The 57077-nt window shown below is 71.0% G+C and carries 45 protein-coding genes, 2 pseudogenes and 1 riboswitch (2 of these 48 cut by a window edge); of the genes and pseudogenes, 23 read left to right on the plus strand and 24 right to left on the minus strand.

The features are described from left to right. Nucleotides 1–144: the final stretch of a succinate dehydrogenase/fumarate reductase iron-sulfur subunit gene (locus tag ABTZ59_RS07515; protein ID WP_351392161.1), read on the plus strand. It extends 720 nt beyond the left edge of the window; 144 of the gene's 864 nt are visible here — the last part of the coding sequence; its start codon lies off the left edge, out of view; it ends in the stop codon at nt 142–144. 158 nt (nt 145–302) lie between these two features. Here ABTZ59_RS07515 and ABTZ59_RS07520 read toward each other — a convergent pair whose 3' ends face one another. Further along, nucleotides 303–842: an isochorismatase family protein gene (locus ABTZ59_RS07520; protein ID WP_351392339.1), complete on the minus strand. Its 540-nt coding sequence runs from the start codon at nt 840–842 to the stop codon at nt 303–305. 153 nt (nt 843–995) lie between these two features. Then, nucleotides 996–1454 (minus strand): MarR family winged helix-turn-helix transcriptional regulator, encoded by a 459-nt coding sequence (locus ABTZ59_RS07525; protein WP_351392164.1) that lies wholly within the window; start codon nt 1452–1454, stop codon nt 996–998. 249 nt (nt 1455–1703) lie between these two features. On the opposite strand from ABTZ59_RS07525, the gene ABTZ59_RS07530 reads away from it, so the two are divergent. Further along, nucleotides 1704–2771 (plus strand): LacI family DNA-binding transcriptional regulator, encoded by a 1068-nt coding sequence (locus ABTZ59_RS07530; RefSeq protein WP_351392167.1) that lies wholly within the window; start codon nt 1704–1706, stop codon nt 2769–2771. Nucleotides 2772–4723: 1952 nt separating this feature from the next. Continuing rightward, entirely contained in the window at nt 4724–5887 is a 1164-nt protein-coding gene (locus ABTZ59_RS07535) for a lactonase family protein (protein ID WP_351392170.1), read from the plus strand. A 77-nt stretch (nt 5888–5964) separates the two neighbouring features. Here ABTZ59_RS07535 and argS read toward each other — a convergent pair whose 3' ends face one another. Next, complete coding sequence (argS, locus tag ABTZ59_RS07540; protein ID WP_351392173.1) at nt 5965–7722, minus strand: arginine--tRNA ligase; 1758 nt, start codon at nt 7720–7722, stop codon at nt 5965–5967. A 141-nt stretch (nt 7723–7863) separates the two neighbouring features. On the opposite strand from argS, the gene lysS reads away from it, so the two are divergent. Next, nucleotides 7864–9675, plus strand: coding sequence for a lysine--tRNA ligase (gene lysS / locus ABTZ59_RS07545; RefSeq protein ID WP_351392176.1), 1812 nt, complete (start codon nt 7864–7866; stop codon nt 9673–9675). Between the two features lie 199 nt (nt 9676–9874). Here lysS and ABTZ59_RS07550 read toward each other — a convergent pair whose 3' ends face one another. From ABTZ59_RS07550 to ABTZ59_RS07560, 3 genes are all read right to left on the minus strand, one after another. Then, complete coding sequence (locus tag ABTZ59_RS07550; protein WP_351392179.1) at nt 9875–11344, minus strand: DUF2637 domain-containing protein; 1470 nt, start codon at nt 11342–11344, stop codon at nt 9875–9877. A 435-nt stretch (nt 11345–11779) separates the two neighbouring features. Next, nucleotides 11780–12562 carry a DUF3558 domain-containing protein gene (locus ABTZ59_RS07555; RefSeq protein ID WP_351392181.1) on the minus strand — a complete coding sequence of 261 codons (783 nt, stop codon included), beginning with the start codon at nt 12560–12562 and terminating at the stop codon, nt 11780–11782. Between the two features lie 128 nt (nt 12563–12690). Further along, the gene (locus ABTZ59_RS07560) at nt 12691–13572 is read right to left on the minus strand and encodes a DUF3558 domain-containing protein (RefSeq protein ID WP_351392184.1); all 882 of its coding nucleotides are present in this window, start codon (nt 13570–13572) and stop codon (nt 12691–12693) included. 186 nt (nt 13573–13758) lie between these two features. On the opposite strand from ABTZ59_RS07560, the gene ABTZ59_RS07565 reads away from it, so the two are divergent. Further along, nucleotides 13759–14952: an RtcB family protein gene (locus tag ABTZ59_RS07565; protein ID WP_351392186.1), complete on the plus strand. Its 1194-nt coding sequence runs from the start codon at nt 13759–13761 to the stop codon at nt 14950–14952. 82 nt (nt 14953–15034) lie between these two features. Here the strand turns inward: ABTZ59_RS07565 and ABTZ59_RS07570 are convergent, their stop codons facing one another. Both ABTZ59_RS07570 and ABTZ59_RS07575 read right to left on the minus strand, forming a co-directional pair. Further along, nucleotides 15035–15919 carry a hypothetical protein gene (locus ABTZ59_RS07570; RefSeq protein WP_503002301.1) on the minus strand — a complete coding sequence of 295 codons (885 nt, stop codon included), beginning with the start codon at nt 15917–15919 and terminating at the stop codon, nt 15035–15037. A 203-nt stretch (nt 15920–16122) separates the two neighbouring features. Continuing rightward, nucleotides 16123–16896 carry an SDR family NAD(P)-dependent oxidoreductase gene (locus ABTZ59_RS07575; RefSeq protein WP_351392188.1) on the minus strand — a complete coding sequence of 258 codons (774 nt, stop codon included), beginning with the start codon at nt 16894–16896 and terminating at the stop codon, nt 16123–16125. A 191-nt stretch (nt 16897–17087) separates the two neighbouring features. Here ABTZ59_RS07575 and ABTZ59_RS07580 point away from each other — a divergent pair, with 191 nt between their 5' ends. After that, on the plus strand, nt 17088–17624 hold the full coding sequence (locus ABTZ59_RS07580; RefSeq protein ID WP_351392191.1) for a hypothetical protein: 537 nt from the start codon (nt 17088–17090) through the stop codon (nt 17622–17624). A gap of 49 nt (nt 17625–17673) precedes the next feature. Here the strand turns inward: ABTZ59_RS07580 and ABTZ59_RS07585 are convergent, their stop codons facing one another. Genes ABTZ59_RS07585 through ABTZ59_RS07595 form a run of 3 tightly spaced genes read right to left on the minus strand, consistent with a single transcriptional unit; the run spans nt 17674 to nt 20136 of the window. Further along, nucleotides 17674–18408, minus strand: a complete 735-nt coding sequence (locus ABTZ59_RS07585) for a Mut7-C RNAse domain-containing protein (protein WP_351392193.1) — start codon at nt 18406–18408, stop codon at nt 17674–17676. Beyond that, on the minus strand, nt 18405–18998 hold the full coding sequence (locus ABTZ59_RS07590) for a GNAT family N-acetyltransferase (protein ID WP_351392196.1): 594 nt from the start codon (nt 18996–18998) through the stop codon (nt 18405–18407). The genes ABTZ59_RS07585 and ABTZ59_RS07590 overlap by 4 nt, the downstream gene beginning before the upstream one ends. A 52-nt stretch (nt 18999–19050) precedes the next feature. Further along, on the minus strand, nt 19051–20136 hold the full coding sequence (locus ABTZ59_RS07595; protein WP_351392200.1) for a DUF6597 domain-containing transcriptional factor: 1086 nt from the start codon (nt 20134–20136) through the stop codon (nt 19051–19053). 63 nt (nt 20137–20199) lie between these two features. Here ABTZ59_RS07595 and ABTZ59_RS07600 point away from each other — a divergent pair, with 63 nt between their 5' ends. Next, entirely contained in the window at nt 20200–20769 is a 570-nt protein-coding gene (locus ABTZ59_RS07600; protein ID WP_351392202.1) for a TIGR03086 family metal-binding protein, read from the plus strand. 59 nt (nt 20770–20828) lie between these two features. Here the strand turns inward: ABTZ59_RS07600 and ABTZ59_RS07605 are convergent, their stop codons facing one another. Further along, the gene (locus ABTZ59_RS07605; RefSeq protein WP_351392205.1) at nt 20829–23552 is read right to left on the minus strand and encodes a SpoIIE family protein phosphatase; all 2724 of its coding nucleotides are present in this window, start codon (nt 23550–23552) and stop codon (nt 20829–20831) included. Between the two features lie 122 nt (nt 23553–23674). Next, nucleotides 23675–24364 carry a histidine phosphatase family protein gene (locus ABTZ59_RS07610; RefSeq protein ID WP_351392208.1) on the minus strand — a complete coding sequence of 230 codons (690 nt, stop codon included), beginning with the start codon at nt 24362–24364 and terminating at the stop codon, nt 23675–23677. Nucleotides 24365–24680: 316 nt separating this feature from the next. On the opposite strand from ABTZ59_RS07610, the gene ABTZ59_RS07615 reads away from it, so the two are divergent. Both ABTZ59_RS07615 and ABTZ59_RS07620 read left to right on the plus strand, forming a co-directional pair. Continuing rightward, entirely contained in the window at nt 24681–24914 is a 234-nt protein-coding gene (locus ABTZ59_RS07615) for a CbtB domain-containing protein (protein ID WP_351392210.1), read from the plus strand. 21 nt (nt 24915–24935) lie between these two features. Further along, on the plus strand, nt 24936–25754 hold the full coding sequence (locus ABTZ59_RS07620) for a CbtA family protein (protein ID WP_351392213.1): 819 nt from the start codon (nt 24936–24938) through the stop codon (nt 25752–25754). A gap of 176 nt (nt 25755–25930) precedes the next feature. Here the strand turns inward: ABTZ59_RS07620 and ABTZ59_RS07625 are convergent, their stop codons facing one another. After that, a complete protein-coding gene (locus ABTZ59_RS07625; protein ID WP_351392216.1) occupies nt 25931–26566 on the minus strand; it encodes an NAD(P)-dependent oxidoreductase in 636 nt (211 codons plus the stop codon). 120 nt (nt 26567–26686) lie between these two features. On the opposite strand from ABTZ59_RS07625, the gene ABTZ59_RS07630 reads away from it, so the two are divergent. Further along, nucleotides 26687–27349, plus strand: a complete 663-nt coding sequence (locus ABTZ59_RS07630) for a TetR/AcrR family transcriptional regulator (RefSeq protein WP_351392219.1) — start codon at nt 26687–26689, stop codon at nt 27347–27349. Nucleotides 27350–27430: 81 nt separating this feature from the next. On the opposite strand, the gene ABTZ59_RS07635 is transcribed toward ABTZ59_RS07630, so the two are convergent. Then, nucleotides 27431–27823 (minus strand): DUF7144 family membrane protein, encoded by a 393-nt coding sequence (locus ABTZ59_RS07635; protein ID WP_351392222.1) that lies wholly within the window; start codon nt 27821–27823, stop codon nt 27431–27433. A 298-nt stretch (nt 27824–28121) separates the two neighbouring features. Between ABTZ59_RS07635 and cbiT the strand changes: the two genes are divergently transcribed. The 3 genes from cbiT to ABTZ59_RS07650 all read left to right on the plus strand — a co-directional run bounded on the left by cbiT (nt 28122) and on the right by ABTZ59_RS07650 (nt 34814). Beyond that, nucleotides 28122–29477, plus strand: a complete 1356-nt coding sequence (cbiT, locus tag ABTZ59_RS07640) for a precorrin-6Y C5,15-methyltransferase (decarboxylating) subunit CbiT (protein ID WP_351392225.1) — start codon at nt 28122–28124, stop codon at nt 29475–29477. Continuing rightward, the gene (cobM, locus tag ABTZ59_RS07645; RefSeq protein ID WP_351392228.1) at nt 29474–30226 is read left to right on the plus strand and encodes a precorrin-4 C(11)-methyltransferase; all 753 of its coding nucleotides are present in this window, start codon (nt 29474–29476) and stop codon (nt 30224–30226) included. The genes cbiT and cobM overlap by 4 nt, the downstream gene beginning before the upstream one ends. A 166-nt stretch (nt 30227–30392) precedes the next feature. Next, complete coding sequence (locus ABTZ59_RS07650) at nt 30393–34814, plus strand: nSTAND1 domain-containing NTPase (protein ID WP_351392231.1); 4422 nt, start codon at nt 30393–30395, stop codon at nt 34812–34814. Between the two features lie 129 nt (nt 34815–34943). Here ABTZ59_RS07650 and ABTZ59_RS07655 read toward each other — a convergent pair whose 3' ends face one another. The 4 genes from ABTZ59_RS07655 to ABTZ59_RS07670 form a co-directional block, all read right to left on the minus strand. Next, nucleotides 34944–35459, minus strand: a complete 516-nt coding sequence (locus tag ABTZ59_RS07655; protein WP_351392234.1) for a hypothetical protein — start codon at nt 35457–35459, stop codon at nt 34944–34946. After that, nucleotides 35456–36877: a hypothetical protein gene (locus ABTZ59_RS07660; protein ID WP_351392237.1), complete on the minus strand. Its 1422-nt coding sequence runs from the start codon at nt 36875–36877 to the stop codon at nt 35456–35458. The genes ABTZ59_RS07655 and ABTZ59_RS07660 overlap by 4 nt, the downstream gene beginning before the upstream one ends. Nucleotides 36878–36898: 21 nt before the next feature. After that, nucleotides 36899–37366: a hypothetical protein gene (locus ABTZ59_RS07665; RefSeq protein WP_351392240.1), complete on the minus strand. Its 468-nt coding sequence runs from the start codon at nt 37364–37366 to the stop codon at nt 36899–36901. A gap of 224 nt (nt 37367–37590) precedes the next feature. Beyond that, complete coding sequence (locus tag ABTZ59_RS07670) at nt 37591–38712, minus strand: cobalt-precorrin-5B (C(1))-methyltransferase (RefSeq protein WP_351392243.1); 1122 nt, start codon at nt 38710–38712, stop codon at nt 37591–37593. A gap of 38 nt (nt 38713–38750) precedes the next feature. Here ABTZ59_RS07670 and ABTZ59_RS07675 point away from each other — a divergent pair. Beyond that, nucleotides 38751–39527: pseudogene (locus ABTZ59_RS07675) on the plus strand (cobalt-precorrin-6A reductase); the annotation flags it as partial. Nucleotides 39528–39574: 47 nt separating this feature from the next. Here ABTZ59_RS07675 and ABTZ59_RS07680 read toward each other — a convergent pair. The 3 genes from ABTZ59_RS07680 to cobG are packed head-to-tail and all read right to left on the minus strand — an operon-like array spanning nt 39575 to nt 43502. After that, nucleotides 39575–41269 (minus strand): precorrin-2 C(20)-methyltransferase, encoded by a 1695-nt coding sequence (locus ABTZ59_RS07680; protein ID WP_503002325.1) that lies wholly within the window; start codon nt 41267–41269, stop codon nt 39575–39577. 26 nt (nt 41270–41295) lie between these two features. Further along, nucleotides 41296–41958 carry a precorrin-8X methylmutase gene (locus ABTZ59_RS07685; protein ID WP_351392245.1) on the minus strand — a complete coding sequence of 221 codons (663 nt, stop codon included), beginning with the start codon at nt 41956–41958 and terminating at the stop codon, nt 41296–41298. Continuing rightward, nucleotides 41955–43502: a precorrin-3B synthase gene (cobG, locus tag ABTZ59_RS07690; RefSeq protein WP_351392350.1), complete on the minus strand. Its 1548-nt coding sequence runs from the start codon at nt 43500–43502 to the stop codon at nt 41955–41957. The genes ABTZ59_RS07685 and cobG overlap by 4 nt, the downstream gene beginning before the upstream one ends. 108 nt (nt 43503–43610) lie before the next feature. Further along, nucleotides 43611–43764, plus strand: a riboswitch (cobalamin riboswitch). A gap of 34 nt (nt 43765–43798) precedes the next feature. Here cobG and cobN point away from each other — a divergent pair. Continuing rightward, nucleotides 43799–47452, plus strand: coding sequence for a cobaltochelatase subunit CobN (gene cobN, locus ABTZ59_RS07695; RefSeq protein ID WP_351392248.1), 3654 nt, complete (start codon nt 43799–43801; stop codon nt 47450–47452). A 127-nt stretch (nt 47453–47579) separates the two neighbouring features. Here the strand turns inward: cobN and ABTZ59_RS07700 are convergent, their stop codons facing one another. Continuing rightward, on the minus strand, nt 47580–49277 hold the full coding sequence (locus tag ABTZ59_RS07700; RefSeq protein ID WP_351392250.1) for a hypothetical protein: 1698 nt from the start codon (nt 49275–49277) through the stop codon (nt 47580–47582). 292 nt (nt 49278–49569) lie between these two features. Here ABTZ59_RS07700 and ABTZ59_RS07705 point away from each other — a divergent pair, with 292 nt between their 5' ends. Continuing rightward, a complete protein-coding gene (locus tag ABTZ59_RS07705; protein ID WP_351392254.1) occupies nt 49570–50109 on the plus strand; it encodes a flavoprotein in 540 nt (179 codons plus the stop codon). A gap of 149 nt (nt 50110–50258) precedes the next feature. Beyond that, entirely contained in the window at nt 50259–50882 is a 624-nt protein-coding gene (locus ABTZ59_RS07710) for a hypothetical protein (RefSeq protein ID WP_351392257.1), read from the plus strand. Nucleotides 50883–51039: 157 nt separating this feature from the next. Here the strand turns inward: ABTZ59_RS07710 and ABTZ59_RS07715 are convergent, their stop codons facing one another. Next, a complete protein-coding gene (locus tag ABTZ59_RS07715; RefSeq protein WP_351392353.1) occupies nt 51040–51615 on the minus strand; it encodes a hypothetical protein in 576 nt (191 codons plus the stop codon). A gap of 116 nt (nt 51616–51731) precedes the next feature. Between ABTZ59_RS07715 and hemL the strand changes: the two are divergent. From hemL to resB, 6 genes and pseudogenes are all read left to right on the plus strand, one after another. Beyond that, nucleotides 51732–53045, plus strand: a pseudogene (gene hemL, locus ABTZ59_RS07720) (glutamate-1-semialdehyde 2,1-aminomutase); the annotation flags it as partial. Between the two features lie 59 nt (nt 53046–53104). Next, nucleotides 53105–53788 (plus strand): histidine phosphatase family protein, encoded by a 684-nt coding sequence (locus ABTZ59_RS07725; protein ID WP_249948433.1) that lies wholly within the window; start codon nt 53105–53107, stop codon nt 53786–53788. Nucleotides 53789–53977: 189 nt separating this feature from the next. After that, entirely contained in the window at nt 53978–55225 is a 1248-nt protein-coding gene (locus ABTZ59_RS07730) for a polysaccharide deacetylase family protein (protein WP_351392260.1), read from the plus strand. Between the two features lie 220 nt (nt 55226–55445). Then, nucleotides 55446–56066 (plus strand): TlpA family protein disulfide reductase, encoded by a 621-nt coding sequence (locus ABTZ59_RS07735; protein ID WP_351392263.1) that lies wholly within the window; start codon nt 55446–55448, stop codon nt 56064–56066. Nucleotides 56067–56097: 31 nt separating this feature from the next. Beyond that, nucleotides 56098–56835, plus strand: a complete 738-nt coding sequence (locus ABTZ59_RS07740; RefSeq protein WP_351392356.1) for a cytochrome c biogenesis CcdA family protein — start codon at nt 56098–56100, stop codon at nt 56833–56835. A 4-nt stretch (nt 56836–56839) separates the two neighbouring features. Then, nucleotides 56840–57077, plus strand: partial view of a cytochrome c biogenesis protein ResB gene (resB, locus tag ABTZ59_RS07745; RefSeq protein WP_351392266.1) — the 5' portion only. 1592 nt of this gene lie beyond the right edge of the window; 238 of the gene's 1830 nt are visible here — the first part of the coding sequence; it begins with the start codon at nt 56840–56842; the stop codon falls past the right edge of the window.

A 57077-nucleotide genomic window follows, 5' to 3' on the forward strand; every position in this document is an offset into this window, starting at 1 on the left:
ATCACCAAATGCTGTACGGAAGTGTGTCCGGAGAACATCAAGATCACGGATAACGCGCTGATTCCGCTCAAGGAACGGGCCGTGGACCGGAAGTACGACCCGTTGGTGTGGCTGGGCAACAAGATCCGGCGGCGCGGCGAGTGATGCAGCCGGGTGGATACGCCGTGGACAACTGTGCCTGGCGGATACCTGGTGGCCTGAACCTGGTCGCCTGAACCTGGCGGCCTGAACCCGGTGGATACCCGGTGGCCGGCGGAGACGGGAGGGGCCCTTGATTCCGGGCCCTTCCCGTCTGTGCCGCGTCAGCCGAGGAGCTTCACGATCGCCTCGGTGGTCCCGGTCTCGCCGAGCCGCGGAAAGATCTTCTCGACGCTGTTGCGGTGCGCGCCCTCGTCCATGTCGGCGACCGCGTCGACGGCGACGGTGACGTGGTAGCCGTGCTCGTGCGCGGCGCGGGCGGTCGACTCGGCGCCGATGCTGGTGGCGATACCCGTCACCACGACCTGTGTGACGCCCCGACGGCGCAGCTGGAGGTCGAGATCGGTGCCGTGGAAGGCACCCCACTGCTGCTTGGTGACCACGATGTCGCCTTCCTGGACGCCCAGTTCGGGCATGAGGTCGGCCCAGTCGGCGGGGGGCTGCTCGCCGCGCGCGGGGGCTTCGGTACGGCCGGGCGCGCCGCCTGTGACACGTACGAGCACGACGGGCAGCCCCCTGGCGCGGAAGGCGGCGGCGAGCTCGGCGGAGCGCGCGACGACGTCGGCGGCCGGGTGGGGGACGGTGGGCCGGGAGGCGATGCCCTTCTGGAGGTCGACGACGACCAGGGCGGTCTTGGGGTCGATGGTGGTGCTCCTCGCGGTGCGGGGCTGGGGGGCTGAGGGGCTGGAGGGGCTGGAGGCTGGGGGGAGGCTGAGGGCTGGGGTGGTGGCGGGGTTCGGCGGTTGTCGGAGGGCGCTCAGCGCCTGGACCGCGGGTACGTCCCGGATGCCTCCGCCTCACTCACCGCGCTCCACCACCCGCTCCAGCAGGGCCGCGGCCTCGGCCAGGGTCCGGCGTTCCGCGCCGTCCAGTTCGCCCGCGATCGCTTCGGAGAGCCAGCCCTGTTTGGCCGCGCGCACCGCGGCGAGCGTGCGGCGGCCGGTTTCCGTGACCAAGACGACGGACTGCCGCCTGTCGCCGGGATCGGGCGTCCGCTCGACCATGCCCTGACTCTCCAGGGCGCCGAGCGTCAGCCGCAGGGACTGCGGACGTACGTACTCGGCGCGGGCGAGTGCGGCCGTGGTCGACGGCCCTTCACCGACCAGCCGCGCCAGAACCGAACGCTGGGAGGGCGTGAGCCCGCTGTCCGGTGAGGTCGTCCGCAGCCGTCGCATCAGCCTGCGGACCACGGCGGTGAGATCGGCGGCAACCTGCTCCGCGGTCGGTTCTCCGGGCCGCTCGGACTTCTCGTGCATGCGTTCACCGTAGGAAGTAGACAGGTAACCTTGCAAGTTTGCCTGTCATTCTTGACCGGGTTTTGGCTCTGGCCAGGGCCCGCCTTGCTCCTCGGACAGCACGGCGCCTAGGGTGAATGCGCTTTCATGACACACGCATCCGTGCGTACGCGTCGCAGAGGGCGAGAAGGCGGAACCGCCGGGAGCGGCGGAAACGGCGGAAACGCCGAGGAAACAGCGGATATCAGCGAAGAAGGGCCGGTCGGTCGGGTGAGTGCCCCCACGGTGTACGACGTCGCCGAGCGGTCTGGCGTCTCCATTGCGACGGTCTCACGGGTCTACCGGAACCCCGATTCCGTACGCGCCCAGACCCGCGATCGGGTACTGGAAGCGGCGCGCGCGCTCGGTTACGTACCCAGCGGAAACGCGCGCGGTCTGGCCAGCAGAACCACTGGCGTACTCGGGCTCTGCTTCCCCGACTACTCCGATCCGGACGCCGAGACGGACGCCGAGACGGACGACACGTACGACGACTCCGCCGTGATGCTCTACTCGGACCAGATCATCCGGGGCATGGAGCGCGCCGCGCGGCGGCACGGCTATGCGCTGCTGATCGCGGCGTCCCTGAAGGGCGGTCCTGAGTCGCTGGTGGCGAAGGTCGCGGGGCGGGTCGACGGATTCGCCGTACTGGCGCGGACCGTCCCCACCGAGGACCTTGAGGTGATCTCGCGCCGGCTGCCGGTGGTGATGCTGGCCGGGCCGCGCGAGATCGACCATCTCGACCACATCGAGGCGGCCAACTCCGATGGTGAAAGGGAACTGACCCGCCATCTGATCCAGGATCACGGCTTGCGCAGGCTCGTCTTCATCGGCGGCGAGAAGGACTCACCGGACGCGGAGGCCCGTTTTCGTGGGTTCAGGGACGCCTGCGCCGAGGCCGGACTGCCGGTCCCGGACGAACCCGATCTGCGTGCCGTGATGATGACCCAGGCAGAGGGAGAGCGGGCCGCCGAAAGGCTGCTCGACCGCGCCGACCAGGACGGCGGCCGCCCGGAGGCGATGCTCTTCGCAAACGACCAGATGGCGATCGGCGCGCTCCACGCACTGGAGCGGCGCGGGGTACGAGTACCCGAGGACATCGCGGTCACGGGCTTCGACGGGATCCCGCTGAGCCGGATGGTGCGCCCGGCGCTGACGACCGTACGCCAGCCGATCCGCCGACTCGGCGAGGAGGCGGTCGAACTGCTCGTGCGACGACTCGCGGAACCGACCCGCGAACCGGTCTCCCTGATGCTCCCGGTCTCGGTGGCCCGCAGGGCCAGCTGTGGGTGTGGATAGCGATAACTGCGGGGGCGGGGAGTTGGGGTTGATGTCGGGGGTTGGCGTCGGGTCAGTGCCGAGGGGTAGTCGGGGTGGGCCGGTGCGTTTGATGGCGGGTGGGGGCCGCCCCTAGGTTTCAGTTTCGCGGTTGCGGGTTGGGCGTCAAGGGCGCTCCTTCGTCGCGTCGGCTACGCCGATTCCGCTTCGCTCCACCCTTGACCCCCAACCCTCCACCGCAAGTGCAGCTTTGAGGGGGGCGGCCCGGGAGGAGGGGTCCCCGGGGGGCTGGGATCTTGGGGCGGCTTCTTTCCCGGCCTGCGGGCCGGTGGGTGGTCTGCGCAGCAGTGGGGTGGGGCGGCCCGGCACCGGCTCAGCGAGCTGATGTGGGTGGGTGGTGGGGACTCATGCCCCGCTGGTGACAGTCCGTTGGCGGGTGCACCTGTCGACTGGGGCGGGCGGGCCTGCCACCCGCCCCCAATGTCCCGTTTTGGAAGGGGCTTTGGGGAGTGCTCCGGCGGGTCATGCGTCCTGAGTTCGGTTAACCGGGCCCCACGACGCATGCCCCCTCTGAGAGGCCTACTGGTCGCCTCATCAGTCACATCCGCCTCATTTTCCACGGTCCGGGGCTGGGAAGTGCCCGGGGCTGGTGCTCGGCTGCTGGGTGTGTGGGTGGTGGGGTGGGTGTGACTCGTGGGGCGGCAGTGGGCCGGTCAGGGGTGGCGATGTGCCGTGGGGACGGCTTAAGCGAACCCAGGACGCATGACCTGCCCGGGGTCCCTGGAATGCCTCGCCAAACTGGGACATTGGGGGCAGGTGCCGGGTCCGTCCGCCCCAGGGCACAGGTGTCACCTGACAACGGGTCCGCACAGCGGGGCATGAGTCCCGACCACTTCCCGACGGTCAGTCGCTTTGTCGGTGCCGGGCCGCCCCACTCCACTCCTGCGCAGCCCCGCAGGGCCCACCGACCTGCGGTCGGGATCCGGCCCCCGGAACAGGGCTGCTTCCCCGGGGACCCCTCCCCCCGGGCCGCCCCCCCTCAAAGCTGCACTTGCGGTGGAGGGTTGGGTGTCAAGGGTGGAGCGAAGCGGAATCGGCGTAGCCGACGCGACGAAGGAGCGCCCTTGACGCCCGACCCGCAACCGCGAAACTCAGACCCAGGGGCGGCCCCCACCCGACATCGAACGCACCGGGTGCCCCCGACTACCCCCCGGCACGAACCCGCACCCACCCCCCCCACCCCCATCACCATGAGGCCCGGTTAACCGAACTTGGGACGCATGACCCGCCGGAGCACTCCCCAAAGTCCCTTCCAAAATGGGACATTGGGGGCAGGTGGCAGGCCCGTCCGCCCCAGGGCACAGGTGTCACCTGACAACGGGTCCGCACAGCGGGGCATGAGTCCCGACCACTTCCCGACCGTCAGTCGCTTTGCCGGTGCCGGGCCGCCCCACTCCACTGCTGCGCAGCCCCGCAGGGCCCACCCACCCGAGGCCGGGATCCGGCCCCCGGAACAACGCAGCCCCTCCGGGGACCCCTCCCCCCGGGCCGCCCCCCCTCAAAGCTGCACTTGCGGTGGAGGGTTGGGTGTCAAGGGTGGAGCGAAGCGGAATCGGCGTAGCCGACGCGACGAAGGAGCGCCCTTGACGCCCGACCCGCAACCGCGAAACTCAGACCCAGGGGCGGCCCCCACCCGCCATCAAACGCACCGGGTGCCCCCTCACCCCCGCGTCAGCGGCCCCCCAGCCGGACCAGCCCCCTCATGCGCCGCAACGCCCCGCCCCGTTTGCCCCGCCGGGCGTGCGACCGTTCGCCAGCCTTGATCATCCGTATGAATTACCCCATGGGCGACGGTCCGCCGACGCGGGCCCGCCTCCCCTCAATATGGCGGCGGAATCACGCCCTGTTCCGGCTGCGGTGTACGCCTTCCTCGTAGGAGTCCCCGCCCGGCCGGCCCGACTCAGGAAGAGTAGATGCCGACAACTACCCGCAGGTTCACCCGTATTGTCAAGGCCGCTGTGGCCGTGGCCGTCTCGACGGCGGCCTTCGCCGTGCCCGCCACCGCCACCACCGCCATCGCCACCCCCGTCGCGCCCGCCGAGAACCACGGCAGGGCGGTGTTCGTCCAGAACGACCGTGTCGAAGGCAACCAGGTGATCGCGTACAGCCGCGACGCCGACGGTTCCCTGCACAAGCGTGCGATTTACGGCACCGGCGGCAAGGGCGGTGTCCTCGGCGGCTCCGTCGTGGACCACCTCGCCTCGCAGGGATCGCTGACGTACGACCATCACCACAAGCTGCTGTACGCGGTCAACGCCGGCAGCAACACGGTCACGGTGTTCGCGGTCGAGGGCGACCGGCTCCACCGTAAGCAGGTCATCGAGTCCGGGGGCGTGTTCCCGGTCAGCGTCACCGCGCACGGGGACCGGGTATTCGTCCTCAACGCGCGCGAGGGCGGGTCCATCCAGGGCTTCCGGCTCAAGGAAGGCAAGCTGCACCGGGTCGAGGCCTGGCACCGTGCGCTGCACCTGAACACCGGTGCCACGCCCGAGTTCACCCACACCCCGGGCCAGGTGGCCTTCACCCCCGAAGGATCGCAGCTCGTCGTCACCACCAAGCTGGGTGGCAACAGCATCGAGATCTTCCACCTCAGCCGTGAGGGCATGCTGTCGCACAAGCCTGTCGTGGACAGCAAGCCGGGCGCGCAGCCGTTCGGGCTGACCTTCGACGCGCAGCACCGGCTCGTCGTCGCCGACGGCGTGGAGGACGCCCTCCTGACGTTCCGTATCGCCAAGGACGGCCGTACCACCCTGGTCGACGCGGCACCGACCGGTGAGCAGGCCACCTGCTGGGTCTCCCGCACCGGCGATCACTTCTTCGCCTCCAACGCGGGCAGCAACACCGTCACCCGCTTCTACCAGAACCGCGAGGCCCGTCTCGAACGCCTGGGCAACACCCCCACGGGCGTGGGCACGGTGGACTCGTCGATCACGCCCGACGGCCACTTCCTCTACGTCCAGACGGGCGGCGCGGGCGCTGTCGACGCCTTCCGCATCCACAAGGACGGCTCGCTGACCAAGATCAGCACCACCAAGGTCCCCGACGGAGTCGGCGGCGAAGGCATCGTCGCGCTCTGAGCGCACTCCGGAGAACCGGGGCGCCATCGCCGTCCGGCGATGGCGCCCCGTCGTGCGTACGGAGCGTCAACGGAGCGTTACAGGCGCTCGGGCGACCCGATGCCCAGGAGCGCCAGGCCCTGCCGGAGCGTGCGGGCCGTGATGTCGCAGAGGAAGAGACGGTTCTCGACCAGCTCCGCCGGGTTCTCGTCGCTCAGTACAATGCACTGGTCGTAGAACGTCGTGTAGTGCGACGCCAGTTGGTACAGATACGCGGCGAGCTTGTGCGGTTCGAACGCCGACGCGACCTCCGCCAGCACCTCGCCGAACTGGTCCACGTGCAGACCGAGCGCCCGCTCGGCCGGGGCCAGTGCCAGCTCCGGGTGGGCCACCGGCTTCGCGTCGCCCGCCTTGCGCAGGATCGACTGGATACGGGCGTACGCGTACTGGATGTAGACGGACGTGTCGCCGTTCAGCGAGACCATCTGGTCCAGGTCGAACTTGTAGTCGCGGGCGGCGGACGTGGACAGGTCGGCGTACTTCACCGCGCCGATACCCACCTGCTTGCCGCGCTCGGCGATCTCCTCCTCGCTGAGGTCCTTCGCCTTTTCCCGTACGACCGCCGTCGCCCGCTCGACCGCCTCGTCCAGCAGATCCACCAGCCGTACCGTCTCGCCCTCACGGGTCTTGAACGGCTTGCCGTCCTTGCCGAGGACCGTGCCGAACGCCAGCTGGACCGCGTGGACCTCGTCGTTCAGCCAGCCGGCCCGCCGGGCGGTCTCGAAGACCATCTTGAAGTGCAGCGACTGGCGCGCGTCGACCACGTACAGCAGGGTCGTCGCCGACAGGTTCCGCACCCGGTCGCGGATCGCGGAGAGGTCGGTGGCCGCGTAGCCGTAGCCGCCGTTGGACTTCTGGACGATGAGCGGGACCTTGTTGCCGTCCGGGCCCTTCACATCGTCGAAGAACACGCAGAGCGCGCCCTCGGAGCGGACCGCGACCCCGGAGTCCTCCAGGATCCGGCAGGTCTCCTCCAGCATGTCGTTGTAGCCGGACTCACCGACGATGTCGGGGTCGCGGATCTCCATGTCCAGCTGGTTGAAGACCGAGTAGAAGTAGATCTTCGACTCGTCCACGAACCGCTGCCACAGGGCCAGCGTCTCCTTGTCGCCGGCCTGGAGGTCCACCACCCGGTCCCGGGCCCGCGCCTTGAACTCCTCGTCGGAGTCGAAGAGCGTCCTGGACGCCTTGTACAGCCGGTTGAGGGAGGACATCGCCTCCTCGCCGGAGACGGCGCCCTTGTGGTCCAGCTCGTGCGGGTGCTCGATCAGATACTGGATGAGCATGCCGAACTGGGTGCCCCAGTCGCCGATGTGATGGCGCCGGATCACCTTCTCGCCCGTGAACTCCAGGATCTCCACCATCGCCGCGCCGATCACGGCCGAGCGCAGATGACCGACGTGCATCTCCTTGGCCACGTTCGGCTGCGCGTAGTCGATCACGGTCGTGCCGGGGTTCGGCTCGTACGGGACGCCGAGCCGCGCGTCCGTCGCGCGGGCCGCGAGGGTCTCGATGATCGCCCGGTCCGTGATCGTGATGTTGAGGAAGCCGGGGCCGGAGACCTCGACCTCCTTGATCACGCCATCGGAGGGGAGGGACGCCACGACCCGCGTCGCCAGCTCGCGCGGATTGCCCTTGAGCTGCTTGGCGAGCGCCAGGAGGCCATTGGCTTGGAAATCGGCCCGGTCGCTTCGGCGCAGCAGCGGGTTCGCGGGGCCGGCCTCCGGCAGGGCTGCCGAGAGGGCGTCCGCGATGCGCTGATCGACGGTCGAAGCGAGGGAAGAGACCGAGGCCATGGGCTGGTGCCGTTCCTGTCGGGTGCGGAGTGAAGTCCCGCCCAGTATCCCATGGGGTAACAAGCCATTTTCGCTCTCCCGGGGGTACCTGGGAGAATGGCAGCCGCCGGAATGTTTGGGCGTAAGAGAAAGAAGAAGGACGTGCCGATCGTGGCTCAGAGCACCGAGACCGACTGGGTCTCCCGTTTCGCGGACGATGTCATCGCCGAGTCGGAGCGTCGTGCGCCTGGCAAACCGGTCGTCGTCGCGTCCGGACTCTCCCCCTCCGGCCCCATTCACCTGGGCAATCTCCGCGAGGTCATGACCCCGCACCTGGTCGCGGACGAGATCCGCAGGCGCGGCCACGAGGTCAGGCATCTGATCTCCTGGGACGATTACGACCGCTATCGCAAGGTCCCGGCCGGCGTTCCCGGTACGGACCCGTCCTGGGCCGAGCACATCGGCAAGCCGCTCACGTCCGTGCCCGCCCCGGCGGGGTCGGCGTACCCGAACTGGGCCGAGCACTTCAAGGCCGCGCTGACCGAGGCGCTGGCCGAGCTGGGCATCGAGTACGACGGCATCAGCCAGACCGAGCAGTACACCTCGGGCGCGTACCGCGCGCAGATCCTGCACGCGATGAGGCACCGCGCGGACATCGACGCGATCCTCGACCGCTATCGGACGAAGGACAAGGCGAAGGACAACCTGAAGGACAACCCGAAGGACGCCCAGCAAGGGCAGCCCCAGGGACAGCAGCAGGGCCAGAAGCAAGGGCAGAAGCAGCAGGGGCAGAAGAAGCCCGAGGAAGCCGAGCTGGAGGCCGCCGAGGGCTCGGGCGCGGCGGCCGAGGACGACGGCAGCGGCGGCGCCGCCGGCTACTTCCCGTACAAGCCCTTCTGCGGCGGCTGCGGCAAGGACCTGACCACCGTCACCGCCTACGACGACGAGACGACCGCGCTCACCTACACCTGCACGGAGTGCGGCTTCTCCGAGACCGTCCTGCTGAGCGAGTTCAACCGCGGCAAGCTGGTCTGGAAGGTCGACTGGCCGATGCGCTGGGCGTACGAGGGTGTGATCTTCGAGCCGTCCGGGGTCGACCACACCTCTCCCGGGTCCTCGTTCGTCGTCGGCGGGCAGATCGTGCGCGAGATCTTCGGCGGTGTGCAGCCGATCGGCCCGATGTACGCCTTCGTCGGGATCTCCGGAATGGCGAAGATGTCGTCCAGCAAGGGCGGCGTGCCGACCCCGTCCGACGCGCTGAAGATCATGGAGGCGCCGCTGCTGCGCTGGCTCTACGCGCGGCGCAGGCCCAACCAGTCGTTCAAGATCGCCTTCGACCAGGAGATCCAGCGGCTCTACGACGAGTGGGACGCGCTGGAGCGCAAGGTCGCCGACGGTTCCGTCCTGCCGGCCGACGCCGCCGCGTACACCCGCGCCGCCGGCACGGCGGCCGGTGAGCTGCCGCGTACGCCGCGCCCGCTGCCGTACCGCACGCTGGCCTCGGTCGTGGACATCACGGCCGGTGCCGAGGAGCAGACGCTGCGGATCCTCAGCGAGCTGGACCCGGCGCAGCCGCTGGCCTCGCTGGACGAGGTGCGTCCCCGGCTGGACCGCGCGCAGAACTGGATCACCAGCCAGGTGCCCGCCGAGTCGCGGACGATCGTGCGCTCCGAGCCGGACCAGGAACTGCTGGACTCGCTCGACGCGCGTGGGCGCGAGTCGCTGCGGCTGCTGCTGGAGGGCCTGGACACCCACTGGTCGCTGGACGGGCTGACCACGCTCGTCTACGGCGTGCCCAAGGTCATGGAGGGGCTGGCCCCCGACGCCAAGCCCACGGCCGAACTGAAGACGGCCCAGCGGTCGTTCTTCGCGCTGCTCTACCGGCTGCTGGTCGGCCGGGACACCGGGCCCCGGCTGCCCACGCTGCTGCTTGCGGTGGGCGCGGACCGGGTGCGGAAGCTGCTCGGGGGCTGAGGTCTGGGAGGTCTGGCTGCGGCCTGTGGCGGTGCGGTCCGTGGTGGCCGACCGCTGGCGGTCCGGTCCGTGACGGTCCGGTCCGTGGCGGTCCGGGCCGTGGTGATCCGGCCGGTGACGGTGCGGTCTGTGACGCGGAAGGGTCCTCGCCCGGTGGGTGAGGACCCTTCCGGGCGTACGCGGTCCGGCCGGACAGGACCTAAGCGATGTGCTCGTCCAGCTCCGACTGGTACCGGAAGCGGAACTCCTTCAGGTAGGGGCGGAGCGAACTCTCGCTCAGCGGGCCGCCGGTGCGGCCGGTGATCCCGTACAGATCGAGCAAGTACAGCCCGAACTGGCGGCCGTTGGGGAAGTCGCCGTGCTCGCTGATGTACTTGCGGAAGGCGCTGAAGTACGCCTCCTCGCGGGAGAGATCGTCGGGGAGGGCGGGGACGGGCAGTTCCTCGGGCTGGTCGGGGCCGGGGGCGGGCTCGGTGTACTGCCGCTGCTCCGCCGTCCGTTCGGGGATCTGCTCCGGCTCCGGGGCCGCGTACGGGCCCTCCACGCGCTGACCGGGCACGCCGCCGAGCGGGCGGCTGCGGCCGGGACCGGCGGGGATCATGACCGGCGCGGGGTCCTGGCCTTCGGCGTACGCGGGGTTGTACGCGCCTTCGTACGCCGTCTCCTGCACCTGCGGGGCCGCGAACCAGGGGCTGGGCTGGGGCTGCTGCTGGGGCTCGGGCTGCTGGGGGTCCTGGGGATGCGGCTGCGGCTGGAAGTCCTGTGCCTGTGCCTCTGCCCGTGCCTGCTCCTGCCCCTGCCCCTGCCCCTGATCCTGCTTCCGCAGCTGCGGGGGTATCTGCTCATGGGGCTGCTGCTGTTGGGGCTGGGCCTGAGCCTGAGGCCGCGGTTCCGTCTGCTCCGGGGACGGGACCGCGGCGGGTATCTCGCTCCGACCCTGCGGGAGTTCGGCCATCGGCGGCGCGGGCGGCAGCAGCACCGGTTCGATTCCGGCCGCGGCCAGTCCCGACGGCGCGGTCTCGGCGAGCGGTACGCCGTACTTCGCGAGCCGGAGCGGCATCAGCGCGTCGATGGGCGCCTTGCGGCGCCAGTTGCGGCCGAACCGCGCCTGAAGGCGCGACTGGTAGATGAGCCGGTCCTGTTCGAGCTTGATGACCTGCTCGTAGGAACGCAGCTCCCACAGCTTCATCCGGCGCCACAGCATGAACGTGGGAATGGGCGAGAGCAGCCAGCGGGTCAGCCGCACGCCCTCCATGTGCTTGTCGGCGGTGATGTCGGCGATCCGGCCGACCGCGTGGCGCGCCGCCTCGACGGAGACGATGAAGAGGAGCGGGATCACCGCGTGCATCCCGACGCCCAGCGGGTCCGGCCACGCGGCGGCGCCGTTGAAGGCGATGGTCGCGGCCGTCAGCAGCCACGCCGACTGGCGCAGCAGCGGGAACGGGATCCGCATCCAGGTCAGGAGGAGGTCGAGCGCCAGCAGGACGCAGATGCCCGCGTCGATACCGATCGGGAAGACCAGGGAGAACCGCCCGAATCCCTTGACCTCGGCGAGTTCGCGCACGGCGGCGTAGGACCCCGCGAATCCGATCGCGGCGATGATCACCGCTCCGAACACCACGATTCCGATGAGAATCCGGTGCGTGCGTGTCAGCTGCATCGCGGCCACCCGCGATCTCCTCCCGTTTTCGGCCCGTAGGGGGCGTCAGGTACTCGACAACATTCACTCGACGACCCGACACCCGGCGGGCACAGCCTGGCACATGAGTGTGTACGGCGTGGCGCGGGGAGCGGAGCCCGGCCTTCGGGAGAGGCCCGGGCCCCGTGGATAAGCGGAGAAAACGCCCCGTGGCGGACGGGCCGGCGTGAGGGGTCGGCGTCGGCGGTCGACGTGACGGGCCGGCGAGAGTGGTCGGCGTCGGCGGTCGACGTGAGGGGTCGACGTGAGCGGTGGGCGTCGGCGGTCGACGCGAGGGGGCGGCGCGAGCGGTCGACGCGAGGGGTCCGCGGGAGCGATCGACGCGAGCGATCGACGCGACTCATGCCGGTCGGCCGACCGGGCTCGCGCGGCCTCGGAGCCGCGCTCGGGCGGCCTCGGACAGCCTCAGCCGGACTTGGCCGACGCCGACCCCGACGGAGCCTCGGACCCGGCCTTCGAGCCCTCCCCGGCGCCCGGCGCGTCCTCGGAGCCTGCGGTGACCGCCGCGACGGCCTCCTTGGCCGCCTTCTCCGCGTTCTTCGTCAGATCGGCGGAGCTGGGCGACTTCGCGCCCGCGTAACCCGCGCCGTTGTAGGTGAGGGTGATCACGACATTCTCCGCGCGGGTCACGACCGTGGCGTACGCGAAGTCCTCGTCGGTCTTGTTGAGGGTGTACGTGACCAGCGTCGCCTGGTCGCCGATGCCGGCCGTGGCGACCGACTTGACGCTCTTGGCGCCCGCCGTGCCCTGGGCCCCGGCAACCTCCTTCGCGTAGTACTCCCCGGCGCGCTTGGCGCCGCTGCCGAGCGTGGCGTCGGAGTCGTACCGCATGAGGGAGACATCGAGCCAGCGGTACTGCGAGCCCTTGACGCCCTTGTCGTCCAGACCGTTCCAGGAGCAGCTGCCGCGGGTGTCGATGTCGCTGGACCTCGCCGCCGTGCCGCCCTTGTTCTTGACCTTGGGAACGAGCGAGCCGACCGTCTTCTCGTCGACCGTGTCGCAGGCGTCGGGGAGCCCGCTGTACTTGGCCGGGGTGACGCTCGGGGCCGGTGCGGTGCTGGGGCTCGACGAGGAGCCGTCGGCATCGCTCCCGCCGCCGGAGTCGGACGAGCAGCCGGCGACGACGAGCATCACCGGAACGGCTGCGCAGGCGAGTATGCGGGTGAGTCGCGAGGCTGAACGGTGCATGGTTCCTTCAGTCGGTCGGTTGTCATACGGTCCGATCGGCCACGGTAACCGCCGAGCCGGGTCCGCGGGCCCCCTGAGCGGGAGTCCCGACCCCGCGCGCCCCAGGCGGACGGCGGGGACGAGGGCGGCTATTCGTTGAGCTGCTCGTTGAGCGTTTCGGCCAGTCCTCGCGCCTTGTCCTGCAGTTCTTCGCTGTCGGGGACCACGGCGAGGTGGGCGGACTGCTCCGTGTACCGGACGGTCACGATCACATTCGATGTGCGGAAGACCACGCTCACCGTGCGCCGCTGAGCGGCCGCGCCGGCGCGGGCGAGGACGTCGTCGAGGAAGGCGTTGTCGCCGGGGCTGTCGAGGACGCGCGGTTCGAGGCCGTCGGGGGTCGTGCCGCCTGACGGCGTCCCGGAGGGCGCGCCGGAAGGGGTCCCGGAAGCGGAGGGGGCGCCGGTCTGCGGGGTCGTGCCGAGGGCGGTGCCCGCACCCGTACCCGTGCCCGTACCGATGTCCGTGCCGGAACCGGAGGCGGTGGGGGTGCCGCTCGGCGTCCCGGAGGCGTCGGCCGACGACAGCCCCGCGGCGGTCTCCTTCGTCGTGTAGACCGCCTGGGCCCGGTCGGCGTCGCTCACGGCCGGGTCGTACGACACGACGCGTTCGAGATCGATCATCAGCTGGTTCGACGCGTCGGGTGAGGCGGCCTTCCAGCTGCACCCGACGCGGCGGTCGGTGTCGTACGTCACGGAGGCCGTGCCCTCGTACACCTTCGCCTGCTGGTCCTCGGGGAGCGAGGCGGCGCCGGGCAGGAGATCCTTGAGCATGGAGCGCGGTACGGAGCCGCAGGCCTCGCGGAGCGTGCGGTATTTACCGGGCTGGGCGGCGGTGGCGGTGGTGGGGCCGCCCGGCTTGGTGTCGGTGACGGCGCCGTCCGCGCCGCTTCCCCCCGAGCAGCCGGCGACCACCACCACGAGGAGCGCCGCCAGGCCGGGTACGTACGCCTTGCGCGCCTTTGGCTGCACGGTCCCGGGCTCCTTTCTGTACGGGGTTCCGCGCGGGGCTCCACGCGAAAACTGCTTGCCGCCTGATGACGGTCGATGGACACAATGTCTATCGCACGCAACGCCGTCGATGCTGGTCGGCTGTCTCTTTTGACGGCTCTGGTTCCGGCTTTTGCGTTATGAGACTTTCGGGGGAATCGAGGGGTTATGTCGTATGTAGAGATGCCGGGCGCGAAGGTGCCGATCCGGATGTGGGCGGACCCCGCGACGGTCGAAGAAGGCGCCATGCAGCAGCTCCGGAATGTTGCCACACTGCCCTGGATCAAGGGCCTCGCCGTCATGCCGGACGTGCATTACGGCAAGGGCGCGACGGTCGGTTCGGTGATCGCGATGCACGGAGCGGTCTGCCCGGCGGCGGTGGGTGTGGACATCGGGTGCGGGATGTCGGCGGTGAAGACGTCCCTGACGGCGAACGATCTGCCGGGTGATCTGTCCCGGCTGCGCTCCAAGATCGAGCAGGCGATTCCGGTGGGCCGTGGCATGCACGACGAGGCGGTGGATCCGGGACGGATGCACGGTTTCGCGACGTCGGGCTGGGCGGATTTCTGGGGACGGTTCGATGGGGTCGCCGATTCGGTCAAATTCCGTCAGGAACGCGCCACGAAGCAGATGGGAACGCTCGGATCCGGAAACCACCATCTTGAACTCAGCCTCGATTCCCAGGGGTCGGTGTGGCTCACGCTCCACTCCGGGTCCCGGAACATCGGCAAGGAACTGGCCGAATATCACATCGGCGTCGCGCAGAAGCTGTCGCACAATCAGGGACTGGTCGACCGTGACCTGGCGGTCTTCATCTCTGACACGCCACAGATGGCCGCCTACCGCAACGATCTGTTCTGGGCGCAGGAGTACGCGCAGTACAACCGCGCGATCATGATGGGGCTGCTCAAAGATGTGATGCGCCGGGAGTTCAAGAAGGCGCGGGTCACCTTCGAGCAGGAAATCAGCTGCCATCACAACTATGTCGCCGAGGAACGGTACGACGGCATGGATCTGCTGGTGACGCGCAAGGGCGCGATCCGCGCGGGCTCCGGCGAATATGGGATTATCCCCGGGTCGATGGCCACGGGCACCTACATCGTCAAGGGGCTCGGAAACACCGCGGCCTTCAACTCGGCCTCGCACGGCGCGGGCCGGAGGATGAGCCGCAACGCCGCCAAGCGCCGGTTCTCGGCGCGGGACCTGGAGGAGCAGACCCGGGGCGTGGAGTGCCGTAAGGACTCCGGCGTCGTGGACGAGATCCCGGCCGCGTACAAGCCGATCGAGCAGGTCATCGACCAGCAGCGGGATCTGGTCGAAGTGGTGGAGAAACTGAGGCAAGTCGTCTGTGTGAAGGGCTGACGCGTGGGGGACGCGATGCTTCTGCTCCCCGGCACGGGAATCGGCCCCCGGCATTGAGCTCGGGGGCCGACTGCTCGGCAGGTCAGTGCGTGAGCGGTTTCCGCGAAGGCGTCGGAGCCTGGCCGGTTTTCAGGCGCCAGAGGCGAAGGCTGCAACTCGCCGGCGTTCTGCCGAGTGCTTGGGCCGCTTCCGCGGGGTTGCCTGCCTCCAGAAGGACACGATCCTCCGCATCCGTCCAGCGCTTGCGCGGGGGAGCGACCTTCATATCGACGGGACGCTTCCAGGAGGCGAGCGCGTGGGCTGACTTCCGCTTTCGTTCCACGGCCAGACAGTCCGAGTAATAGAGGTCTTCGGCCAGCCGCATGGCTGCTTCCTTCGTGTAGACGACGTTATAGATGCCGTCGCGGGCATTGCGCTTGATCATGCGACCGGCGCCTGTCAGCTGTCGCGCGTAGCGGCAGAGGTAGGCGCCGACAGCCGTACTGGCCGTTGTCAGTGAGATGAATGGATACCCCTGCCCTGTGTAGCCGACAGAGCCGTCCGCGTCGATGACGCCCCGCAGGTAGTCGCGGCGGGAGAACGGGACCCGGGGTGGAGCGATCTTGTTGGACTTGCGTCCGTAGGGCAGTCCGAGTTGGTTGAGCGTGGTCCTGGCTTCGAGGGAGCACAGGGTCCAGGTCGCGGAGTGATGCTTCTCAGCGAAGTTCGTGGAGCGGGTGCGCTCCGAGATGGAGCTGTTGTACGGGGTCAACAGCTGAAACTCACGCAGGATCCCGATGTCACGCACATTGATTTCGACGGTGAGACGGCCCTTCCGGCCGACGCCTTGGGCCAGGTGCCCGTCGGCCTGCAAAAAGCCGAACATATAGGCGTAGTTGGCGTCCTCAAGGTCCATGAATCTTGTGGCTTCGATGCCAAAGGCGTCATCGAGGGTGTGTTGGTGCGCGTTATGCGCGCGTTCAGCCACGGGAAGGTCTCGCTTCCTTAGTGGTCGGGCCCAAGACAGGGAGGACAATCCCGGCCTTGGGCCCCTCTGTGTGCTGTTGTGCGACCGACCGTACGGTCAACTGCGCATCCACACAGACCAACCCGGTTCGAGCACTCGATCGAGTTACTTGTGCGGTTTGTCATGGCGCCGCCCATGGTCCTCGATGCCCGCCGCCTGAGGCGTCACAGTTCGCGGTGGACCTTGGAGTTGGAGGCCTGGGCGCGCGGGCGTACCACCAGCAGGTCGATGTTGACATGGCTCGGGCGGGTGACCGCCCAGGTGATCGTGTCGGCGACATCGTCGGCGGTGAGGGGTCCCGCGACGCCCGCGTAGACCTTCGCCGCCTTCTCGGTGTCGCCGTGGAAGCGGGTGGTGGCGAACTCCTCGGTCTTGACCATGCCGGGGGCGATCTCGATCACCCGGACCGGTGTGCCGACGATCTCCAGGCGCAGCGTCTCGGCGAGGACATGGGCGCCGTGCTTGGCCGCGACATAGCCCGCGCCGCCCTCGTACGTGCCGAGACCGGCGGTGGAGGAGAGGACCAGGACCGTGCCGTCGCCGCTCGCGGTGAGGGCGGGAAGCAGCGCCTGCGTGACGTTGAGCGTGCCGAGGACGTTCGTCTCGTACATCCGGCGCCAGTCGGCGGGGTCGCCGGTGGCCACCGGGTCCGCGCCGAGCGCGCCCCCGGCGTTGTTGACCAGGACGTTCACGGAGGGGAAGCGGTCCAGTTCGGCGGCGAAGGCGTCGACGGCCGCGCGGTCGGTGACATCGAGGGCGTACGCGGAGGCGCGCTGCCCGGCGGCGGTCAGTTCGGCGGCGAGCGCCTCGATACGGTCCTCGCGGCGGGCCGTGACGATGACGTGATAGCCGGCGGTCGCGAGTTGGCGCGCGGTGGCGGCGCCGATGCCACTGCTCGCTCCGGTGATGACGGCGATGGGGGTCCCCGCGGCGGTCATGACGTAACTCCTCGCGCGTGTGATCGATGATCGATGTCGGACCCGGCCAGGATAGGCGGGCCGAACTCGCCGGTCGGCCGGAGCGTGGTGGTGAGGCCGGGCACGGGGCCGGGGTGTCATGTGGGTGACCGGGGGCGCGCCGGGCCTGAGGGAGGCCCGATTCGCGGTGTGATGATCGGTATGTTCCCGCCATGGGTGTCAAGCGCAAGGCGTTGCTGGTGGCGGTGTCGGCCCTCACGGCGGTGGTGACGGTGGTGATGGGCGCGGGTCCCGGTGTCGCTGCGGACGCGGACGCGGACGCGGGCGGGGGTGGGGGTACGGGTGCCGATGTCGGTGCCGTCGTGCCGGAGGCCGATCTCTCGCACCACGGACACGCGTCACTCTGGAGCGAACAGCTGACCGTCCGCTTCGAGTCCGAGAACCACGGCCCGTCCGCGACGGCGGACGCGACCGTGCGGCTGGCCTTCTCGGTCTCCCTGGCGGCCGGGCAGAGCCTGCCGGCCAACTGTCTGCGGGACGGTGACCGGGCGGTGCTCTGCCGTGCGGGGCAGCTGCGGGCGGGCGGGCGGAGCCCGGAGACCGCCCTTGATCTGAAGACGGCGGGCAGACCGGTCGAGGTGGTCGTGCACATCGACACTCACTGGAACGGCGGCGCGAGCGACCCGAACCCCGAGAACCACCGGCACCGGGTGCTGGTCCCGGCCACCGGGGACCCGTACGTCTTCTGACCGTCCGGGGAAACCTCCCGGACCGCCGGGACGAGCGATCGGACAGGACCTACGCCGCGGCGTCGCCGAATTCCCGCACCGCGTCCTCGACGATCGCCGCCAGCCGGGCGTGGTGCGCACCGCGCCAGTACACCTGGCCGCAGGCCGTGCACCGGGCGAAGACGTCGTACGAACGCTGGGTGCCGTGCTCCAGCTGTTCCTGGACGGTCGCCTTGTCGGCGGGGCCCAGGCCGCCGTTGCAGGCGGTGCAGCGGGTCCAGGGCGCGAGGGCGGGCGAGAAGCGCTCCAGGACGTCCCGGAGCTGGGCGTCGGGGCGGTCGCTGTAGACATACGCCCCGGCCCAGATCTCGCGGCGGCGCAGCAGCCCCCGGTCCCGGGACAGCATCACCCGGCGTTCGGTGGCGGAGAGGGTGGCCAGGGCCGGGTCACCGATGTCCTCGTTCTCGTACGCCGCGTCGACGCCGAGCAGCCGCAGCCGTCGCGCGAGCGTGCCGAGATGGACATCGAGCAGAAAGCGCAGGGGAGCGCCCGGCACCCGCTGGGGACGGCTCACGGCCCGTACCTCGACGGTTTCGCCCGCCGCGGGGATGTGCGAGGCGGAGACCTCACGGCCGTCCACGAGCAGTGCGCCGGCCTCGGTGAGCGGGACACCGAGCGATTCGACGGCGTGACCGAGCGTGGACGCCCCGTCGGTGCGCAGGGGCGTACGTCCACGACGCCGCTCGGCGGGGACGAAGAGGCGCAGCTCAGGGGCGAAATCGATGTGGATCTCCGGTCCGTTCACGTCGTCAGGATGTCACTGGACGCGGGGGCCGGGCCAGGGCTTTCCCGAGGGTCCTCCGTGCCGCCGACGCCGGGGGCGAGGTCGAGCCGCCAGTCGTTGGCGCGCATCAGACGCCCCTTCGGGTACTCGACGCGGCACGGGCCCTGGAGCGAGAAACCCACCCGGCGGCACAGCGCGTTCGACGACCGGTTGTCGACCGACGGGAAGGCGTGCAGATAGCGGTACTTGCTCTCGGCGCGCGCCTTCTCCACGACGGCCGCCGCTGCCGCCGCCGCGATGCCGCGCCCCTGATGGGCGGCGAGCACGCCCCAGCCGGTCTCGTACACCCGCTGTCCCCGCCAGGTCTGCTCCCAGAACCCGATCGTGCCGACGGCCTCGTCGGCCGGCAGCAGTGCGATCCGGAACATCCGGCCCCGGCCCGTCCGGTCCGCGCTCAGGTCCACGTACCGTCTTTGCCGCGTGAGCAGCTGGTCCTCGGTCTCCGGGCCGCCCAGATGGCTCATCAGCTCCGGTGCGTTCATGGCGCGGAGCAGGCCGAGATCGCCCTCGGACCACGGATCCAGCCGCACGCGCGGCGCTTCGCTCTCCATGTCACGCACTGTAGGGCCGGGGTCTGACATCCGGGCGTCCGGATTCTGATGCTCAGGCGTCCTGCGGTCCGGCGTCCGGAGGTTCGGGGGCCTGGGGTTCGGTGTCCTGGGGTTCGGTGTCCTGGGGTCCGGCGTCCGGAGGTTCGGGGGCGTGGGGCCTGGTGTCCTGGGGGCTGGCGTACGCCGTCGGCGGCACCCCGACCGTCGCCGTGAAGTCCCGTACGAGATGGGCCTGATCGCTGTAGCCGAGTTCGGCGGCCAGCTCCGGCCAGTCCACCTCCGGGCCGGAGCCGGAACCCGTATGCGTCTGCGACTCCGCGCGCTCCAGCGCCTCGTGAATGCGGTAGCGCAGGATGACCCACTTGGGCCCCACCCCCACATACGTGGCGAAGAGCCGTTGCAGTGAGCGCACCGACACCCCCTCCGCCTCGGCGAGCCGGGCCACGCGCCGGATCGTCCGGTCGGTACGGATCCGGTCGGCCAGCGCCATGGCCCGCGCCGTCCGCGGGTCCGGGTGCGGGCCGATGCCCAGCAGATACGTGTCGAGCGCGGCCACCCGGGCGTCCTCCCCGGCGGGGCCGAGCACCGCCGCGATGTCCGCGTCCGTCGCCGGCATGACGTCGGCGATCGGCACGCGCCGCCCTGTCCACCGCGACACGGGCCACCGCGGCGCGAACGGCCGGAAGCCGCCCGGCCTGAACTGCACTCCGCACACCCGCCCCCGCCCCGTGAGCTTCTGGGCGAACAGTTCCAGGCCGACGCCCGCGACTTCGGCGAAGGCCGGGCTGTCCGGGCCGGGGCCGAAGCGCTGGAAGACGACATTGACCGAGGGGTGCGGCACGACATAGGAGGTGTAGGGCTGTTCGAGATCCCAGTCGATCAGCCAGTAGTGCTCCAGATACGGCCGCAGGGCCGGGGCGGGCTCGCGGCGCCGGAACCGTACCCGCGCGAAGAGCCCGGGGGCGTCGACGATGCCCCGGGTGTCACGCCGTGGTCCCGCCGGTCTCGCCGGTCCTCCCGGTCTCGCCGGTCCTCCTGGTGCCGCCGGTCCTCCTGGTCCCGCCGGTCCTCCTGGTGCCGCCGGTCCTCCCGGTCCCGCCGGGTCTGCCGGTCCCGGCCGTGCTCCCGGTCCTGCCATGTCCGGATCCTATGTCGCGTTTGTTCAAGACGCCTGGGAGCGTCGTTTCCTATGGTCACGGCCATGAACGAGACCATCAGCAGGCTTCTGGAGGTGGCGGCCGACCGTACCGTCACCGTCGTCCGCACCATCACCGACGACCAGCTCACCGCGTCGACCCCGTGCGCGGAGTACGACGTACACGCCCTCGTCGACCATCTCTTCCAGGTCATCGTGAACTTCCAGGCGCTGGCCGCCAAGAAGGACTCCGACTTCGGCGCCGCGCCCGAGCATCTGACGGGGGCGTGGCGCGACCGGTTCGCCGACGAGACCGTACGGCTCATCGAGGCGTGGGCGCGGCCGGGCGCCGAGGAGGGCACCACGGGGGCCATGGCGATGCCGGCCAGGACGGTGGGCGCGATGGTGGTCGGCGATCTGGCCGTCCACGGATGGGATCTGGCGCGGGCCACGGGGCAGCCGTACGAGCCGGACGCGGCGCTCGTCGGGATGCTCGTGGCGGAGTTCGGGGCGCTGGCTCCGACGGCGCGGAAGATGGGGGTGTTCGGGGAGCCGGTGCCGGTGGGTGAGGACGCGGGTCCGTTCGAGACCCTGCTGGCCATGACCGGGCGCGATCCGGGGTGGGGCCGTCCGTGACGCGGCCGTGACGCGGTCGTGGGGTGGCCGTGGGGCGGCCGTCGCACGTTCGTGGAGCGTCAGCTCTCCGTGGCCGGTGCGGCGTCCGGCGGCAGCGCCTGCTCGGCCCAGATGACCTTGCCCTCCGCGGTGTACCGGGTGCCCCAGCGTTCCGTGAACTGTGCGACGAGGAACAGGCCGCGGCCCCCTTCGTCGGTGGCCGCCGCGTATCTGAGATGCGGCGAGGTGCTGCTGAAGTCGGCGACCTCGCAGATCAGGGCCCGGTCGCGGAGGAGCCGCACCTTGATCGGGCCGAGGGCGTAGCGGATGGAGTTGGTGATCAGCTCGCTGAGGATCAGCTCGGTGGAGTACGCCAGCTCGTCCAGCCCCCAGTCCGCCAGCCGCCGGGCCACGGCGGCGCGTACGTGGGACACCTCCGAGGGATGGGACGGCACCTCCCACTCCGCGATCCGGTCGGGCTGGAGCACACGGGTACGGGCGACGATGAGCGCGATGTCGTCGCTCGGGCGGTCGGGCAGCAGCGCTTCGACCACCGCCGTGCAGGCCGCCTCCGGGTCCTGGTCCGGTTGGGACAGCGCGGCGCGCAGCAGGCGGAGCCCGTCGTCGATCTCCCGGTCGCGGTCCTCGACGAGCCCGTCGGTGTACAGCACCAGAAGGCTGGCCTCGGGCAGCCGCAGCTCCACCGTCTCGAACGGCAGTCCGCCGAGCCCCAGCGGAGTCCCGGCCGGCAGATCGAGGAACTCCACGCTGCCGTCCGTGCCGACCAGCGCGGGCGGCGGATGGCCGGCCCGCGCCATGGAACAGAGCCGGGTCACCGGATCGTAGATCGCGTACAGACAGGTCGCGCCCGTGACGACGGCGCCACCGCCCGCGATGCCCTCGTCGTGGTCGATGCGGGTGATCAGATCGTCCAGATGGGAGAGGATCTCGTCGGGCGGCAGATCGAGAGTCGAGAAGTTGGCGACCGCCGTGCGCAGCCGGCCCATCGTCGCGGCCGCGAGCAGGCCGTGTCCGACGACATCGCCCACGACCAGGGCGACGCGGGCGCCGGGCAGCGGGATGACATCGAACCAGTCGCCGCCCACCCCCGCCTCCGCGGGCAGATACCGGTAGGCGACATCGAGCGCGGTCTGCTCGGGCAGCCGCCGGGGGAGCAGACTGCGCTGGAGGGTTTCCGCCATGGTGTGCTCGCGGGTGTAGCGGCGTGCGTTGTCGATGCAGACCGCCGCGTGGTTGGCCAGTTCCTCGGCGAGGGACACGTCCTCCTCCTCGAAGGGCTCCGGCCGCTCCGAGCGCCAGAAGATGACGAGCCCCAGCAGGATGCCCCGTGCGCGCAGCGGGGCCGTGACGAGAGAGTGGACGCCGTACGCGACGACCCGGGCCGTCCGCTCGGGTTCCTGGGCCTTCCAGCCGCCTGCCCGGGCGAGATCGGACTCGAAGGTCCCGCGCCCGCTCCGCAGGGTCCATGCCTGCGGTGTGGTGGGACGGAACGTGAAGTGCGCGCCCAGCGGGTAGAAGGGGTGGTCGTCGTGGATGCCGACCACGGCCGTACGGCGCAGCTCGGAGTAGGCGTTGACCGACGCCGGGTCCTCTCCGCGCAGTACGGCGTCCGCCAGATCCACGGTGACGAAGTCGGCGAACCGCGGCACCGCCACCCGCGCCAGTTCCTCGGCGGTCCTGGGCACATCGAGGGTGGTGCCGATCTCCACGCTCGCGTCGTACAGGAGCTTGAGGCGTCTCTGCGCCACTTCCGCCCGGCCTGTGAGCACGCGCAGCTCGGTGGTGTCGCGGAGTGTCGCCACGCTGCCCGGCGGGCCGCCGTCACGGTCCGTGGAGCGGTTGTTCACCGCGATCAGCCGCTCTCCGGTCGACAGCACCTCGTCGGTGGCACGGCGTCCCGAGGCCAGGAGATCGGCCATCTGGGAGTCCAGGCCGAGTTCGGTGACGGAGCGGCCCTCCGGACGCGCGGGCAGATCGAGGAGACGGCGCGCCTCGTCGTTGGCGAGCACCAGCCGGCCGTCGCCGTCGACGATGAGCACCCCCTCGCGTACGACATGCAGGACCGCGTCGTGGTGTTCGTACATACGGGCGATCTCGACGGGCTCCAGCCCATGGGTCTGACGGCGCAGCCGGCTGCTCACCAGCGCCGTGCCGCCGGTGGCGAGGGCGAGCGAGGCGGCGGCGGCGCCCAGGACGATGGGGATCTCGCGGTTGGCGAGACTGTTCACCTTGCTGATGGTGATCCCCGCCGACACGAGGCCGACCACTTTTCCGCTCATGTCCTTGACGGGGGTCACCGCGCGTACGGAGGGACCGAGGGTCCCCGGGACGGTCTCGGTGATGGTGTGGCCCTTCAGCGACGGACCGATGGTGCCGATGAAGTGCTCTCCGATGCGCGCGGGGTTGGGGTGGGTGAGCCGGATCCCCTTCGTGTTCAGTACGACGACGAAGTCGACGCTGGAGGCTTTGCGGACCGCCTCGGCCCGCGGCTGGAGGATCGCGGACGGGTCGGGTGCCCGCAGGGCGGGCACGATTCCGGGCGAGTTCGCGAACGCGGTGGCGACGGAGACACAGCGGTTGCGTGCCTCTTGTTCGGTGTCGCGCCGGGACACCAGGAGGAGCGAGACCAGCGAGGAACCGATGAGCAGCAGCACGATCACCAGTTGCAGGATGAAGACCTGTCCGGCGAGCGTGCGGACGTTCAGCCATGACGGACGATGCCACCGGCTCCGTGGGCGTCGGCCGGAGCGGGCGGACAGGGCCCGAGCCCAGGATCGACCCATATGTCCGGCCATGTACCTACATCTACACCGCCTCTCTTCGCACGGCGAACGGGCGTGGGTCCGCCAGGGAGCACGGGACAGTCCTCCGGGGCAGCCTCAGGGGGGCAGCCTCAGGGGGAGCCTCAGGGGGTGGCGCTGTGGAGCGGGCGGCCACTGAGCAGGTTCCAGCGGCCGGCCCGCCCGCTGAGTTCCGTGGCGGTGAGGGGACGTACGTCAATGCGCCAGAAGGCCGCGGGAGTTGCGCCCAGGGCGTGCACCGCGCAGGCGCGGATGATGTCCGGCTCGGCGACGGCTATGACGCGGCCCCCGGCCGTGCCGTCACCAGGGGTGCCGCTCCGCGGTGTGCCGTCGTCGGGCGTGTCATCACGCGGTGTGCCGTCGCCAGGGGTGCCGTCGGCCAGCGTGTCGAGCCAGTGGGCGGCGCGGGCGAGCAGCGTCAGCAGGGATTCGCCGCCGTGCGGGGCGGACGCCGGGTCCGACAGCCAGGAGGCCACCGCGTGCGGTTCCGCGGCGGCCACTTCGTCGAGGGTCCTGCCCTGCCAGCCGCCCATGGCGCAGGGTGCGAGGGCCGGCAGCGGCTTCGCGTCCAGGCCAAGGGCCTCGGCGGTGCGACGGCAGCGGGCGGAAGGGGAGACATAGGTGGTGGCGGTGGCGGGGAAGGTCTCCCGTACGGCTTCGGCCTGCCGCAGCCCGAGGGCGTCCAGCGCGTCGCCCGCGGCTCCGCCGTCGGCCGGTTCACCGGTGCGGGGGAAGCGGGCCTCGCGCAGGGCCCGGTCCATCGCCGGTGAGATGAGCATGAGCCGGGTGGTCATACGGTCCTCGCTCCTTGGTTATGGCTCGGTGGTCTGGCCCGGTCCGGCTCGCTCCGGCTCAGCCCGGCCGGGTTCTGCCCGGGTCGGGGTCCGGTTCCGGAACGAGGTCCTCTTGGCCGGTCCCCCGGATCGCGGTACCTTCACGTCGAAATCACGACGGCGGAACGGAAGTCCGGTGGGAATCCGGCACGGTCGCGCCACTGTAAGCCGGGCGCCGGTCGCGTACAGCGCGGCGGGGGTCCCGGTGAGTCAGACCCGGACGCCGTCGTTCGAGCTCCACTGAACGGGACGCGAGTTCCCCCAAGGAGGTTGTGCCATGGCGCAGTCCATAGCGCCCCCGGCCGCTACATCCACCGGTGCCGGCGGCACCGCGATCACCCCCCTCCCGCTCCGCGCGGTACTGCCCTGGGCCGTGTTCGTCGGCACCCTGATGCTGGTGCTGCTCTACTTCGTCGGCGCGGAGCAGGGCGCGACGTCGGTGTTCTCCGGTGCCGAGGTGCACGAGTGGGTTCACGACGGCCGTCATCTCCTCGGCTTCCCCTGCCACTGACGACCGACGGAGATCACGCACATGCATGCCTCCACCGTCAGAACCCTCCTCGTCCGCGGCATGATCGCGGGCGTCCTCGCCGGACTCTGCGCGTTCGTGCTGGCCTATGTGGCGGGTGAGCCCTCGGTACGGGATTCCATCGCGCAGGAGGAGGCCCACTCCGCGCCCGCGCACCAGCACGGCGCCGAGGAACATCAGCAGGGCGCGGCAGCGGAAGAAGAGGAGGAAGAGCTGGTCAGCCGGCCGGTGCAGTCGACCTTCGGGCTGGCCACCGGTGTCCTCGTGTACGGGGTGGCCCTGGGTGGGATCGCCTCACTGGTCTTCGCCGGCTGCCTGGGCAGGTTCGGCCGGTTCGGTCCGAGGGCGACCGCGGCCCTGCTCGCCGGGGCCGCCTTCGTCACCGTCTATCTGGTGCCGTTCCTGAAGTATCCGGCGAACCCGCCCGCGGTCGGCGACCCGGACACCATCGGCACACGCACCACGCTGTTCTTCCTGATGATCGTGTTGAGCGTGTTGCTCGCGGTCGTCGCGGTCATCGCGGGGCGGCGGCTCGCGCCACGTCTGGGCAACTGGAACGCGGCGGTCGCCGCCGGTGGCGGTTACGTCGTCGCCGTGGTGGTGGCGTGTCTGGTCCTGCCCGCCAACACCGACGCCATTCCGGCCACGTTCCCGGCCGCTCTGCTCTGGGAGTTCCGGCTGGCGTCGATCGCCGTACAGGCGCTGCTCTGGACGGCCTTCGGGCTGATCTTCGGGGCGCTGGCGGAGCGGGCGCTCCGGCCGGGGCGGGCCGCCGCGGTGGCGGCGGACAGCGCTGCCGCGCCGGTGCGTACCACCGGCTGAACAGAGAACGGAACCGGGACCGGCCCGCGCGATCGCCGAGCGCGGGCCGGTCCCGGTTCTCGTCCCGCCTCGTCCCGCCGGTCTCCGGCCGGCGGCGGGCGGCTGGTCTCCGGCCCGCAGGCCCGCAGGCCCGCAGTGAGCGGCCGGGCGTCGGATCCGGCAGGCCCGGTGTCCCGTCAGTCGCTGACGCCGACCGCGTGCCCGAAGGTCGCGCGGTCCGTGACGAAGTCCAGCATGGCGCGGGCCACGTCCGCGCGGGCGATCGCGTTGGCGGCCGGGCCGGCCTCCACGGCGTGGCGGTAGCCGCCCTTGCCGTCGGCGTCCGTCAGCCGGGGCGGCCTCACCGACGTCCAGTCGAGCCCGCTCTCGCGCAGGATCGTCTCCATCAGTTCGAGATCGGTGTACAGCTCTTTGAGCGCCAGCCACATCCCGGGCATCAGGACCTGGCGCGCGAGCCACGGCTGACCGGTTCCCGAGCGGTTCAGCGGCGCCGCGCTCACCACGACGATCCGCCGGACGCCGGTCGCGGCCATCGCCTCGGTCGCCGCCCGCGCCGAGGTGGAGGCGGGCTTGAGCGGGTCGTGCCGGCCGGCCTGGCCCATCCCGGACAGCACCGCGTCGGCCCCGTCGACGACCTCGGTCAGGGAGGCCGCGTCGAGGGCGTCGGCGCGTACGACCGTCAGGCACTCGTGTTTCGTCGTCAGCCTGGCCGGGTCCCGTACCGCGGCCGAAACCTCGTGTCCGTCCGCGAGGGCGTGGCGGACGATCTGCCGTCCGACGCCTCCCGTGGCTCCCAGCACAGCGATTTTCATGACCCCTCCAGGGGTGAGTGAACGCTTACCCACCATAGTGGGTGAGCACTCACTCACTTGTCAAAGTAGGCTGCGGGCATGACGGGTACGACATGACGGGCACGAGATGACGGGTACGAGATGACCGGTACGCATCGAGAAGCCGCCGCGCCGCCCCTGACCGGCGGTGCCCTGACGCGCTCGCGGATCCTCGACGCCGCCGCGCGGCTGATGGGCACCGTGGGGCTGACGCGCACGACGACCAAGGAGATCGCGAGGGAGGCGGGCTGCTCGGAAGCCGCGCTCTACAAGCACTTCCGCGACAAGGAGGAGATCTTCGTCGGCGTCCTGCACGAGCGCGCGCCGCGCTTCACGGACGCGCTGGCACGGCTGCCCGGTCGCGTGGGCGAGGGGGAGGTGGCCGGTCATCTGGAGGAGGTGGCCCGGGTGGGGGTGCTCTTCTACCGGGGTACGTTCCCGATGGCGGCGTCCCTCTTCGCCAGCCCCGACCTGCTCGTGGCCCATCGCAAGCGGCTCGGGCTCGACGGCTCGGGGCCGCACGAGGTGAGCCGGTCCGTGGCCGCGTATCTCGCCGCGGAACAGGAGCTGGGCCGGGTCGCGCCGGACATCGACCCGGACGCGGCGGCGCTGCTTCTCGTCGGCGCCTGCTTCCACCGGGCCTTTCTGGACCTGTTCTTCGCCCCGGACCCCCCGGAGGGCGTTCTGCGTCCTCGGAGCGAGGCGGATTTCGCGCGGGAGACCGTACGGGCGCTGCTGGCGGGCATCGCCCCGCCGGGCCCGTGACACGCCCCACGGGCCCGTGAGCCGGGCCGGCGGGACCCGTGACCCGGCCCGGCGGGGCTCGTGCTCAGCCCGTCGCCTGGCTCATCTCTCGGAGCGGCGCCGGTCGCCCGCGCACAGCGCCCAGATGATGAAGAGGTCGACGGCGAGGAGCACAAGGGCCCACAGCGGATAGCGCGGGATCCAGAGGAAGTTCGAGATCGCGCCCAGACCCGCCAGGATCACACCGACCACGCGCGCCCACACCGCGCCCCGCAACAGCGCGCAGCCCGCGACGAAGATGATGGCGCCGATGAAGAGATGGACCCATCCCCAGCCGAGGAGACTGAACGAGAACACGTAGTTCCGCGTCGCCAGGAAGATGTCGTCGTTGGCGATGGCGGAGATACCCGCCAGGATCGTCATCACGCCGCCGAAGATCATGAGAACCGCGGCGAAGACCGTCCATCCGGTAGCAAGTGCCCTCTTGGCCGTCATGGGGCGCTCCCTCGGTGAGGAGACGGGCCGGGGGCCGGTGTCGGCCGGCGGCCATGGTGGTCACCTCAAGGTTCCATAGGTAAGGGTCTCCCGCATCTCGTCCGGAGGGCGGCCAGTAGAGTGCGGATTCGGTCTTCCCCCAGTTCAGAGGTGTACGGCAGTGAGCCCCGCCCAGCACTCCGCGCCCACAGGACCCGACGGGCCAACCGGACCCGAGAGGCCTGCCGGACCCGAGAGGCCCGACGGGCCCCGGCCCCCAGCGCCCCGGGCGCCGACGCCGGTGCCTCCGGTGCCGCCGATGCTTCCGGTGACTGTCGTCGGGATCGGCGCCGACGGCTGGGCGGGGCTGCCCGGCGGCTCGCGGGCCGCGCTGCGCGAGGCGGACGTGCTCATCGGCGGCCCCCGGCAACTGGCCCTGCTCCCCGATGAGTGCGCGGGCGAGCGGGTGCCGTGGCCGTCGCCGCTGCGCCCCGCCGTTCCCGGGCTGCTCGCCGCCCATGCCGGGCGCCGGGTCGCCGTCCTGGCCAGCGGGGATCCGATGTTCCACGGGATCGGGCGGACCCTGTCCGAGGTCCTGTCCGGGGTCCAGCCCGATGCCCTGCCCGATGCCCTGTCTGATGTCCTGCCCGGTGGCCTGTCCCAGGATCCGTCCGAGACCCGTGGCACGGACCTCCGGCGGGCCGGGGCGCTGCGCGTGCTGCCGCATCCGTCGTCCGTCTCGTACGCGTGCGCCCGGCTCGGCTGGCCGGTGGAGGACACGGAGGTGGTCACGCTCGTCGGCCGCCCCGCCGAACTGCTGGCCGCGGCCCTGCACGACGGGCGCCGGGTCCTGGTGCTCAGCGCGGGCGCGGCGACGCCCGCCGAGGTGGCCGCGCTGCTGACCGACCGCGGATACGGCCCGAGCCGGATGCACGTACTCGAACAACTCGGCGCCGACGAGCGGCACATCGAAGCCCTCGCCCAGGAGTGGGCGGAGCCCGCGGGCGATCCGCTCAATGTCGTGGCGGTCGAGTGCCGGCGCGCGCCGGGCGCGCCGCGCCTCGGCGCCGTACCCGGTCTGCCCGACACCGCGTACGCACACGACGGTCAGCTCACCAAGCGCCATGTGCGCGCCGCGACACTGGCCGCGCTGGCGCCCGCGCCCGGCGAGCTGCTGTGGGACATCGGCGGCGGGTCGGGTTCGATCGCCGTCGAGTGGATGCGTACGCACCGCTCCTGCCGCGCCGTCTCGGTCGAGCGCGATCCCGCGCGGGCGGAACGTATCGGCCGTAACGCGCGGGAGCTCGGCGTCCCGGGGCTGCGCGTGGTCACCGGCCGGGCGCCGGGCGCGCTGGCCGGACTGCCGGTGCCGGACGCGGTGTTCATCGGCGGCGGGCTGACCGTACCGGGGCTGCTGGAGAGCTGCTGGGACGCGCTGCCCGCGGGCGGCAGGCTGGTCGCGAACACCGTGACGCTGGAGTCCGAGGCGCTGCTGGCCGAGTGGTACCGCCGCCTGGGCGGGGAACTCGTACGGCTGGCGGTCGCGCACGCCGTTCCGGTGGGCGGGTTCACCGGCTGGCGGCAGGCCATGCCGGTCACTCAGTGGGCGGTCACGAAGGACCACCCTCCGCGGGTCCCCCCGGCGGGAGCCCCCTCGGCAGGAGACGAACGATGACGGTGTACTTCATCGGCGCCGGTCCCGGCGCCGCCGATCTGATCACGGTGCGCGGCGCCCGCAGGCTGGCCGCCTGCCGGGTGTGTCTGTACGCGGGCAGCCTCGTGCCGCGCGAGCTGCTGGCCGAGTGCCCGCCCGACGCGCGCCTGGTGAACACCGCGTCGATGGACCTGGACGGGATCACGGCCGAGCTGGTCCGGGCGCACGAGGAGGGCCACGACGTCGCCCGGCTGCACTCCGGCGACCCGTCGGTCTTCAGCGCCGTCGCGGAGCAGATGCGCCGACTGGACGCGGCCGGTGTGCCGTACGAAGTGGTGCCGGGCGTACCGGCGTTCGCGGCGGCGGCCGCCGCGCTGAAGCGTGAGCTGACGGTCCCGACCGTGGGCCAGACGGTGATCCTCACGCGGATCGCGCAGCGGGCCACCCCGATGCCGGAGGGCGAGGACCTGGCGACCCTCGGCCGGAGCGGGGCGCTGCTCGTACTGCACCTGGCCGCGCGGTATGTGGACCGGGTCGTGGCGGAGCTGCTGCCGCGTTACGGGGCGGACTGCCCGGCCGCGGTGGTGGCGATGGCCAGCCGCCCTGACGAACTGGTGCTGCGCGGGACGCTGGAGGACATCGCCGGCCAGGTGAAGGCGGCGGGAGTGGTGCGGACGGCGGTCATCATGGTCGGCAGGACGCTCGGCGCGGAGCAGTTCCGCGACAGCCACCTGTACTCGGCCGACAGGGAGCGCCCGCACACCTGTTGAGGACATGCCCTTCGGGCACCCGATCGATACGAACGGCTGATGTGGTCGCCCGCGTTCGTTCGATGGCTCCACACGAGATCCCTCCGCGCGCCATACTGATCAGGGCAATCAAACATTCAATAATTCGCCAACAAACGACCAAGTCGTACAGGGGAGTTGGGTGTACGTGGTGGAGACAGCGAGTACGCCCGATCCGCTCGCCGCCGCGGTGCTCAGGGTCCGCTATCCCGATGGTACGGCCGTCGGCGCCGGCTTCCTCGTGACCGGGGAACTGGCCGTCACCTGCGCCCATGTCGTGGCCTCCGCACTCGGACTCGACGACGACGAGCGCCCGGCCGCCGGGGCGACGGTCGAGGTGGACCTGCCGCTCGGCCCGGTGACCGGTCCCGTCGACGGTCCGGCGGCCGTTGCGGCGGCGGTGGAGTACTGGCCCGAGGACGGCCCGTCCGGGGCCCGGGACATCGCCGTACTGCGCCTGCGGTCCACCCTCGCCGGCTCCGCGCCCCTGCGCATGGCCGAGGCGGACGACGTATGGGGACACCCCGTGCGGACCTTCGGCTTCCCGGCCCGCCATGCCGACGGGGTGTGGCACGCGGGGGTGCTGCGGGCGCGGCAGGGGGCCGGCTGGCTCCAGGTCGAGCGGGCGGCGGGCAGCAACCACGCGATCAGCCGGGGCTTCAGCGGCGCACCGGTGTGGGACGAGCGGCTGGGCGCCGCGGTCGGCATGGTGGTGGCCGCCGACCCCCAGCAGCCGTCCGCCTTCCTCATCCCGACCGGCGAACTACTGCTCGCCGTACCGTCGTTGCGGGAAGCCGTGCTGCCGCCCTCGCCGTTCCGGGGTCTGTCCGCGTTCCAGGAGAGCGACAGCGAGGTCTTCCACGGCAGGGACGAGGAGAGCGACGAGGTCGCCGCGCTGGTCACCGAGCATCCGGTGGTCACCGTCTTCGGGCCGTCAGGCTGCGGTAAGTCGTCGCTGGTACGGGCGGGTGTGGTGCCCCGGCTGAGGAAGGCGGGACACGCCGTCGTGATCGTACGGCCGGGCGGTCCCTCCGGTCTGCTCGGCGGCCTCGCCATGGAGCTGACGCGGCTCACCAGGCCGGAGCTGACCGGCAGCGCGCAGCGCGAGGAGAGCCGGGTGGTGGAGGCGGAGCTCTCCGTGCACGGCTGGGGGGAGATCCTGGCGCAGCTGACGGGTGCGGGCGGCGGCCCGGATACGGATACGGGTACGGGTACGGGCATGAGCACGGGTACAGCCACGGACACGGACACGGGCGGCGGGGCGCGTACGAGCAGGGGAGCGCGGACACGTCGCGCGCGCGGCGTACGCGGTCTCGTCGTGGTCGTGGACCAGCTTGAGGAACTTCTCGACCACGGCACCGGCGCCCGGTCCGCCGCCGAGGCCGTCGCCGCGCTGTTCCCCGAACACCCGCCGTCGGGGCTGCGCGTGCTGTCGACCCTGCGCGCCGATTTCCTGGAGGCCGTCAGCGCACGGCCCGGTCTGGAACGCGCCCTGCGCGGCACGTCCCTCCTCCTGCCCGCGATGTCCGCGGAACAGGTACGGCAGGCGGTGGTCCTGCCGGTGGAGGCGATCGCGTCCGTCGGATACGCGGACGGGCTGGAGCAGCGCATCCTCGCCGACTGCGGGGACGCGCAAGGAGTGCTGCCGCTGCTGGAGTTCACCCTCGACCAGCTGTGGGAGCGGCAGCGGGGCGGTCTGCTCACCCACGGGGCGTACGAGGAACTGGGCGGCGTCAGCGGCGCGCTGGCCGAGCGGGCCGAGACCGTATGGCTGCGCGCGGTACGGGAGACGGGCGGGCAGGACCGGGCGGAGGGCGCGGAAGGGGCGGGCGAGGCCACGGCGCGGCGGCTGTTCACCCGACTCGTCCGGCTGCCGCTCGGCGGCCCGGCGGCCACGCGCCGCGTCGTGCCCCGCGCCGAGCTGGGCGAGCCGGAGTGGGCGGTCGCGCGGGCACTGGCCCGGGAACGGCTGGTGGTCATCGGTCTCGACGACGAGAAGCGGGAGACCGTCGAGCTGGCCCACGAAACGCTGATCCGGGCATGGCACCGGCTCGGCGTCTGGGTGGAGCGCGACCGGGACTTCCTCGCCTGGCGGGAGGGGATCCGGCACGACCGTGAACGCTGGGAGGCCGCCGACCGCGCGCCCGACCTGCTGCCCGCCGCCTCGGCCCTGGACGTGGCGCGCCGCTGGGAGCGCGAGCGCGGCGAGGATCTGAGCGAGGCCGACGCCGACTTCCTGCGCCGGGGCCGCGACCGGGAACGGACGAGAACCCGGCGCAGACGCGGCCTGTTCATGGGCATCGGCACCGTACTGGCGCTGGCGGCGGTGCTGGGATCGCTCTTCGTCTACCAGACCGGTGTCACCGAGGAACGCGCCGCCGAGGCGGACTCCCGTTCCATGGCGGCGGCCTCGACGGACCTGCGCGCCACCGACCCGGCGCTGTCCGCGCTCCTCGCGATCTCCGCGTACCGCAGGTCGCCCACGGAGTCGGCGCGTGACGCACTGCTCCAGAGCTATCTCACGTACGGGCGGGCGAGCCGGCTGATGTCGGGGACGCTGGGCAGGGTGCGGCAGGTCGCCGCCAGCGAGGACGGGCGTGTCGTGCTGGCGACCACCGCGCTCGGCCGGGCCACGCTCTTCGTACGGGACGACGACGGGCGGATACGCCGGGCCCATCTGCCGGCCAAAGCGGAGGCGGATCATCCGGTGGTCGCGCGGGACGGGAAGAGCGCCGGTTACGTCGCGTCCAACGGAAAACTGCTCTGGTACCAGGTCCGCGCGGAAACGGACACATTGGTGGCGAACGGCCGGACGATCTCCCCGGCGCCGATCGCCTCCACCCGCGGCTCGGCATTCCGGCAGGCCGCGGTCTCGTCGGACGGGAGCCGGGTGGTGGCGGTCGTCAGCGACGACCTGGTGGTCTGGGATCTCGCCAAGGGTTCCGTCGTCCGCAGGATCACCCCTCCGGAGGGCCAGGATTTCCTGGCGGTCTGGTTCGGGGCGGACCGGGACACGGTGCTGGCGTACACCGGCGACTTCATGGCGGGCAGGGACTACACGCTCCGCGCGTACGAGGGCTCCCGCCCGCCCCGCACCGTCGTGTCCGGGGTGAACGGGGCGGAAGTGTCAGGCGACGGAAGCGCGGTGGCCTTCTGCCGGGGCACCGATGTCTCGGCGAAGGCGCTGTACCAGGTGGTTCGGGTGGCGGACGGCAAGGAGAGCGGCCGGTTCGCGAGCGACGGCCCCTGCGTCGAGAGAATGGCGATCGACCGCACGGGCCGGCACATCGCGGTCGGCGATCTCGTGGGCGACGTCATGTGGCTGGCCGACACCAAGCAGCGGAAACTGATCTCCGAGATCGGGGCGCGAGCGGGGATCGCGGCGACGGATGCCGCGTTGGGGAGGCGCCAGCCGTACGGCCGACTGGTGTGGGAGGACGGTCGGTTCTCTCTCCTGGGGTATGGCCCGACCGGCGTGACAGTGACCGGAATGTCCGCCGACGTGCAGGAGTTCCTTCCCGCGGACCGTGGTGCGGTAGGTGCCGTCCTGACGCCGGACGGTGCCACGGCGATCAGCAAGTGGCGCGCCGAGGAACTGATACGGACGCACAGCGTGGCTGGGGCCGGGGCTCGTTCCGGGGCCGATGCCGGGTCCGTGGCCGGGGGTTTCACGACGGCCGCCTCGGTGGAGCGGCCGGCCCCGGTGGCGCGGGGCAGCCTCAAGGTCAGCACGGACGGCTCGTTGGTCGCCGACCCCACGGACTCGGACATCGTCATCCGGGAGGTGCCGTCCTTGCGCGAGGTCAGCGTCCTCAGCCCCGCGGAGATCGACGACCCCTCGCTGTACGAGTTCACGGACGACAGGCATCTGCTCACCACCACCGACACCACCGTCGAGCGCTGGGACGCCAGGAGCGGCCGGCGCACCCACCGGACCGACCTGAGGGACCTGGACCTGGACGGGAGCAGCGGTTCCCCCGTCACCTGGCCGTACCCCAAGGAGGCGCATGTGGCGGTACTCGGTGACACCTTCCTGCATGTCGTGGACCTCCGTACGGGGCGCGAGGTCAAGGAACTCCGGGTCGAGATCGGGCCCGACGCCACCGGCCTTCGCATCGACGCCACAGGGCGGTACCTCGCGGTCTTCCGCCGGGGCGGCGACTGGGAGCTGTGGCGACTCGACCCGGCCCGCAGGGAACTCGGACCGGTCAGCGGGGCCGGCGGGAGCGGGGGCGGCGGGGCATTCACCGGTGAGTTCATCGACGGCGAGGGGCGCTTCCTGGTCGCGGACGCGGGGAAGGTGCGGATCTACGAGCCCGGACGCCGCTCCGCCGAGGAGTCCTTCGACTTCGGTACGGCGATGAACGCCACCCCGGGGACGTTCCCGGCCGTCTCGGCGGACGGTTCGACGCTCCTGTACGACGACGAGGGCCAGACGATCCCCGTACGCCTGGACCCGGAAGAGTGGGCGGCTCGACTCTGCGCGGTGACCGGACAGCGCACCCTCACGAGCGCGGAGCGCGACGCGATACCGGCGGAGGTGCCGCCGGGGGCGGTCTGCGGGGACTGAGGGCGGGCGGACGGCGGCCCGGCTCGCGCAGAACTTCAGCGAGGACCCGTCCTTCTGGGGGCAGGTCATGGATGGCGAGGTCGTGATGTCGTCCGCGAGACCCGAGGAGGGTGCGCGTCGCGGACGCGGTCAGTCGACCCCCCTGAGATAGATGCGGCTGACCCGGTCGTCGAGCGGATGCACCGCGATCTGAAGGGAGTTCAGCTGCCCCTCGCACGGTGCGCAGATCTGCCCCTCCCGGACGTCGGAAAGAGTCTCGGGCTCCGCGAGGCCGAGGTGGGAGAAGGGCGTGGTGGGTTTGACGGACTTCCGGAGAGGTTCGTCCCGCAGCGTAAGTTCGCGCTCGGGCGACAGTCCCGTGACGAACGCGTCGACCTCCGCGGTGGACAGGGAGAACGCCAGCAGCAGCCCGTCGTCCTGAAAGCCGTTCTGGTGCGCGGCCCGGCGATCGGTGGCCGTCGCGGGGATCCGGACGCCGAGCTGCTCGCTGACGCTCGCCGGCGTCGCGTCCTCGGCCCAGCTGGGCACCTGGCCGCGCACGCCGGCGGCGTCGCCGGTCGTGGCGGTCGAGCAGGAGGCCAGGGCCGGACCGAGCACGACGGCCCACCCGAGGGCGAGGGCGACGCGGGCCTTACGGTTCTTCACCGCACTCCTTCGCGACCCGGGTCCGTACGCTCTCCTTCGCGTCCCGGGTCCGGGGGATCGGGCAATTGGGCGGGATCGAAACCCAGTTCGACATGCTGTGTCGAACCGCTGCCTCGCATGTCGAACTCCCTCGCAAGGCCCGTCGTATGCAGTCGGGCCATATCGGCGTCGGTCACCGTGGTCGGACCGATCGGGGTGGCTTTCCCAGGATCCCAGTTGTACCTGTCCCACACGTTCACCTGGTAGTCGAGGGTCACCTGCGGCCTGCCGTCCGCGCCGGGTACTACCGTGACGGCGCCCGTGGTGTTGGACATGGCGCTGCCGATCGCCAGGTACCAGTCGCGATCGCTGTGTGTGTAGCCGACGGCAGGGGTTTCCACCGGGATGGTCACCGGTTTGCCACCCGACTGCTCAAAGGCTTCAAGGGCCTGCTGTCGCCATCTGTCCTGTTGCTGTGCGACCGACGTCTCCGCAGTCAGCCGTAGCGCCTCGTCGTCCGTCAGCATTCTGTCGACATCCAGGTTCAGCGTGTCCCCGGAGCCTTCGAGATAGTGATTCATATGCCGGGAAGCATCGGTGTTCCCGATGAAGTCGCCCGCGTCCGTCATCATGCCGGCCTGGGCGTGGATCCAGCGATCGCCCCAGCCCGGATCCTCCACGTCGTACGGGCCGGCCCCGTCGTCGGCGGCTCCGCGCCGTACCTGGGGAGCGAAAATGTCGGCGTCCAGAAGGCCGTCCCTTTGCTGGGACCACAACCGTGCCCGTGCCTCGGGGCTCAGGGACTCCCAGAGCCGCCGCAGCTCCTGCCGCTGGGCGGGGTCGGCGTCGTTCCCGAGCCGGGCCAGATCGACGGCCCGGGGGAACATGTCCTCGTCGAGCGAGGTGTACGTACCGTGTCCGGCGTTGTCCGGGTTGCCGCCGTGGCTTCCGCGCAGCGCGCGGGCCGTCGCCTCGTCGATCTCGCCGGCGTGGCTGACGATGCCGGTGAGGGTGTCGGCGTACCACTGCATCTCGTCCAGCTTCTTCTGGCCCGCGCCTTCCGGGGTGCACTGCGCCTCCATCACGCTGACCCTCCCGTCCTGGCCACTGGTGACCAGTAACCCGGCTCTGCGCGCGTCTTCGGTGAGGTCCTTGGCCCGGCGCTGCAAACCTTCCAACTCGCTATGGGCGTCGTTCATGACGCTCCAGATGCTCTTGGCCTCCCGGCGCAGGTCGTCGAACTCCTTCGCGGTCTTGCCCACGAAGGCTCGGGTCACCGTGGCGTTGACGCCCTGCCAGCGCGCCTTGTCCGACTTCGCCTTCATGCCGTCACGGGCGTTGTCCGCAAGCCTTTCCAGGTCCTGGAACACGGTCTTCCAATCGGATGCCGCGGTGCTCAGTTTGCCGAGATCGACGCTTACGAGGTCGTCGTAGTCCATATCGTCTCCGCCCCCTGCCGCCTACGTGAAGTACTCGTTGAGGCGCGAGACGGGGACAGCCGCGCCGCTGCGGTTTCGCAATACGGCACCGATGGCCTCGTCCTCCTTGGCGTATTCCTTCGCCGAGTAGTCCAGGTGATTGGAGATGTGCGCACAAGCCTGGAGCACGGTCTTCACCTGGGCGGTCCACACGCTGACCGTGTTCTCCAGCTCCGAGCCCATGGCGAAGCGATGGAGTTTCAGCTCCGCTCCGGCACGCATGGTGGATCCGGAGCCGCTGTCGTCGGCACCCGCTCCGGCGATGTCGGCCTGTCCGCTCAACTGGTCATAGAGCATGTATGCCTCATGGCCCACAGCGCCCAGATCGTCCTGGCGCACCACGAGATCCTGATCGCCTCCACCTCCCGGCGGTAGCTGATTCAGCCGCATCTCCGCCGACTTCCGCTCCGTGACCTCGGTCTTCAGGTGCTCCCACTCATCCCATGCCATCCTCGAACTCCCCCCGTCGGGCGTATGCGTCATGTGCGTCATCGCATCGGATGTCCCGGCCCGTACTTGTTCTGTCGCTCTCGGTCACCCTGTGGTTCCGTGCCGGCTCGGATCTGTCTCTGAACATTGTCCAGCTATGGGCCTTCCTCGTCCTCGCCCTGAGTGAAATCAGGCCAAGGCGAGCCGAAAGGGGCGGCCGGTGAGCGACGGGCAACCGGGCGCGGTCACGCGGGATCGCTCCGCCCCACCACCGTGCCCGCTCTGTCGACGCAGATCACGTCCACCTCCACCGGCGCCCCGCGCAGCACCGCCAGTGCTTCGTCCCGGGCCCGTCTCGCGACCTCGTCCCCGAGCGGTACGCCGTACGACTCGCACAGGCGGAGCGCCTCCAGGCCCGTGTTCGCCGCCGCCACCCGGTTCGCCAGCGGTGCGTCCGCGCCTGCTGTCAGGGCGAGTTCGGCGAGGAAGGTCTTGTCCACCTGGGAGCGGGCCGAGTGGAGGTCCAGGTGGCCCGCCGCCAGTTTGGAGAGTTTGGCGAAGCCGCCGCAGAGGGTGAGGCGGTCGACGGGGTGGCGGCGGAGGTATTTGAGTACCGCGCCCGCGAAGTCCCCCATGTCCAAGAGGGCGTCCTCGGGCAGGTCGTGGACCGCGAGGACCGTCTTCTCGGACGTCGATCCCGTACAGCCCGCCACATGCGTGCGGCCCGCCGCGCGGGCCACGTCCACGCCGCGTCTGATCGAGTCGATCCAGGCGGAGCAGGAGTACGGGACGACGACGCCCGTCGTGCCGAGGATGGAGAGGCCGCCCAGGATGCCCAGCCTCGGGTTCCAGGTGGAGCGGGCTATCTCCGCGCCGTTGTCCACGGAGACGGTGATCACCACATCGCCCGTACCGCCGTGCCGGGCCGCCACCTCCGCCACATGGGAGCGCATCAGCTGACGCGGGACCGGGTTGATCGCCGGTTCGCCCACGTCCAGGGGGAGTCCGGGGCGGGTGACCGTACCCACCCCCGGGCCCGCGCGGAAGACGACACCCGCGCCCGGTGGCAGCAGCCGTACGGTCGTCCTGATCAGGGCGGCGTGGGTGACATCGGGGTCGTCGCCCGCGTCCTTGACGACACCCGCCGTGGCCCGGTCCCCGGCGGTCAGGTCCTCCGTGGCCAGGGCGAAGGACGGTGTCACGCCCTTCGGCAGCGTGATCGGCACCGGGTCGGGGAACTCGCCGGTCAGCAGCGCCGTGTACGCGGCCGTCGCCGCCGCCGTCGCGCAGGCACCGGTCGTCCAGCCGGGCCGGAGGCCGGTGTGCTTGAGTTGGGCGGCGCGCCCGCCCCGCCCTCCATCAGACATGGAACGACCTGCCTCCGTCATGGAAAGACCCGCCGACGATGAGTGAACCGACCCCGGCCCCGGCCCTGACTTCGGCCCCCGCCCATGTGCTGATCCTCGGCGGTACGACGGAGTCGCGCCGGCTCGCCGAGCGCCTGTACGGCGACGGCCGTCTCCGCGTCACCAGTTCCCTCGCAGGCCGTGTCGCCCGGCCCGTACCGCCGCCCGGCGAGGTACGGATCGGCGGGTTCGGCGGCGCCGAAGGGCTGGCGCGCTGGCTGCGCGAGCATCGCGTGGACGCGCTCATCGACGCCACCCATCCCTTCGCCGGCACCATCAGCCGCAACGCGGCACACGCCGCCGCGCTCACCCATGTTCCCCTTCTCTCCCTGCGCCGCCCCTCCTGGGTGCCGGTCGCCGGTGACGACTGGCACGTGGTCGGCTCCCTGGCGCGGGCCGCCGAGAAGCTGACCGCGCTGCGGCGCGCGCGGGTCTTCCTCACCACCGGGCGGATGGGGCTCGCCGCCTTCGCGCACCTGGACGGCATGTGGTTCCTCGTACGGTCCGTGGACGCCCCGGAACCTCCGTGCCCGGCCCGTACGGAAGTGCTGCTGGACCGGGGGCCGTTCACCCTCGACGGCGAGCGGGAGATCCTGCGCCGCCATCGCGTCGACGTCGTGGTGACGAAGGACAGCGGCGGCGCCGCCACCGCGCCCAAGCTCACGGCCGCCCGCGAGGCGGGGATTCCGGTCGTGGTCGTCCGCCGCCCGGCCGTCCCGAAGGGGGTGGCGTCGGTGGCCACGATCGAGGACGCGGTGGCATGGCTGGCTCGGCTTCCCGGGCTCCCGGGGCTTTCCGGGCCTGCTCGGCTTCCTGGGCCTGCTCAGCGTCCGGGGCTCCCCGGGCTCCCCGGGCTCCCCGGGCTCCCGGGGATAACCGGGCTCCCGGGGCTTCCCGGACGCTCCGGATAGCGGCGCGGCGTCCAGACCACCGTCTCGTCACCGTTCTCGCCCCGCCGCGCGGTCACCGTCCGCGAGGAGCCGACCAGCAGGATCGTCCGCATGTCGACCTGCGCCGGATCGAGATCGGCCAGCCGCACGATCCGGACGCTCTCCTCCGGCCCGCCCACATCGCGGCCGAGCACGACGGGGGTGTCCGGGGCGCGATGCTCCAGGAGCAGCTCGCGCGCCTTGCCGACCTGCCAGGTCCGGCTGGCGGAACCGGGGTTGTAGAGCGCGAGCACCAGGTCCGCGCCCGCCGCCGCGTGCAGCCGTTCGGCGATGACCTCCCACGGCTTGAGCCGGTCGGAGAGCGAGAGCACGGCGTAGTCGTGGCCGAGCGGGGCGCCGACGCGGGCCGCTGCGGCGTTGGCGGCGGTCACGCCCGGGAGTACGCGTACGGGCACGTCCCGGTACGGATCGGCGGACGCGGCCTCCAGGACGGCCGTCGCCATCGCGAAGACCCCCGGATCGCCGCCCGAGACCACGGCCACGCGGCGGCCCCGCCGCGCGAGGTCGAGGGCGAACTCCGCGCGCTCCGACTCCACCTTGTTGTCGGAGCCGTGGCGCCGCTGGCCGGGGCGGACCGGAACGCGGTCCAGATAGGTGGTGTAGCCGACGAGATCCTGGGCGGCGGCGAGGGCGCCGCGCGTCTCGGGCGTGAGCCAGAGCGGTCCCGCGGGTCCCGTCCCCACGACCACCACCTCGCCACCCGATCCGCCGCTCTCGCCCCTCTCGTCGGCCTCGCCGTTCTCGCCGTTCTCCTCGGCCTCGCCGCTCTCGTCGCCCTCGCCGGACGGTTCGTCGTGGGCCCCGGGCACGGAACGCGGGGCGACCCGGCTCGGCAGCACCGCCACCGAGAAGTACGGGACCGACTCCGGGTCCGTGTCGGCCAGCGCCCCGGTGCGTTCGCCACTCATCGTGGCGCGCTCGACGTACCGCGCGTCCGCCAGCCGGCCCGCGCGCTCGACCGCCCGCCGTACGGTCGGGAACGTACGCCCCAGCTTCATCACCACCGCCGAGTCCGCCGAGGCCAGCCGGGCCGTCAGCTCCTCCTCCGGCAACGTGCCCGGCAGGATCGTCAGCACCTCCTCGCCCTCGACGAGCGGGGTTCCGAGCCGCGCCGCCGCCGCGCTCACGGACGTCACACCGGGGATGACCTCGGTCGGATAGCGGTCGGCCAGCCGCTTGTGCATGTGCATGTACGAGCCGTAGAAGAGCGGATCGCCCTCGGCGAGCACCGCGACCGTGCGCCCGGCGTCCAGATGGGCGGCGAGCCGGGCGGCCGACTCGGCGTAGAAGTCGTCCATCGCGCCCTGATAGCCGCCGGGGTGGTCGGTGGTCCCGGTGGTGACCGGGTAGACCAGCGGCTCCTCGATGTGGTCGGGGCGCAGCTGCCCGGCGGCGATGGACCGGGCTATGGACCGGCCGTGGCCAGCGCTGTGATACGCGATCACATCGGCCTCGGCGATGATCTGTACGGCCCGTACGGTCATCAGGGACGGGTCTCCCGGGCCCAGCCCGACTCCGTACAGCCGGCCCACGCCACGTTCGCCGGCCGGGGGACGCGCGTGCGAGATCTGCTCACCGGTGCTGCTCCGCACGGTCATTCTTCCTCGCTCGCGATCGCGTTGACGGCCGCGGCGGCGAGGGCGCTGCCGCCGCGCCGTCCCCGTACGACCAGGTGTTCCAGGCCGGAGAAGTGTCCGGCGAGCGCGTCCTTGGACTCGGCGGCGCCGATGAAACCGACCGGCACCCCGATGACCGCCGCCGGGCGCGGGGCGCCGTCCTCGATCATCTCCAGCAGCCGGAAGAGGGCGGTCGGCGCGTTGCCGACGGCCACCACCGCGCCCTCCAGCCGGTCCCGCCACAGCTCCAGCGCGGCGGCGCTGCGGGTCGTCCCCAACTCGGCGGCGAGGGCGGGCACCGACGGGTCGGAGAGGGTGCAGACGACCTCGTTGTCCGCGGGCAGCCGCTTGCGAGTGACCCCGCTGGCGACCATGGCCACATCGCACAGCACGGGCGCGCCCGCGCGCAGCGCCTCGCGGGCGCGGATCACCACACCGGGGCTGAAGGCGAGGTCACGCACCAGGTCGACCATGCCGCAGGCGTGGATCATCCGCACCGCGACCTGCGAGACCTCGGCCGGCAGCCCGCTGAGATCCGCCTCGGCGCGGATCGTGGCGAAGGACTGGCGGTATATCGCCGCGCCGTCCTTCTCGTACTCGAACCCTGTGGGCACTGTGGACACCGTGGTCTTCTCGCTCATCTCGTCAATGGGGTGGTGCGTGCCGCCGCGACCGCGTCGGCGAGTTCTGGTCCTGCGGTGATGGTGTTCGGGCCATCTCCCTGTACCTGAACCTGTACTTGGTCCCGTACCTGGTCCTGTACCTCGTCCTGTACGGAGATGTCGTAGCGGCCTTCGCCCGTGGCGACCACATCCACCCAGCGGCCCCGCGGATGGCCGCAGCGGCGCGCGCACCCCGACCAGTACACGGGCAGTCCGCCCGAGCCGTGGGACACAGCACGGGAGTCGGCACGGGAGTCGGTACCGGACAGGACCGCCGCCGTAGCGTCCGACCGTACGTCGGCCAGCGCCTTCGCACAGCCGGGCCGGCCGGTGCAGGCGCCGACCCCGTACCAGAGGGAGTCGGGGGCGGTGATCAGCCCGGCCGTACGGAGCCGGTCCAGGACGGCGTCGGCCACGGCCGGGGCCACCCCCGGCACGATCACTCCGCGCCAGGGGGTCACGCGCAGCGGTCCGTTCGCCGCCGCCGCGAGCAGCCGCAACTGCGCCGCGGTCAGTCGGCCGAGGCGGGCATGGACGGAGAGGGCCACGGTCCCGTCGGGCGACCGCACGGGACCTGGAACGGGAGGACCCCCTTGCGGCCCCGATGTCGAGCCCGGTTCCGGCGTCGAGCCCGCGTCCGGTGTCGAGTGCGGTTCCGGTGTTGAGCCCCGTTCCGCCGTCGAGCCCGCTTCCGGTGTCGACCCCGGTCCCCGCCCCGGAGCTCCCGCCACGTCCTCCGTCGCGATCCCGGCATCCGTCAGCGCCGCCCGCAGCGCCGCGTCCAGCCCCCGGCCGTCCTCGGCGGGCAGTTCCCGTACCCGCCAGGCCCCCGAGCCGCCCGCCTCCGCGAGCGTGAGGAACGTCTCCGCCGCCAACAGGGCCGCGCGCGGGGCGTCCTCGGGCGCCACACACGGGCCCGACCGGTTTGCCCCGGTACGTACGGCGACCGATCCGTCCCGGCGTGCGAGCAACGTCACATCGGCGCCGAGGGCCGCCACATCGCCGCGTCCGTCGTCCAGCGCGAAGAGGAACCGCCCGGAAAGGGTCGCCGCCCGCGCGCTCGCGCAGAGCAGTCCGTCCAGCTCGCGGGCCCACGACTGGACGTCCGCGTAAGGCAGTTCGTCCAGTCCGGCCAGCGGTGACGCGACGATGTTCCGTACCCGCTCGTGTGTCTCGGAGGGCAGCAGCCCGGCCTTGTGCAGCAGCCCGGCCAGTTCGGGGCCGCGGCTCCCGTCCAGGCCGCGCAGCTGCGCATTGCCCCGGGAGGTGAGGTCCACATGTCCGTCGCCCAGCCGCTCCGCCGCGTCCGCCAGCGTCTCGGCCTGACGGATCGTCAGCAGTCCGGCGGGCAGCCGCAGTCGGGCCAGCCGGCCGTCGTCCGCGGCGTGCAGCCGCAGCGCGCCGGGGCAGGCGTCGCCCCGCTCCCGCGCAGGGGTCCGTACGGACTCCCGTACGGCGGCCCGCGGGGGCGCTTCGTCCCGGTTCACGGGTGTTGGCGAGGTGGGCGGCATGGCGGCGAGCATACCCACGTACCCGCACCCGCTCCCGTCCCGCCGCCCGGCCGCCGACGCTCCGTACCGCCCCCCGCGCCGGACCGGGTTCCGGGCCCCCTCCCCGCCCGTGACCTCAGCACTTACTATGCAGACGACGGCCTGCCCAGGCCCGTCAACGCCAGCGACGGCGTCATGGGGAGGAAGCCCGGTGCGAACCCGGCGCGGTCCCGCCACTGTGAGTCCGGCAGCAGCCGGGCGAGCCAGGAACTCCCGCCGTCCTCCACACCTCGCCCGGGGCGCGGACCCCGAGGAAGGCCAGACGCCGCATGCTTCTGCTCCTGTCGACGTCCGACACCGATCTGCTGAGCGCCCGCGCGGCGAACGCGGCGGGCGGGCCCGTCCCGTACCGCTTCGCGAACCCCGCCAGGCTCGCGCTCGACGAACTGCCCGCGCTGCTGGAGGGCGCCGACCTCGTGGTCGTACGGCTCCTCGGCGGGCTGCGCGCCTGGCAGGACGGGATCGATCTGCTGCTCGCGGGCGACCGGCCCCTCGTGGTCCTCACCGGTGAACAGGCCCCCGACGCACAGCTGATGGAGGCGTCGACCGTCCCCGTCGGTATCGCCGCCGAGGCACACGCGTATCTCGCGCACGGCGGTCCGGCCAATCTGGACCAGCTCGCGCGGTTCCTCTCCGACACGGTCCTGCTGACCGGCCACGGCTTCGAGCCGCCCGCCGCCGCGCCCACTTGGGGCCGGCTCGACCGGCGCGTCAGGCCGCCCCGCTTCGGCCGTCCCGGACACAGCGTGGTGGAGTTGGCCCCGACCGTCGCCGTCCTCTACTACCGCGCGCACCACATGAGCGGCAACACCGCCTTCGTGGACACGCTGTGCTCGGCGATCGAGGACGCGGACGCCCGGCCCCTGCCAATCTTCGTCTCGTCCCTGCGCGCGCCCGAGCCCGAACTGCTGGCCGCCCTGCGCGAGGCCGACGCCATCGTCACGACCGTGCTCGCCGCCGGGGGCACCAAGCCCGCCGAGGCATCGGCCGGCGGGGACGACGAGGCCTGGGACGCGGGCGCGCTCGCCGCGCTCGACGTGCCGATCCTCCAGGCCCTCTGCCTCACCGGCAGCCGCGCCGCCTGGGCCGAGAGCGACGAGGGGCTGTCCCCGCTGGACGCCGCCTCGCAGGTCGCGGTGCCGGAGTTCGACGGTCGCCTCATCACCGTCCCGTTCTCCTTCAAGGAGCTGGACCCGGACGGTCTGCCGGTCTACGTCGCCGACCCCGAGCGGGCCGCCCGGGTGGCCGGGATCGCCGTACGCCACGCCAGGCTGCGCTATGTCACGAACGCCGACAAGCGCGTCGCGCTGGTGCTCTCCGCGTACCCGACGAAGCACTCGCGCATCGGCAACGCGGTCGGCCTCGACACCCCGGCGAGCGCGGTGTCCCTGCTGCGCCGACTGGTCCAGGAGGGCTACGACTTCGGTGCAGAGCCCGTCCCCGGTCTGGCCTCGGGCGACGGCGACGAGCTGATCCACGCCCTCATCGAGGCCGGAGGCCATGACCAGGAGTGGCTGACCGAGGAGCAGCTCGCCCGTAACCCGGTCCGTATCCCGGCCGCCGACTACCGGCGGTGGTACGGCCAACTCCCCGCCGAGCTGCGCGAGTCGGTGGAGCGGCACTGGGGACCGCCGCCCGGCGAGATGTTCCTGGACCGCAGCAGGGCCGCCGCCGGCGGGGACCCGGACGGCGACATCGTGCTCGCCGCCCTGCGGCACGGCAATCTGCTGATCCTCATCCAGCCGCCGCGCGGCTTCGGCGAGAACCCGATCGCGATCTACCACGACCCCGATCTGCCGCCCTCGCACCACTACTTGGCGGCCTATCGCTGGATCCAGGCCGGCCGCGAGGACGGCGGCTTCGGCGCCGACGCGATGATCCACCTCGGCAAGCACGGCAATCTGGAGTGGCTGCCCGGCAAGAACGCGGGAATGTCGGCGGCCTGCGCCCCCGATGCCGCGCTCGGAGATCTGCCGCTGATCTATCCGTTCCTGGTCAATGACCCGGGCGAGGGTACGCAGGCCAAGCGGCGCGTACACGCCACGCTGGTGGACCATCTCGTCCCGCCGATGGCGCGCGCCGAGTCGTACGGCGACATCGCGCGCCTTGAGCAGCTGCTCGACGAGTACGCGGCGATCTCGTCCATGGACCCGGCGAAACTGCCCGCGATCCGCGCCCAGATCTGGACCCTGATCCAGGCGGCCAAGCTCGACCACGACCTGGGGCTCGAAGACCGGCCGGACGACGACGGGTTCGACGACTTCCTGCTCCATGTCGACGGCTGGCTCTGCGAGGTCAAGGACGCGCAGATCCGCGACGGTCTGCATGTGCTGGGCGGCGCGCCCACCGGCGGGGCGCGCGTCAATCTGGTCCTGGCGATCCTGCGCGCCCGGCAGATCTGGGGCGGTACGGCCTCCCTGCCCGGTCTGCGCGAGGCCCTTGGGCTCGACGAGTCGGCGGCGACCCGTACCGGCGCCGACGAGGCGGAGGAGCGGGCCCGCGCGCTCGTCCAGGCGATGGAGGACGCCGGCTGGGACCCGGCGGCGGTGGCGGACGTGGCCGACGGGCTCCCCGAGGGCGTCGCGGCGATCCTCGGCTTCGCGGCGCGCGAGGTCGTACCGCGCCTCGCGGGCACCGTCGACGAGATCGAGCACGTGGTGCACGCGCTGAGCGGCGGATTCGTCCCGGCGGGCCCGTCCGGGTCCCCGCTGCGCGGCCTGGTCAATGTCCTGCCGACCGGCCGCAACTTCTACTCCGTCGACCCCAAGGCCGTACCGAGCAGGCTCGCCTGGGAGACCGGCCAGGCCCTCGCCGACTCCCTCCTCACCCGCTACCGCACCGACAACGGCGAGTGGCCGACCTCCGTCGGGCTGTCCCTGTGGGGTACGAGCGCGATGCGCACCTCGGGCGATGACATCGCGGAGGCGCTGGCGCTGCTGGGCGTCCGCCCGGTGTGGGACGACGCGTCGCGGCGGGTGACGGGTCTGGAGGCGATCCCCCTCACCGAGCTCGACCGGCCGCGTATCGATGTCACCCTGCGCATCAGCGGCTTCTTCCGCGACGCGTTCCCGCACGCGATCGGGCTGCTGGACGACGCGGTACGGCTCGCGGCCTCGCTGGACGAGCCCGCCGACGCCAACTTCGTACGCGCCCACGCCCAGGCGGACCTGGCCGAGCACGGCGACGAACGCCGCGCCACGACCCGGATCTTCGGCTCCCGCCCCGGTACGTACGGCGCGGGCATCCTCCAGCTCATCGACAGCCGCGACTGGCGCACCGACGCGGACCTCGCCGAGGTCTACACGGTGTGGGGCGGCTACGCGTACGGCCGGGAACTGGACGGCCGTCCGGCGCGCGACGAGATGGAGAGCGCGTACAAGCGCATCGCGGTGGCCGCCAAGAACACCGACACCCGCGAGCACGACATCGCGGACTCGGACGACTACTTCCAGTACCACGGCGGCATGGTCGCCACGGTCCGCGCGCTCAAGGGCACGGCCCCGGAGGCGTACATCGGCGACTCGACCCGCCCCGAGACCGTCCGCACACGCACCCTGGTCGAAGAGACGTCACGGGTCTTCCGCGCCCGCGTGGTCAACCCCCGCTGGATCGAGGCGATGCGCCGCCACGGATACAAGGGGGCCTTCGAACTCGCCGCGACGGTCGACTATCTCTTCGGGTACGACGCGACGACCGGCGTGGTCGCGGACTGGATGTACGACAAGCTCACGGAGACGTACGTTCTGGACCCCGAGAACCGCGCGTTCCTCCAGGAGGCCAACCCCTGGGCCCTGCACGGCATCGCGGAGCGGCTGCTGGAGGCGGAGTCGCGCGGGATGTGGGCGAAGCCGGACCCGGCGGTGCTGGACGCGCTGCGGGCGGTGTTCCTGGAGACGGAGGGGGAGTTGGAGGGGGAGGACTGAGCCGGGCGGGGCGGGCGAGTCGGGCGGGACATTCCCGCCCGACTCGCCCGACTCGCCCGCCCCGCCGCATCGGAGACGTGCCCCCGGTCGAACCTGGTCGGCCTCGATCGGACCCGGTCGGGCCCGGTCAGGTGGGGATGGGCTTGGTCTTGGTGCAGTTCTTCCATTCGACCCAGGGCCGGGCGCCGCCGTTCTTGGGGCCGGTGGCGTATTGGGGATCGCCGGTGATCGTCTGGTTCTTCTCCTCGTGGGTGATGTCGATCCCGAAGATCTTGAAGCCGAAGCTGACCTGTCCTGCGGAGATACCGAAGCCGATGCCGAGCGAGGCGTTCCACCAGTCGGTGTTGGCGTTGTAGTCGAGCTTGCTGAGCTTGCCCTTGTCGTGGAGGAGCCGTTCGAGGTCGCTGGCGTCGGAGTCGGGTACTTCGGCCGCGTCCGAGGGGGAAGGAAGCGGGTTCTTGGCGGGGTTGCCCCTTCCGCGCAGCCAGTCCTCGACGATGGTGCTGTCGGTGTCGTTGTCGAGGATGAGTTCGGCCGACTCGGTGTGTATCTGTGACTTGGTGGATCCGCCGCCACCGCCGACGTCGATCGTCACAGGACCGGCGTTGGCGCCTGCCTCGATCTTGACGCCGCCGCCGTCCCCGGCTTCCTGGCTGGTGGTGATGACCAGCTTCTCCGGGTGGTGATCGGCGCCGTCCTTCTCCTCCTGGTCGTAGGCCGCCGCGTCGTAGGTGACGGCCACCTGCTGCATCCGCTCGCCGGTGGCGACTCCGCCCGCGCCGGCCGAGCCCTTGACGGTGAAGGTGTAGATGAAGGTGATCTTCCCGGCGTTCGGTCCGTTCTGGGCGCGCATGACGACGACGTCCTCGGTCATCGTGCCGTTGAGCACCTCACCGGATATCTTGCCGAGATCCTTGGGGCCGTCACTCTTTCCCGAGTCCTTGCCGCCCTTGCCGTTGCCCTTGAACTTTCCGCCGAAGCTCGCGTTGCCGGACGCCTCGACGGACGTCTTGGTGATGTCGACGTCGGGAGCCCTCTCGGGATCGAGGTCGGGCTTCTTCTTGTTCGCGTGGTAGCCGCAGATCATGCCCAGTTCCGAGGAGCGTGGTCCCGCGGGCCGGCTGTTGCAGTCGTCCATCGCCTTGAGGTATTCGGCGAACTGCTGCGCGTCCTTCAGGTTCGCCTCCAGGTCCGCCTGGGTGTCGCCGGTCTTGTTCCCGTTGAAGAGCCACTGCCCGCCGCTACCACTGCCCGCCAGATACGTGCCGCTCAACTTCGCGCTGCCGCCCCAGTCCTTCAGGCCGGGGATGCCCGCGGAGATGCTCGCCGTGACGCCGCCCGAGGTCTCGGTCACCCGTTCCAGGGTGACGGTGCCGTCGGACCACTGCTGGAGCTTGACCGTCTCCGAGTTGCTGATCTTGATGAAGATGATCTGGATGACGACGGTGGTCTTCGTCTGGTCCTGGGAGAGCAGACACCGGGCGGGCTCGAAGGGGTCGCCGTTGGGTACGAAGGGATCGTCGGGGCCACCTCCGCCACCGCCCCCGCCGTCGCCTCCGCCTTTGTCGCCCGCGTAGTCGCCGGAGGAGCAGGCCTCGGCGCCGCTGAGCGGGTGGAGTATTCGGCACACCGCGCTCTTCAGCCCGGTCGCCGTGTCGGCGGGCACGCTCAGCCCGACGATCGCCGCGACGACGAGCGAGACGACACCGACCATCGCGGCGTACTCGGCCCCGCCCTGCCCCAGGTCGAGGCGATCTCTGTCGATCAGCCCCCGGCTTCGCCTGTGCCATCTGCGCAGCCTGTCGTCGCCCCTCATGCCGCTCATCGGTTCTCCTCGCCCCACACCGTCCGCCATCCCCCGAGCGAGAGCAGCGTATGGATTGGGCCGGGCCCAAACGGCAGGGTCCCCGGGCCCAGTTGAGGGGTTCCAGCGGGCCCAGTTTTCGCCGGACGCACCCCCTCCTACCTGCGAAAAGTGTCGTTCGAAGGGCAGTTGGATGAACTCATTGGGGACGGGGCGCGACCGTCGTGCCGCCGCGCTTCCCGAGCCCGCCGGGCCCCGCGGCGGGGGCAGTCTCACAACCGTCCACGCCCGCCCGGCCGTTAGGGTCGGGAACATGACCGCGCAGAAGCCGTTCCTGTACGTCGTCGTATGCGCGTCCGCGATCGCCGGCGACGTCGGCGAGCTGATCAACGCCGCGCGGGAGCGGCGCTGGGACGTGGGCGTCATCGCCACCCCGCAGGGCCTCGGATTCCTCGACACCGACGCGGTGGAGGCGCGGACCGGCTATCCGATCCGCTCCGCCTGGCGCCGCCCCGGCGACCCCCGTCCGCTACCACCCCCGGACGCCATCGCGGTCGCGCCGGCCACCTTCAACACGATCAACAAGTGGGCCGCCGGGATCTCCGACACCCTCGCGCTGGGGATTCTGTGCGAGGCGTACGGACTGGGCATCCCGACGGCGGTCCTCCCGTACCTGAACGCGGCGATGGCCGCGCACCCCGCGTACTCCGCGAGCCTGGAGCGGCTGCGGGAGATGGGCGTGCTGATCGGTTCGTACCGGCCCCATGACCCGGCGGCGGAGGGAGAGGCGGACGAGTACCGCTGGGAGGAGGCGCTGGAACTGCTTGCTCCGGCGATAACGTCCCGGGGCTGATCAGTTCGGTTTTCGGCCAGGTTGATGAGGCATCCCGTTCGGTGATGACCGGCCGCGTCGATTCGCCTAGGGTCGTCTGCGCTCCACAGCCCGGTGCCGCACGGCCATCGTGCGGTGCTTCGCGGACCCGTCGATGGGAACGGTGTGAAGTGAAGATCGAGTATCGGCATCTGATCAGTCGTTTATCAGCGGTGGCGGTGGTGGTCCGGAGTCGGCTCGCCGCCGCGCTGGGTGTGGTCGCGCTGCTGGCGACCGCCCTCACCGGCACGGCCGCCGGCACGGCCAGTGCGGAGCCCCGTACGGCGCCGGTCGCCGCCACCCAGGAGGCCCCGGGGTGGGTCTGCCCCGGCACGCCCATACCGCCGGGTTACGTGATCACCAGCCGCGCGGCGAACGGGTGCAACGGTGCCGGCGCCTGGTACATGCAGCCCGCGCAGGACGGGATCTGGATCTGCGCCACCTCGCCGATCCCGCCCGGCTATGTGCTCACCCTCCACACGGCCAATGGCTGCAACAGCAACATCGACACGTGGTTCATGCAGTTGGCCCGCGACGGCCAGTGGGTCTGTGCGGGCTCGCCGATCCCCGCCGGTTATGTGCTGACCGGCCACATCAGCACCGGCTGCGGCAACATCGGCGTGTGGTTCCAGCAACTGGCCCGCGTCGGCCTGTACATCTGCCCCGGCCAGCCCATACCGCCCGGCTACCGCACCGGCACCTTCAACGCGACCATGTGCGGCGGCCTCGGGGGCTGGCTCCTGCTCAGCGCCTGATCCGACCTGACCCACCGGAAGGTACCGCGCGCGGTACCTTCCGGCGTCCCGCCGGACTTTCCCGCGTGCCCAAGCCTGGCGGCCCGGGACCTGGGGCCGAAGACACCTCGGCCACTCGGAGCCGGAGAACCCGGCCCGTACTCAGCGAAATCCCGGATCAGGGCCACACCAGGCAGTAAGGCTGATGCCCCGCCTCATGCAGCCGGTGGCTGAAGTCCTGCCATTGGTGCAGCAGTTGGTAGACGTTGTACGCGTCCCTCGGGCCGCCCCTGTCCGGGACCGTCGACCAGATGAAGGCCGCCGCGCCCACGGATTCCTCGCCGATGCCGCGCAGCGGGTCCACCACCGTCATCGGGAGTTTGACCACCGCGTAATCGGGATGCAGCACGACCAGTTCCAGCGGGGGCACTTTGTACAGGGGCATGCCCTGAATACCCGTGAGGACCATCGCCGCTATCGTCTCCGGCTTGATCTTGGTGAACATGCCGTTCATACCGAGCTCATCGCCGCCCAGCTCCTCCGGGCGCATGGAAATGGGCACGCGCGCGGCCGTGGCTCCGTCTGGCGCGCCGAAGTATTTGTAGGTCACCCCCACCCGGCCACCACTCCTGCTTTCCGGCGTTCCCGGAGGTTGCTCCCGCGCCTCACGTTCGCGCCGTCGATGCTTTCCACGTCGGGCAGGCTCGGGACCGAGGTCGTCCGTTCCCTCGCCCAGTCCGCCACCGCGATGCATATCTCCACCCGACCACTCGCAGCCATGGCCGCGCAACCCGATCATCGTGACAGTGACCTCCCCCACGAACGTCCGGTGAAACACCTGTCCGCAAGAACGTCCGAGCCTCTGACACCATGGATTCCGTGAGCTTCCCCTATGACGCCCCAGTTTCGCAGACGCTTTTCGACCGCGCCGCCCTCGTGACACCCGGCGGCGTGAACTCTCCCGTCCGTGCCTTCCGCGCGGTGGGCGGTACGCCCCGGTTCATGGTGTCCGGGCATGGTCCGTACCTCATCGACGCGGACGGCCGTGAATATGTCGACCTCGTATGTTCCTGGGGTCCGATGATTCTCGGTCATTCCCATCCGGAGGTCATCGAAGCGGTCCAGGCCGCTGTCGCCCGCGGTACGTCCTTCGGTACGCCCGGTGAGGGCGAGGTGGCGCTCGCCGAGGAGATCGTTGCCCGGGTCGCCCCCGTCGAGCAGGTACGGCTCGTGTCGTCCGGGACCGAGGCGACCATGTCCGCCATCCGGCTCGCCCGCGGTTTCACCGGGCGCGCCAAGGTCGTGAAGTTCGCCGGGTGCTACCACGGGCATGTCGACGCGCTGCTCGCCGCCGCCGGCTCCGGGGTCGCGACCCTCGGGCTGCCCGACACTCCCGGGGTGACCGGCGCGCAGGCCGGGGACACCATCGTCCTGCCGTACAACGATCTCGACGCCGTGCGCCGGGCGTTCGCCGCGCACCCCGGCGAGATCGCCTGCGTGATCACCGAGGCGTCGCCCGGCAACATGGGCGTCGTACCGCCCCGGGACGGGTTCAACGCCGGGCTCAAGGAGATCTGCGCCGCCGATGGCGCGCTGTACATCTCGGACGAGGTGATGACCGGTTTCCGTACCTCGAAGGCCGGCTGGTACGGCGTCGACGGTGTCGCGCCCGACCTGATGACCTTCGGGAAGGTCATGGGCGGCGGATTCCCGGCCGCCGCGTTCGGCGGGCGCGCCGATGTCATGGGGCGGCTCGCCCCGGCCGGCCCCGTCTACCAGGCGGGCACGCTCTCCGGGAACCCGGTCGCCACCGCCGCGGGCCTCGCCCAGCTGAGGCTGCTCGACGACGCGGCGTACGCGAGGATCGACGCCGTTTCGCGGCAGATCCAGGGGCTGGTGACGGAGTCGCTCAGCAAGGAGGGCGTCGCCCACCGCGTGCAGACGGCGAGCAATATGTTCTCCGTCTTCTTCACGGCTGACGAGGTGCACGACTACGAGGGCGCCAAGCGGCAGGAGTCGTTCCGCTTCACCCCCTTCTTCCACTCGCTGCTGGCCGACGGTGTCTATCTGCCGCCGTCCTCCTTCGAGTCCTGGTTCGTCTCCACCGCACACGACGAGCGCGCGATCGAGCGGATCGCCGCCGCGCTGCCGGCCGCCGCCCGCGCCGCGGCCGAAGCGACCGCCCCCGAGACCACTGGCCCCGAAGCCAGTGCCCCCGAGCCCGCCGACCCGGAGAACGCCGCATGAGCAAGAGCGAAGAGATCACCGTCGTCCATCTCGTGCGCCACGGCGAAGTGCACAACCCCGACGGTGTCCTCTACGGCAGACGACCCGGCTACCACCTCTCCGAGCTGGGCAGGCGGATGGCCGACCGGGTCGCCGAGCATCTCGCGGACCGTGACATCGCTCACGTCGTCGCCTCCCCCCTGGAGCGCGCGCAGGAGACCGCGGCCCCCATCGCCAAGAGCCATGGGCTGACCCTCGACACCGACGACCGGCTGATCGAGGCCGCGAACGTCTTCGAGGGCAAGACCTTCGGGGTCGGTGACGGCGCCCTGCGCAAGCCCGGCAACTGGAGGTACCTCACCAACCCGTTCCGGCCGTCCTGGGGCGAGCCGTACATCGATCAGGTCGTACGGATGATGGGCGCCCTGAACTCCGCGCGCGACGCGGCCCGCGGGCACGAAGCGGTCGCCGTCAGCCATCAGCTGCCGATCTGGATCGTGCGGAGCTTTGTCGAGCGGCGCCGGCTGTGGCACGACCCGCGCCGTCGGCAGTGCACGCTCGCGTCCCTGACCAGCTTCACCTATCAGGGCGACAAGATCGTCTCCGTCGGCTACTCCGAGCCCGCGCGCGATCTCGTCCCGGCTCATCTGCTGGCCGGCGCCCGGCCCGTCAAGGGCGGCGCCAAGGCCTTCGGTGCCTGAACGGATCCGCATGCTCGCAATCCGTTGATCACCCCTGCCGTATCTGTCATATCTTTCGTTACGTCAGCAAAGATGAGTAAAGATATGACAAGTGCTGGAACCTCCGTGTTCGCCATCTCATCTCCTGTGTTGCCGCTTGTAAGACTTTTATGAGCGGCATACGCAGAGACGAGCGCGGATGGGAACGGTATGCGCGACATCAGCCGAAGGAGTCTTCTCGGGGCGGGAATCGGAGCGGCTGCCGCGATCGGAATCGCGGGCTGCTCCACCGGCGGGAGCGGCACGGTCCGGCACACGGAGGTGGGCAAGGGCGGTGCGGGCGGAGGCGCGACGAGCAGTGCCAGTCCCCTCGGTAAAGAGGTCCGGCTCATAGGGGACGGTTCCACTTCCGACACGGGAAAACAGCCGCACCAGCCGCCCGCCCCCGTCCCCCTGGAGCCCGGCCAGACCCCGCCGCAGTTCGTGATCTTCTCCTGGGACGGGGCGGGCGAGGTCGGCAACGGTCTCTTCCCGCGCTTCCTGGAACTCGCCAAGAACCACGGCGCGGCGATGACCTTCTTCCTCTCCGGCCTCTATCTGCTGCCCGAGTCGAAGAAGACGCTCTACCGCCCGCCGAACAACCCGGTCGGCGCCTCCGACATCGGCTATCTCACCGACGGCCATATCAAGGACACCCTCAAGAACGTCCGCCAGGCATGGCTGGACGGGCATGAGATCGGTACGCACTTCAACGGGCACTTCTGCGCCGGCTCCGGCACCGTCGGCGACTGGACCCCGCGGCAGTGGCGCAGCGAGATAGACCAGGCTGTGTCCTTCGTCACCGAGTGGCGTACGAACAGCGGCTGGACCGAACTCGACCCGCTGCCCTTCGACTACCGCAAGGAACTGACCGGCGGCCGTACGCCCTGTCTGCTCGGCCAGGAGAATCTGCTGCCGACCGCGAAGAAGCTGGGCTGGCGCTACGACGCGAGTTCGCCCGGCGGCACGCAGCGCTGGCCGGACAAGAAGCTCGGCCTCTGGGATTTCCCGCTTCAGCAAGTCCCGTTCCCCGGGCACAGCTTCGAGGTCCTTTCCATGGACTACAACATGCTCGCGAATCAGTCGAGGAATTCGACGAACGGCATGACCTCGCGGTACGCGGAGTGGCGCAAGCAGGCCACCGACGCGTATCTCGGCGGTTTCAACCGCGCGTACGAGTCGAATCGCGCCCCGTTCTTCATAGGCAACCATTTCGAGCAGTGGAACGGCGGGATCTATATGGATGCCGTCGAGGAGGCGCTGAAGGGGATGGCGGGCAAGAAGGACGTACGGCTCGTCTCGTTCCGGCAGTTCACCGACTGGCTCGATGCGCAGGACCCTGCCGTGCTCGACAAGCTCCGCACCCTGGAGGTCGGCCAGGCTCCCGCCGGCGGCTGGAACACCTTCTTCAAAGCCTGAGAAGACCGTTTGAGGAGACTGTTTCCGAAGACCGTTTCCGAAGACCGGGTGAGGAGACCACCTGACCAGGTCGCTTGACCACGTAGCTTGACGACATCGCTTGACCACGTCGCTTGAGCAGCCCCCTGGCTGTTGCCCGCCCGCCCCTCTTTACAACGGGCTTTACGGGCAGCCAGGGGGGTGCGCAAGATCCCTGAAACGCCCATGCGAAACTTTTCACATGAACTCAGGCCGCGCTCCCCGACGCCGCTCCGAGCGACGATTCCGCGCCCTCCCACCGGTTGTCGTGGGCGTGGCGGCCCTGACGCTCTCCGCCTGCGGGGGCGGCGGCAAGTCCGGCGGCGGCGGTGACACCAACTTCGTCACCAACACCGGCGGCATCTCCACCGTCGCGGCGGCCGACCGCAAGCCCGCCAACCAGCTCTCCGGGGAGACCCTGGAGGGCAAGCGGCTCGATGTGGCCGATCTCAAGGGCAAGATCGTCGTGATGAACGTCTGGGGCTCGTGGTGCCCGCCCTGCCGCGCCGAGGCCCCGCACTTCGCGAAGGTCGCCAAGGAGACCGAGTCGAAGGGCGTGGCGTTCGTCGGGATCAACACCCGGGACGCCAACAAGGGCCCGGCGCTCGCGTTCGAGAAGGACTACGACGTCCCGTACCCGAGTCTGTACGACCCGGCGGGCAAGCTCATCGTCAACGGCTTCCCCAAGGGAAGTCTCAACCCGCAGTCCATCCCCTCCACGATCGTGCTCGACCGGGACGGGAAGATCGCGGCCCGCGCGCTGATGGCGCTCGACGAGGAGAAGCTGCGCAAGATGATCGACCCGCTGATCGCGGAGAAGTGATCCTGTGCAGGTTCTCGCCGCCACCCCCGGCATGAATGAGACGGTCTACAGCGGAGCGCTGCTGCTCGCGCTGCCGATCGCCCTGCTCGGCGGGCTCATCTCCTTCTTCTCGCCGTGCGTGCTGCCGCTCGTACCGGGTTATCTCTCGTACGTCACCGGCGTCAGCGGCACCGATCTGGCGGACGCCCGGCGTGGCCGGATGGTCGTCGGCGCCACGCTCTTCGTCGTCGGCTTCACCGCCGTCTTCGTCTCGGGCGGGGCGCTCTTCGGCTACTTCGGCGGGACTCTCCAGGACCACCGCGAAGTCCTCTCCAAGGTCCTCGGCGTCCTGATGATCCTCATGGGTGTGTTCTTCATGGGGATGATGCCCTGGCTCACCCAGCGCGAATTCCGCTTCCACAAGCGTCCGGTGACCGGTCTCGCGGGCGCTCCCGTGCTGGGCGCGCTCTTCGGGATCGGCTGGACGCCCTGTCTCGGGCCGACCATCTCCTCGGTGAACGCCCTGGCGTTCGACCAGGCGAGCGCCGGCCGAGGGGCCATACTGACCGTCGCGTACTGCCTCGGTCTCGGAGTGCCGTTCGTGCTCGCGGCGGTGGCGTTCCGCAAGGCGCTCGGGGCGTTCGGCTGGATCAAGCGCCACTACGTATGGGTGATGCGCATCGGCGGCGCGATGATGATCCTGACCGGGCTGGCGCTGCTGACCGGCGCGTGGGACAGCATCGTGCAGGACATGCAGACCTGGTCCGACGGTTTCACGGTGGGGATCTAGTTCCATGAGCAAGGCGTCCATGAACGACACGGGAACCGGCACCGGGACGGGGAACGACTCCGCGACCGGGAACGACACCGCCGGGCGAGCAGCGGCGGACGCGGCGGAAGCGGCGGAAGCGGCGGACGCCGCCTCCGAAGCCCGGGAAGCCCGGGAAGCCGATGAAGCCCGCGAAGCCCAGGAAGCCGGTGAGGCCCGCGCCCTCTCCACCGCTCCCCGCGAAGAGCGCGAGGACACCGTCA

The sequence above is a fragment of the Streptomyces sp. NPDC094034 genome, assembly GCF_040303865.1.
Classification (GTDB): domain Bacteria; phylum Actinomycetota; class Actinomycetes; order Streptomycetales; family Streptomycetaceae; genus Streptomyces.

Excerpts from the sequence above, each read along its gene's own strand:
- ABTZ59_RS07525 (WP_351392164.1), bottom strand. The coding sequence starts at position 1,454 with ATGCACGAGAAGTCCGAGCGGCCCGGAGAACCGACCGCGGAGCAGGTT.
- ABTZ59_RS07535 (WP_351392170.1), top strand. The coding sequence starts at position 4,724 with ATGCCGACAACTACCCGCAGGTTCACCCGTATTGTCAAGGCCGCTGTG.
- argS (WP_351392173.1), bottom strand. The coding sequence starts at position 7,722 with ATGGCCTCGGTCTCTTCCCTCGCTTCGACCGTCGATCAGCGCATCGCG.
- ABTZ59_RS07555 (WP_351392181.1), bottom strand. The coding sequence starts at position 12,562 with ATGCACCGTTCAGCCTCGCGACTCACCCGCATACTCGCCTGCGCAGCC.
- ABTZ59_RS07565 (WP_351392186.1), top strand. The coding sequence starts at position 13,759 with ATGTCGTATGTAGAGATGCCGGGCGCGAAGGTGCCGATCCGGATGTGG.
- ABTZ59_RS07575 (WP_351392188.1), bottom strand. The coding sequence starts at position 16,896 with ATGACCGCCGCGGGGACCCCCATCGCCGTCATCACCGGAGCGAGCAGT.
- ABTZ59_RS07580 (WP_351392191.1), top strand. The coding sequence starts at position 17,088 with ATGGGTGTCAAGCGCAAGGCGTTGCTGGTGGCGGTGTCGGCCCTCACG.
- ABTZ59_RS07590 (WP_351392196.1), bottom strand. The coding sequence starts at position 18,998 with ATGGAGAGCGAAGCGCCGCGCGTGCGGCTGGATCCGTGGTCCGAGGGC.
- ABTZ59_RS07595 (WP_351392200.1), bottom strand. The coding sequence starts at position 20,136 with ATGGCAGGACCGGGAGCACGGCCGGGACCGGCAGACCCGGCGGGACCG.
- ABTZ59_RS07600 (WP_351392202.1), top strand. The coding sequence starts at position 20,200 with ATGAACGAGACCATCAGCAGGCTTCTGGAGGTGGCGGCCGACCGTACC.
- ABTZ59_RS07605 (WP_351392205.1), bottom strand. The coding sequence starts at position 23,552 with ATGGGTCGATCCTGGGCTCGGGCCCTGTCCGCCCGCTCCGGCCGACGC.
- ABTZ59_RS07610 (WP_351392208.1), bottom strand. The coding sequence starts at position 24,364 with ATGACCACCCGGCTCATGCTCATCTCACCGGCGATGGACCGGGCCCTG.
- ABTZ59_RS07615 (WP_351392210.1), top strand. The coding sequence starts at position 24,681 with ATGGCGCAGTCCATAGCGCCCCCGGCCGCTACATCCACCGGTGCCGGC.
- ABTZ59_RS07620 (WP_351392213.1), top strand. The coding sequence starts at position 24,936 with ATGCATGCCTCCACCGTCAGAACCCTCCTCGTCCGCGGCATGATCGCG.
- ABTZ59_RS07625 (WP_351392216.1), bottom strand. The coding sequence starts at position 26,566 with ATGAAAATCGCTGTGCTGGGAGCCACGGGAGGCGTCGGACGGCAGATC.
- ABTZ59_RS07630 (WP_351392219.1), top strand. The coding sequence starts at position 26,687 with ATGACCGGTACGCATCGAGAAGCCGCCGCGCCGCCCCTGACCGGCGGT.
- ABTZ59_RS07635 (WP_351392222.1), bottom strand. The coding sequence starts at position 27,823 with ATGACGGCCAAGAGGGCACTTGCTACCGGATGGACGGTCTTCGCCGCG.
- cbiT (WP_351392225.1), top strand. The coding sequence starts at position 28,122 with ATGCTTCCGGTGACTGTCGTCGGGATCGGCGCCGACGGCTGGGCGGGG.
- cobM (WP_351392228.1), top strand. The coding sequence starts at position 29,474 with ATGACGGTGTACTTCATCGGCGCCGGTCCCGGCGCCGCCGATCTGATC.
- ABTZ59_RS07660 (WP_351392237.1), bottom strand. The coding sequence starts at position 36,877 with ATGGACTACGACGACCTCGTAAGCGTCGATCTCGGCAAACTGAGCACC.
- ABTZ59_RS07665 (WP_351392240.1), bottom strand. The coding sequence starts at position 37,366 with ATGGCATGGGATGAGTGGGAGCACCTGAAGACCGAGGTCACGGAGCGG.
- ABTZ59_RS07670 (WP_351392243.1), bottom strand. The coding sequence starts at position 38,712 with ATGTCTGATGGAGGGCGGGGCGGGCGCGCCGCCCAACTCAAGCACACC.
- ABTZ59_RS07685 (WP_351392245.1), bottom strand. The coding sequence starts at position 41,958 with ATGAGCGAGAAGACCACGGTGTCCACAGTGCCCACAGGGTTCGAGTAC.
- cobG (WP_351392350.1), bottom strand. The coding sequence starts at position 43,502 with ATGCTCGCCGCCATGCCGCCCACCTCGCCAACACCCGTGAACCGGGAC.
- cobN (WP_351392248.1), top strand. The coding sequence starts at position 43,799 with ATGCTTCTGCTCCTGTCGACGTCCGACACCGATCTGCTGAGCGCCCGC.
- ABTZ59_RS07700 (WP_351392250.1), bottom strand. The coding sequence starts at position 49,277 with ATGAGCGGCATGAGGGGCGACGACAGGCTGCGCAGATGGCACAGGCGA.
- ABTZ59_RS07705 (WP_351392254.1), top strand. The coding sequence starts at position 49,570 with ATGACCGCGCAGAAGCCGTTCCTGTACGTCGTCGTATGCGCGTCCGCG.
- ABTZ59_RS07715 (WP_351392353.1), bottom strand. The coding sequence starts at position 51,615 with ATGCATCGCGGTGGCGGACTGGGCGAGGGAACGGACGACCTCGGTCCC.
- ABTZ59_RS07725 (WP_249948433.1), top strand. The coding sequence starts at position 53,105 with ATGAGCAAGAGCGAAGAGATCACCGTCGTCCATCTCGTGCGCCACGGC.
- ABTZ59_RS07730 (WP_351392260.1), top strand. The coding sequence starts at position 53,978 with ATGCGCGACATCAGCCGAAGGAGTCTTCTCGGGGCGGGAATCGGAGCG.
- ABTZ59_RS07735 (WP_351392263.1), top strand. The coding sequence starts at position 55,446 with ATGAACTCAGGCCGCGCTCCCCGACGCCGCTCCGAGCGACGATTCCGC.
- ABTZ59_RS07740 (WP_351392356.1), top strand. The coding sequence starts at position 56,098 with ATGAATGAGACGGTCTACAGCGGAGCGCTGCTGCTCGCGCTGCCGATC.